Annotated in this window: 45 protein-coding genes and 1 pseudogene (1 of these 46 running past the window's edge); 36 read left to right on the forward strand and 10 right to left on the reverse strand. The window is 51.7% G+C overall.

The features are described 5' to 3' along the window. Nucleotides 1-202: 202 nt before the first annotated feature. Nucleotides 203-1,474 (reverse strand): AI-2E family transporter, encoded by a 1,272-nt coding sequence (locus BG842_RS19975; RefSeq protein ID WP_069449921.1) that lies wholly within the window; start codon nt 1,472-1,474, stop codon nt 203-205. A gap of 278 nt (nt 1,475-1,752) precedes the next feature. Here BG842_RS19975 and BG842_RS19980 point away from each other — a divergent pair, with 278 nt between their 5' ends. Beyond that, nucleotides 1,753-2,166 (forward strand): hypothetical protein, encoded by a 414-nt coding sequence (locus BG842_RS19980; RefSeq protein WP_139135969.1) that lies wholly within the window; start codon nt 1,753-1,755, stop codon nt 2,164-2,166. Between the two features lie 234 nt (nt 2,167-2,400). Here the strand turns inward: BG842_RS19980 and BG842_RS29135 are convergent, their stop codons facing one another. Both BG842_RS29135 and BG842_RS19990 read right to left on the reverse strand, forming a co-directional pair. After that, a complete protein-coding gene (locus BG842_RS29135; protein ID WP_139136206.1) occupies nt 2,401-2,787 on the reverse strand; it encodes a hypothetical protein in 387 nt (128 codons plus the stop codon). Between the two features lie 56 nt (nt 2,788-2,843). Beyond that, complete coding sequence (locus BG842_RS19990; RefSeq protein WP_083252657.1) at nt 2,844-3,383, reverse strand: hypothetical protein; 540 nt, start codon at nt 3,381-3,383, stop codon at nt 2,844-2,846. A 196-nt stretch (nt 3,384-3,579) separates the two neighbouring features. Between BG842_RS19990 and BG842_RS19995 the strand changes: the two genes are divergently transcribed. The 8 genes from BG842_RS19995 to BG842_RS33260 all read left to right on the forward strand — a co-directional run bounded on the left by BG842_RS19995 (nt 3,580) and on the right by BG842_RS33260 (nt 15,830). After that, on the forward strand, nt 3,580-3,969 hold the full coding sequence (locus BG842_RS19995; RefSeq protein ID WP_069452156.1) for a hypothetical protein: 390 nt from the start codon (nt 3,580-3,582) through the stop codon (nt 3,967-3,969). Nucleotides 3,970-4,221: 252 nt separating this feature from the next. Further along, entirely contained in the window at nt 4,222-5,028 is an 807-nt protein-coding gene (locus BG842_RS20000) for a hypothetical protein (protein WP_139136207.1), read from the forward strand. 2 nt (nt 5,029-5,030) lie between these two features. Then, nucleotides 5,031-7,250, forward strand: a complete 2,220-nt coding sequence (locus BG842_RS20005) for a VirB4 family type IV secretion system protein (RefSeq protein ID WP_069452158.1) — start codon at nt 5,031-5,033, stop codon at nt 7,248-7,250. Nucleotides 7,251-7,282: 32 nt separating this feature from the next. Beyond that, complete coding sequence (locus tag BG842_RS20010; RefSeq protein ID WP_069452159.1) at nt 7,283-11,497, forward strand: hypothetical protein; 4,215 nt, start codon at nt 7,283-7,285, stop codon at nt 11,495-11,497. 2 nt (nt 11,498-11,499) lie between these two features. Further along, entirely contained in the window at nt 11,500-12,396 is an 897-nt protein-coding gene (locus BG842_RS20015) for a DNA primase (RefSeq protein WP_069452160.1), read from the forward strand. Beyond that, complete coding sequence (locus tag BG842_RS20020; RefSeq protein ID WP_069452161.1) at nt 12,393-13,898, forward strand: primase-associated protein; 1,506 nt, start codon at nt 12,393-12,395, stop codon at nt 13,896-13,898. Before BG842_RS20015 ends, BG842_RS20020 begins: the two co-directional genes overlap by 4 nt. A 961-nt stretch (nt 13,899-14,859) precedes the next feature. Further along, nucleotides 14,860-15,393, forward strand: a complete 534-nt coding sequence (locus tag BG842_RS20025) for a sugar-specific transcriptional regulator TrmB (RefSeq protein ID WP_175424224.1) — start codon at nt 14,860-14,862, stop codon at nt 15,391-15,393. A 2-nt stretch (nt 15,394-15,395) separates the two neighbouring features. Continuing rightward, the gene (locus BG842_RS33260) at nt 15,396-15,830 is read left to right on the forward strand and encodes a hypothetical protein (RefSeq protein WP_083252658.1); all 435 of its coding nucleotides are present in this window, start codon (nt 15,396-15,398) and stop codon (nt 15,828-15,830) included. 154 nt (nt 15,831-15,984) lie between these two features. Here the strand turns inward: BG842_RS33260 and BG842_RS28035 are convergent, their stop codons facing one another. Beyond that, nucleotides 15,985-17,295: a PQQ-binding-like beta-propeller repeat protein gene (locus BG842_RS28035; protein ID WP_083252659.1), complete on the reverse strand. Its 1,311-nt coding sequence runs from the start codon at nt 17,293-17,295 to the stop codon at nt 15,985-15,987. Nucleotides 17,296-17,565: 270 nt separating this feature from the next. Between BG842_RS28035 and BG842_RS29140 the strand changes: the two genes are divergently transcribed. The 8 genes from BG842_RS29140 (at nt 17,566) to BG842_RS20075 (ending at nt 33,218) form a co-directional block, all read left to right on the forward strand. Then, on the forward strand, nt 17,566-17,793 hold the full coding sequence (locus BG842_RS29140) for a hypothetical protein (RefSeq protein WP_139136208.1): 228 nt from the start codon (nt 17,566-17,568) through the stop codon (nt 17,791-17,793). Between the two features lie 99 nt (nt 17,794-17,892). Next, nucleotides 17,893-18,750, forward strand: a complete 858-nt coding sequence (locus tag BG842_RS20045) for a DNA-binding protein (RefSeq protein WP_069452166.1) — start codon at nt 17,893-17,895, stop codon at nt 18,748-18,750. A 159-nt stretch (nt 18,751-18,909) separates the two neighbouring features. Continuing rightward, a complete protein-coding gene (locus BG842_RS20050) occupies nt 18,910-22,056 on the forward strand; it encodes an exodeoxyribonuclease V subunit beta (protein ID WP_069452167.1) in 3,147 nt (1,048 codons plus the stop codon). Nucleotides 22,057-22,207: 151 nt separating this feature from the next. After that, on the forward strand, nt 22,208-23,050 hold the full coding sequence (locus tag BG842_RS30695) for a hypothetical protein (RefSeq protein WP_217493353.1): 843 nt from the start codon (nt 22,208-22,210) through the stop codon (nt 23,048-23,050). Then, nucleotides 23,043-23,945, forward strand: coding sequence for a hypothetical protein (locus BG842_RS29145; RefSeq protein ID WP_139136209.1), 903 nt, complete (start codon nt 23,043-23,045; stop codon nt 23,943-23,945). The genes BG842_RS30695 and BG842_RS29145 overlap by 8 nt, the downstream gene beginning before the upstream one ends. After that, a complete protein-coding gene (locus tag BG842_RS20065; RefSeq protein WP_069452169.1) occupies nt 23,942-26,968 on the forward strand; it encodes a hypothetical protein in 3,027 nt (1,008 codons plus the stop codon). Before BG842_RS29145 ends, BG842_RS20065 begins: the two co-directional genes overlap by 4 nt. Further along, nucleotides 26,968-27,744 carry a hypothetical protein gene (locus tag BG842_RS20070; RefSeq protein WP_069452170.1) on the forward strand — a complete coding sequence of 259 codons (777 nt, stop codon included), beginning with the start codon at nt 26,968-26,970 and terminating at the stop codon, nt 27,742-27,744. Before BG842_RS20065 ends, BG842_RS20070 begins: the two co-directional genes overlap by 1 nt. Next, the gene (locus BG842_RS20075) at nt 27,741-33,218 is read left to right on the forward strand and encodes a DEAD/DEAH box helicase (RefSeq protein ID WP_069452171.1); all 5,478 of its coding nucleotides are present in this window, start codon (nt 27,741-27,743) and stop codon (nt 33,216-33,218) included. The genes BG842_RS20070 and BG842_RS20075 overlap by 4 nt, the downstream gene beginning before the upstream one ends. A 47-nt stretch (nt 33,219-33,265) precedes the next feature. Here BG842_RS20075 and BG842_RS20080 read toward each other — a convergent pair whose 3' ends face one another. The 4 genes from BG842_RS20080 to BG842_RS20095 form a co-directional block, all read right to left on the reverse strand. Further along, the gene (locus BG842_RS20080; protein WP_069452172.1) at nt 33,266-34,423 is read right to left on the reverse strand and encodes a BREX system ATP-binding domain-containing protein; all 1,158 of its coding nucleotides are present in this window, start codon (nt 34,421-34,423) and stop codon (nt 33,266-33,268) included. Next, entirely contained in the window at nt 34,423-34,899 is a 477-nt protein-coding gene (locus BG842_RS32015; RefSeq protein ID WP_254663325.1) for a hypothetical protein, read from the reverse strand. Before BG842_RS32015 ends, BG842_RS20080 begins: the two co-directional genes overlap by 1 nt. A gap of 415 nt (nt 34,900-35,314) precedes the next feature. Beyond that, nucleotides 35,315-36,349, reverse strand: a complete 1,035-nt coding sequence (locus tag BG842_RS20090) for a tRNA-guanine transglycosylase (protein WP_175424226.1) — start codon at nt 36,347-36,349, stop codon at nt 35,315-35,317. A gap of 107 nt (nt 36,350-36,456) precedes the next feature. Then, nucleotides 36,457-39,369: a DUF6884 domain-containing protein gene (locus BG842_RS20095; RefSeq protein ID WP_069452173.1), complete on the reverse strand. Its 2,913-nt coding sequence runs from the start codon at nt 39,367-39,369 to the stop codon at nt 36,457-36,459. 900 nt (nt 39,370-40,269) lie between these two features. On the opposite strand from BG842_RS20095, the gene BG842_RS28045 reads away from it, so the two are divergent. After that, nucleotides 40,270-40,545 carry a hypothetical protein gene (locus BG842_RS28045; RefSeq protein WP_083252663.1) on the forward strand — a complete coding sequence of 92 codons (276 nt, stop codon included), beginning with the start codon at nt 40,270-40,272 and terminating at the stop codon, nt 40,543-40,545. A gap of 174 nt (nt 40,546-40,719) precedes the next feature. On the opposite strand, the gene BG842_RS20105 is transcribed toward BG842_RS28045, so the two are convergent. Continuing rightward, nucleotides 40,720-42,465 carry a DUF262 domain-containing protein gene (locus BG842_RS20105; protein WP_083252664.1) on the reverse strand — a complete coding sequence of 582 codons (1,746 nt, stop codon included), beginning with the start codon at nt 42,463-42,465 and terminating at the stop codon, nt 40,720-40,722. Nucleotides 42,466-42,676: 211 nt separating this feature from the next. On the opposite strand from BG842_RS20105, the gene BG842_RS29150 reads away from it, so the two are divergent. Beyond that, a complete protein-coding gene (locus BG842_RS29150; protein WP_139136210.1) occupies nt 42,677-42,970 on the forward strand; it encodes a hypothetical protein in 294 nt (97 codons plus the stop codon). A 289-nt stretch (nt 42,971-43,259) separates the two neighbouring features. Beyond that, complete coding sequence (locus BG842_RS29155) at nt 43,260-43,463, forward strand: TFIIB-type zinc ribbon-containing protein (RefSeq protein ID WP_254663326.1); 204 nt, start codon at nt 43,260-43,262, stop codon at nt 43,461-43,463. 22 nt (nt 43,464-43,485) lie between these two features. Here BG842_RS29155 and BG842_RS20110 read toward each other — a convergent pair whose 3' ends face one another. Next, a complete protein-coding gene (locus BG842_RS20110; RefSeq protein WP_254663327.1) occupies nt 43,486-43,746 on the reverse strand; it encodes a winged-helix domain-containing protein in 261 nt (86 codons plus the stop codon). Between the two features lie 352 nt (nt 43,747-44,098). Between BG842_RS20110 and BG842_RS20115 the strand changes: the two genes are divergently transcribed. The 16 genes and pseudogenes from BG842_RS20115 to BG842_RS20190 form a co-directional block, all read left to right on the forward strand. Further along, nucleotides 44,099-44,443 (forward strand): hypothetical protein, encoded by a 345-nt coding sequence (locus BG842_RS20115; RefSeq protein ID WP_069452177.1) that lies wholly within the window; start codon nt 44,099-44,101, stop codon nt 44,441-44,443. Between the two features lie 381 nt (nt 44,444-44,824). Beyond that, complete coding sequence (locus BG842_RS32020) at nt 44,825-45,637, forward strand: hypothetical protein (RefSeq protein WP_254663328.1); 813 nt, start codon at nt 44,825-44,827, stop codon at nt 45,635-45,637. A 632-nt stretch (nt 45,638-46,269) separates the two neighbouring features. Further along, a complete protein-coding gene (locus BG842_RS20125; RefSeq protein WP_254663329.1) occupies nt 46,270-46,848 on the forward strand; it encodes a hypothetical protein in 579 nt (192 codons plus the stop codon). A gap of 226 nt (nt 46,849-47,074) precedes the next feature. Beyond that, on the forward strand, nt 47,075-47,335 hold the full coding sequence (locus BG842_RS20130) for a hypothetical protein (RefSeq protein WP_254663330.1): 261 nt from the start codon (nt 47,075-47,077) through the stop codon (nt 47,333-47,335). A 275-nt stretch (nt 47,336-47,610) separates the two neighbouring features. Further along, nucleotides 47,611-47,781, forward strand: a pseudogene (locus tag BG842_RS33265) (transcription initiation factor IIB family protein); the annotation flags it as partial. Between the two features lie 218 nt (nt 47,782-47,999). Further along, nucleotides 48,000-48,251: an AbrB/MazE/SpoVT family DNA-binding domain-containing protein gene (locus tag BG842_RS20135; RefSeq protein ID WP_069452179.1), complete on the forward strand. Its 252-nt coding sequence runs from the start codon at nt 48,000-48,002 to the stop codon at nt 48,249-48,251. Beyond that, nucleotides 48,233-48,667 carry a PIN domain-containing protein gene (locus tag BG842_RS20140; protein ID WP_254663331.1) on the forward strand — a complete coding sequence of 145 codons (435 nt, stop codon included), beginning with the start codon at nt 48,233-48,235 and terminating at the stop codon, nt 48,665-48,667. The genes BG842_RS20135 and BG842_RS20140 overlap by 19 nt, the downstream gene beginning before the upstream one ends. Before the next feature lie 210 nt (nt 48,668-48,877). Then, entirely contained in the window at nt 48,878-49,315 is a 438-nt protein-coding gene (locus tag BG842_RS28050) for an SWIM zinc finger family protein (RefSeq protein ID WP_083252661.1), read from the forward strand. A gap of 128 nt (nt 49,316-49,443) precedes the next feature. Further along, on the forward strand, nt 49,444-49,935 hold the full coding sequence (locus BG842_RS20150) for a hypothetical protein (RefSeq protein ID WP_069452181.1): 492 nt from the start codon (nt 49,444-49,446) through the stop codon (nt 49,933-49,935). A gap of 170 nt (nt 49,936-50,105) precedes the next feature. Further along, on the forward strand, nt 50,106-50,384 hold the full coding sequence (locus BG842_RS20155; RefSeq protein ID WP_069452182.1) for a hypothetical protein: 279 nt from the start codon (nt 50,106-50,108) through the stop codon (nt 50,382-50,384). A gap of 40 nt (nt 50,385-50,424) precedes the next feature. Beyond that, the gene (locus BG842_RS20160) at nt 50,425-51,090 is read left to right on the forward strand and encodes a helix-turn-helix domain-containing protein (RefSeq protein ID WP_069452183.1); all 666 of its coding nucleotides are present in this window, start codon (nt 50,425-50,427) and stop codon (nt 51,088-51,090) included. 2 nt (nt 51,091-51,092) lie between these two features. Beyond that, nucleotides 51,093-51,788 (forward strand): nucleotidyltransferase family protein, encoded by a 696-nt coding sequence (locus BG842_RS20165; RefSeq protein WP_069452184.1) that lies wholly within the window; start codon nt 51,093-51,095, stop codon nt 51,786-51,788. A gap of 226 nt (nt 51,789-52,014) precedes the next feature. After that, nucleotides 52,015-53,025 carry a DUF6610 family protein gene (locus BG842_RS20170; RefSeq protein WP_069452185.1) on the forward strand — a complete coding sequence of 337 codons (1,011 nt, stop codon included), beginning with the start codon at nt 52,015-52,017 and terminating at the stop codon, nt 53,023-53,025. A gap of 295 nt (nt 53,026-53,320) precedes the next feature. Continuing rightward, complete coding sequence (locus BG842_RS20175; RefSeq protein WP_069452200.1) at nt 53,321-54,256, forward strand: ArdC-like ssDNA-binding domain-containing protein; 936 nt, start codon at nt 53,321-53,323, stop codon at nt 54,254-54,256. A 1,176-nt stretch (nt 54,257-55,432) separates the two neighbouring features. Continuing rightward, on the forward strand, nt 55,433-56,644 hold the full coding sequence (locus BG842_RS20185; protein WP_069452187.1) for a Cdc6/Cdc18 family protein: 1,212 nt from the start codon (nt 55,433-55,435) through the stop codon (nt 56,642-56,644). Nucleotides 56,645-57,264: 620 nt separating this feature from the next. Next, nucleotides 57,265-57,671, forward strand: partial view of a ParA family protein gene (locus BG842_RS20190; protein WP_069452188.1) — the 5' portion only. 394 nt of this gene lie beyond the right edge of the window; the window shows 407 of its 801 coding nt (coding positions 1-407); its start codon is at nt 57,265-57,267; its stop codon lies off the right edge, out of view.

Raw genomic sequence — 57,671 nt, forward strand, 5'->3', positions numbered from 1 at the left:
GAGGTGCTCCTGCTACTTCAAAATCAACATGGAATATTACATACGTCTCTAAAATGATGTTTTGCTGAAAACCGTGGTCAAAACATCTTGCTCAGGATGTCACCCCCCGAACTGGCAACTTGCGTGCTTAGAATACTCAATAGTCGACTTCAGCAGTGTCTGACTTAGTACCAACGCAGTCGGGTTGATCTAGAGATTGTTATCACGAGTGGTCGTCTGAACTTTCGTCTTGTTGTTTTGTAGTCTCAGTGGGAGATGCTTGGTCTGCTGATAATGTTTCTGTGGAGGATTTCGAGTCTTGCTGAGTGGAATCATTTCCACTCGTTGTTGCAGGCTGGTTTTCATTTGGATTTGGAATTGGATCAGTTGCAGTTGCTTGTGGCGTCAATTCGCGTCCGTGTAGTAATTCCGGTAAAATGATGCGGGTACTATGGACGAACAATACGAGTAAAAGCGGTCCAAGGAACAGTCCATACCAACCGAACAGTAACGGGCCAAAGATATACGCGAATAGGACGAGGCCAACGTGGAGATTCCGACCGGAGATGTATGGCCGCAATAGTATTTCGGTGAGCCCATCAACAATCGTGGCTGTAATGAGTAGAAAAGCCACAGGGAACCAAATATAAAGTGGCTCTGATGCTAATGCGACGCCAGCTAGATAAAGACCGACTGGAACGTAGACGAGTTTCATTCCAACCACTGGAACTAGACTTGCAAGCCCCGTTAATAGCCCGAACAAAACAGTTGCTGGAATAGCAAGCCCAGGAGGAGCAATCGCATTGAGGGCCGTATACGTGATCGAAGCGATGATAGCGACCACGAAGGCATTCAAAATATTGCCGAAGTAGATCGTCTGAAGATCAGTATCAACGGCCTCTAAGAAGGCATGTGTTGCGCTGTCCGACTTACTAATATGTGATGTGAACCAATTCGCAAGCCTCTGACCATCTCGGAGAAGATAGAACGCAATTGCGAGTGCAATGAAAACGTGCAAAAGACCGACGACAATTGCACTCAGATATCCACCTGTTGATGTGAGTATCTTACTCATAGTCTGTGGACTGAGATACTGCGTAAGTTGCTGGGGATTTGAAAGCAACTGCTGCAATAATACCTGTAGATCCTGTGTCCCAATAACACGCTGCAGAAATGGCCCAAGAAGTAATTGATATTGATCCAAATTTGACCCAAAGAGTTCATTCACCTGGTGAATACTCACGAGTACAGTATACGCGATCAGAAGTAATCCTGGGAACGCGAGCATACCGAGAGAAAGCCCGGCTGCGAGCGTCGGTGATCCCACACGATGGGTTAGCTGCCGGTACACGGGTCGCGTTGCATAGTAAACAAATAATCCGAGAACGATCGTACCCACATACGAGTAGAGGATGTAGACGAAAAGTACGCCAAGAATGCTGAAGATCAGCCACCAGGCTATCCTTTCCCGGTTTTGAGTGATGTCGTGTTCCACGCATCAAACTTAGCGAGACAACATCGTAAGTACAACGACTGGCACATTGTGTGATGAGGTCAGTAGACAAGCGATCGTTCACCATAGTGAAACGAGGCATACTATGACACGATCAGCTGTACACCGTGCGTCGATTTCCGCTTAGCAAGTTAGAAAACCAGTAGATGGATGTCGCGGCTATTAGCACTCTATAGTGAGTTCAAAACTACCTGTGCTTTCCACAATATCTGGGAATATTCATGAATAATCATTACTGGTTCAGGGGTCATAGCATAGCTATGGAAAATCAGTTCGAGAAGATACCACCTCATGATGTCACCGCCGAGCAAATGAATCGCCTCTTCGGTCTTCTTACGGATCGACGGCGACGATATGTATTAAAACGGCTCCAAACGGCGAACCAACCGATCTCCCTCGAGGAGTTAGTGGCTGATATCAGTGCCTGGGAAGATACGCCAGCTCCTGAAACCGCTCTGACGGACAAAGTGGACGAAGTCACCGTCTCACTCCAGCACTGTCATCTCCCGAAACTTGCCGATGCAGGGCTCATCGAATACGATCGGTCTACTAAAAACGTGGCGTATACTGATCACCCGCAAGTTGAGGCGCTGGTTGATCGTTTCTCGGAACTCTTTCCAGGTGAGGATGAGAGAGGACGACTGAAGGTCATGAAAGGTGGTGAGAAGCGGTGATTTCTGCGGAGAGATGAGCTATTAGAGCACCTCCCACGTTTGGCTATTTGCTGTCGACCTCGTAGAACCGATTGTTACCGTAACGTTTTGTAGTATTATCCGTTTGGACGCCTGTATGGAGCTGTCCGAAAAATGAGTGGTAATTTGTCACGAGTTCCTTCAATACTGTCATCCATACTCTACAACAAAATACTGCTATGGATCCCTCTCAGCTTCACGCGACTGTTGTAAGACTCAGTCACTCTCGAGGAGTGGATGCTCTTTGATATGGGCAAGCGTTTGCTCATCAATGTACCGAAGCATCTCATAGTAATTGTCCGGGAACTCGGCTGGTTCAGGTGGATGACCGGCATCTGGTGGGGGATGGTAGTGGGTTCGCTTGCCATCCCGGGGATGTTTGTCCCACCGGCGTTTCCATCCTCGGTCGTCGCTCCAGTTCTCTTGATAATGCAGTTCGAAATTACCACTGGTGTACCAACGAAGATCGTAGTACGCGTCCTCGACATCCGGTGGAAAATAGTCTCGGATGAATGTCGCCGTGAGCGTCGGTTTTCCGTGTTTCAATGAGATGGTTGTTGTGCCGATGTAGGCCGCGGTATCAAGACGTTGTTTGATACTCATGAGAATTGTTCGGTCAACACTCCCGACGGGAGTGTGCGTGTCGTGAGAACCCATCGTTAGTCAGCACTCGCTTCAGCGCGGTCACTGAGACGACGGCGAGCACGGTCGTGGAGTCGAAGTTCTTCCTCAAGGCTCGCCCACGTCGAAAGGTCGTCCCATGCTTCCTCGAGATCAACGTCGAGACGATCGGCCGCCTCAACGACATCGATGCTGGATGGATTGTCGGCATCGTAGCGATCACGGAACGTCTTGAGTTGATCCCGAATTTCGAGCACATTCCCTCTGAGATCCTCCAGTGAATGGGTGTTGGCGAGTTCACTCACGTACCGCCATTCGAAATATTCTGTGTTGCGTTCATACTGGACTGGCCGGCCGTCGCGTTTGGTAGCGACGCCGAGTTCAGTGAACCAGTTGAGATACTTGCGAGCGGTGTCTGTTGAACACGAGAGTTGCTCGGCGACGTCTGGGGCACTCACACCGCCCGTGTTCTGCACAAGGAGACTATAGATGCGTTCTTCGGTCGAGGGAGCGTCGGTGAAGACCGATTCGAGGTCATCGATCGATGGACGATTCGAGAACGGTGGGTCAGTCGGCATACTAGCGTATAGATGCTTAAGCGAGATATTCTTTCTCGACTAATTATCTCGTTTGTTGCGTTACGGGGAAACGGGTGTACGTCGTCTCTTGTGGGACGCACCGCGGTTAGGATAATACCTTAGTGTTAGTGAGAATCAAACCAAAAATCGACATTTAGAGTAATTATTAACTAGTCGTGGCATAAGATAATATCAAATGGAAACGTTCCCAATCGCCGGCCAGATCATCAATACAAAGCTCATCTTCGGTCTGACTGCCCGCGACATTGGTGAAGCACTCGTCCTCCCGTTTCTCGGTCTTGGCATTGCCCAGAGTCTCGGTGCCTCAGGTGATCTCTTTCTCATTGCCACCGGCCTTGCGCTCGCGCTCGGAGTGGTGATCCTCCTCATCACGCCGGCTGCACAGCGGCCACTGAGCTACGCACGAGCCTGTGTGCATTACTACCTCGGAACCACCACCTACCGCAATCGTCGGACGCGACCCGCCACGGAAACGACGAAAACACAAGATGTGGTTGGTGTCCGCCACGCTGGCCTCGACATCGAGACGATCGAAGCGGAAGACGACCACGACTCCCATCAGTAAACAACCATGGATTCACCACCGCCTGCCACCGACACCTCGACAGCCAGTACTGGACAGTCAGCCAGTCGAGACGAAGCAGAAACCGAGACGGCTGACCCTGATTCCACGACGACACCCACGTCAGCACTAGATGAGTCAACCACTCAGCCAACCGCTGACGGGCCCACTGTACGGACAGCACTTGGGATAGCCGATCGAGCAATCGAAACCGATGCAGAACGCCCAGAATCAGATTTGGACGTCCTCCGAGCGATGGATGCCGCCCTCGAAGCAATTGACACGGACCTCCCAACGGCGCGTGACGAAGCACGAGCTCGCGACCAGTTCCACCTCGAAGACAAACTCAACAAGAAGACGACGACACAGGCGCAACTCGGCTTTGACTACGTTCGTGATGATGGCATCGCTGTTGATGGTGACGACTACATTGGCCTCGTGAAAGTCAAGCCCCGGAATTGGCTGACGCTCAACTATGAGCAGCGTCGGCAGGTCATGAGCGACTACATTTCCTTTCTGATGGCGCTCGACTGGTCGATTGCTATCCCGTGCTATCCTCGTGAGTTCGATCTGGGTGAACACTACAACAAGTTCATTCGCGGTGGCACCAGCGTTGCTGCACGAGGACAATCTCCAATTCTGCAGTATGGTCGTCGCTACTACATCCAATGGGCACAGGATAACATCGACGGCTCTGGGATCAAAACACGCGATTACTACATCGTCATCCGCGTCAACGCTGCGCAGGTCACGACCAATCTTGATACTGGGAGTGTGCTCAATCAACTAAGCACGCTCCCGCTTATCGGCTCTGCCGGCGCAAACATTCTCAAACGGCTTCCGTGGGTCAAGAACCATGAGAAGACAGAAACCGAACTTTGTATCCGCGAAGTACACAATCGCCAGCGACGTGTGATTGACAAGCTTGGACGAACAGACGTCTCGACTGAATTAGTCAGCACTCGCCAGGAAACGATGGAAATCCTGTACCACTACTACAATCACGTCAAACCGGAGTTTGACCGCTTTGATCATGCGACATTCTCGAAGGGGGAGATCTAACGATGGGCTCCCGTCTCCGGTCACTCATTCCTGGACTAAAGAGCGAGCCTGGACTCGATGAGATCGATGATGAGATCTTCGACCGGGCAACTGCCATCCTCGAAGCGAATGGCGACGAACTCTCGAAGGAAAACATCCAGGCCCAAGCGAAACATCTTCTCGAACTCGAAAATGCCGAAGATGGAGAGATTCGATTAGGTGTACTTCAAGACGAGACTGAACAGTCACTGGCCGACCGGGATATCATCGCCCCACATGAGATCTCCGAGGAATCAGGGCTCTTAGAGTCGGGATACATGGTTCGTGGTGGCCAGTACGTGCGCACGATGACCATCCATGGCTATCCGGAGCGCGTTCCGCTCGGCTGGCTTGATGACCTCTATACAACGCACGACAATATCCGAGTCACACAGCACATCCGGCCGCGTGATTCCCATGAGATTCTGCGGAAACTCCGAAATCGACTCACACAGCTTCGTGCTCGTCTCTATCGGAAAGACGAGAAAAATCAGAGTGATACCCACGAACTCGAATCCGACCACGAGGCTGTCTCCGATCTCATTTGGGATATCATCCGGGGCGAGACGAAGCTGTTCACGTTTGCCATCTATTTCGAGATCATCGCCGATTCAAAGCAGGAATTGAACGAGGCGACTGAGCGTGCACTTGAGATCATTGCTAAGGCGAATACAGAAGCAGTTCCCTTGGAGAAGCGCCAAGTCGAATCACAGGATGCGCTTGCACCGCTCGGGGATGATCCGATCAAAGCCACCCAACTCATGCAGGAGACGGCTGTTGGCACCATGTTCCCGTTTATTGAGCCAGCGTTGGCGGATAACGAGGGCGTCTACTATGGGTTTGACGGGACGCATACACCAGTTCTCCTTGATCGCTACCGATTCTCATCATATTCGAAGGTAATTGCAGGAGAGATGGGATCGGGGAAGACCTTCGCCGAGAAGTATGAGATGTTCCATCGGATGATGATGGATCCCGAAATCGAACTCCTCGTCCTGGATCCACTGGCTGATTTCGTCGACTTTGCGGAGGATCTCGGTGGGCAAGTCATTCGGTTTGGTGGCCAGAACACGATCAACCCACTCGAAATCCGTCGTGGCATCGACGACGTCGTCGAAGATCCGTTCCTCAAGAAGTACCGGTCGGTGATGGAGTTGTTCCGACTGCATTTTGCTTCGGGTGACGGTCAAGCTCTTTCAAATGAACAAGAGGGCATTCTTCGGCGTGCTGTCTTGCTCTCCTATTACCAGTACGGGATCACCGAAGACCCAGCGACCCACGAAAACACGAGTCCAATAATCGGGGATATCATCGATATCCTCGAACACATCACCGATGGCGATGATCCCACAGAGTTCCTCGACTATCATCCTGATGCCGACAAACGACGAGTTGCTCCGAAGGTACAGGATATCGCCGATCGATTCCGAGAGACAGACGAGCGACTCGCCTACCAGTTGTTGCTCGGACTCGAAGCCTTCCAGGAAGGCGGTGAGAACGCGAATCTGAACGGCCGGACGAACGTCGAACTCGACAATCGGCTCGTCACCATCGATATGTCCATGTTCTCCGATACGGGACAAGCGCCGCTGTTTATGCACGTGATGTTCGACTGGATCTACCAGCGAGCTCAAAGCAGCGATCGCCGGACGCAGGTGACGATCGATGAGGCACACTACCTCTTGCGTCGAGCAGCCACGACGGATCTGATCGACCTTTTCATCCGGCACAGTCGCCACTTCAACACCGGACTGACGCTGATCTCCCAGACAGTAGACGAGTTCCTCGTTGAGTCAACCGAGCAGTCTGCAGACGCACTGGAGAAAGCTCGCGAGATCTACAATCTCTGCAATATCAAGCAGATCTTCCGGCACGAATCAGTGAGTGAGGAGATGATCGCTGCCCACGATTTGACGCATAACGAACAGCGATTCATTGCCTCCGCACAGACCGGCGAAGACGGGACTCACTCAGAGAGTTTGCTGCTCGTCAATGACTGGAAAAAGCGCATTCAGTTGCACGTGGATGAGTTTGCCGTCCACGTGCTCGACGAAGATCTCGATCCGTGGGAGTACTTGATCGAGCAGAATGCGCTCGACACGAGCGATGTTTCCTATTTGCTTGCGGACGGACGCGCGGCAGAGTACGACATTCCGCAATCACTGCTCGAAGAGGCTCGCGAATCCACACCCACCACCAGCTAACGCACGAAATTACAGGAATCACTTCACCACCCATGACAACCACTCGTCGCTACATTCGAATCGAACCAGCCCACGAACGTGTCACACCCTCCGATATCATCTCCCGATTCGCCGGCCTACGCAAACTGAAGTCTGGCTGGAAAGTCAAATATCTCCCTCAGAAGAGTGCACCCACGTTCGAATTCCTTGCACTCACACAGGGGAACCAAACGCCGGTGCGCTTCTATCTCGGTGCCACTGACGAATCGCTCTTGTCGACGGTCCGTTCGGAGCTGACTACTGCATATCCGGCGAGTTACAATCTCTCTGAGGAAGAACTCACGCTTCCCGAGGAACTGCTCGGACAGTCCGCGGAGAGCACCGACACAGATACCGACGAGGATACTGGCGAGTCCCAGTCGATCGATGATGCGCGGTCGGAACTGTTGACCCGAACACCAATCGCGGCTCGGTGGCAGGGCGTGGCCACGCGTACTGACGATTGGATGACGCCACTCACACAGTATTCCCAGCTCCACGCGACACAGCACGGAGACAGTGCATCGGCAAAAGCCCCGCTCGCAACGGCAGTCGAGCGGCTTGCGAACGCGAGTGCCCCCACCGTGTTGCAAGTGCTCTTCACTCGGTATGCGGACTGGGAGAAGGTGGCCAACACTCGCAAGGAGAATATTCAGACGAAACGTGATGGGTTCGTCCAGACCACGAAGACCAATTTCAGAGATATGCTTCGGGGCTATGACGAAGAAGAGATTCGCGATCGACGGCGTGGCCGAGACGCGCCACAGATCGGGGAGAATATCGGCCAATCACCACACACGCCGAGCGGTGGGGTGGCCTCTCGCCAAACACTCATCGACCAGAAAAACCCGTCCCAGACATTTCTGGTAAACATGCGTGCAGCGGGGGTGCCACCTGCTGATGCAGACGAGACGACTATTGGAACGATAGAGAGTGACGTCGACGCGCTTGCGAACGCGTTCAACCATCTCGATGGGGCGTACTATGAACTCGACGGGAACCGTCTCACGAAGGGACTGACCAATATTCGCGATCCGGCGAAGAAGGAACTCAAACGGCTGCTCGATCGGTCACTCAACATCTCTCGCCAAGGGCGCAAACGCTCGCAGCTCATTTTGAATGCGGACGAACTCGCCAATTTCGTGGCCGTCCCGAGTGCACATACACTGACCACTGAGGGAGCCCGTGGGACTCGTGGCAAAGAGCGGCTCCGTCAACCGTTGTCACTCCCAGCACCGGAGATGCTAGATCGGTTGTCAGCACCCGGGATGGCGATTGGTCTGCCGCTCAAAGATCGAAACCAACCACTTGATGACGCAGTGTACGTCCACATATCGACACTCATCACCCACTATCTTCGCGCCGCCTCGACTGGCTCTGGTAAGTCCAAAAGCGTCCAGAATGATATGCTGACACTGAGTGAGCACGTCGGCGGTCCAACAGTGTTGCTCGAATCGAAAGGCGATGCAATGGTTGAAAACTACCTCAAAGCTCATTACGCGAAATTCGGCACGCTGGACAACGTCTATCACTTTGATGCGCCGGAGATGCTCCCAGCCTTCTCGTTTTTCGATATTCGTCCTAAGCTAGCGATGGGGCGGCGCCGGGAAGATGCGATCCAGGATACTGTCGAGCACTTCCACGAAGTCATGCGGCTGATTCTCGGGACAGAAACACACGATCGAGCGTTCGTCGCGAACGAGATTCTGACGTTCTTGATCAAAGCATTGTTTGACAAGGAGTACGGACAGGATGCGTTTAGTCTCGATACGCTCATTGAGGCCGTCTATCAGATGCGCCATGAACGTATCATCCCAGAGATTTGTGCAGAGAATGCCCACATCGAGCGGGCGTTACTCCAACAGTGTCAGCTGGACGAGGCGCAATTCCAGCAGTCGATGGGTGGGGCTGCGAATCGACTGAACAAACTGGTCGAACTTGAGCACCTCTACCAGATCTTCAATCACGTCCCTGAGTGGGACGACGAAGCCAACGAATACACTGAGAACGTCTTCGACTTTCGGCATTTTCTCGATGAAGATGCAGTGATTCTGTTCGATATTGGTGACTTGCGTACCGACTCGCGCAACGCGCTGACGATGGTTCTGCTGAGCAACCTTTGGGATGCTGCGCAGGGATGGTCCGATGAGAGCAGGACAGGCGGGGACGAACCAGTGACGAGTGATGAGAAGATTGCGAACGTTATTATTGAAGAGGCAGCAGCAGTTGCGACCTCCGAACTCGTCTATGAGGAATTCCTGCCCCAAGGTAGGGGCTTCGGGGTGAGCCTTGGCCTAATCATGCAGTATCCCGACCAAGTGAACGATCACAGTCGGTCGAATCGACCATACAAAGAGATTTTGAACAACGTGAAGACGAAAATCATCGGGAATATCGAGGTTGACGATGAGCTCGCGAAATCGATGGCCCATGAAAATTTGTCTACACAAGACCTCAGCAAGCGGATACAACGGTTGCCGTCTGGCGAGTGGGTCGTGCAACTCCCGAGTCCCGGGTTTGGTGAAAACGATCCAACGACATTCTCGCTTGCTCCGTTGCCAATTCCCGAGGGACATCCGGAAAGTGATGAGCCACTCGCCGGTGACGCACGCCACCTCTTTGAGGAGATGGCCCGTCCGCAGGTCAGACGGAGAACCCAGAACGAATGCAGTATCCCCAATCGTCCGAGCACAATCGGGCATGACGATGCACGGGACACGCTTGTGGAGATGGGTGAGGAGAGCACAGAGACAGACGGGTCTCAAGAGCACACAGCCGACGCTGAAGCTGCCGACGGTGGCACTCCAACCGAGACACCCTTCTTCGGTGCAGATGGTGTGAGTGACGACACACGCACAGCTGCAGACGGCGAGGTAGCATCGGACACAGAAGACACACCAGCCAGCGACCGACCGAGTGACGAACAGGATTTCGGACGCGCTTCCATGTTCGGCGCTCCGACGACGGAGCAGTCACCACCCGACGACCCACCGAACTCCACATCGTCCGAGCAGACAGAAACAGGTACCCAGAATGGACCTAGTAGCGAAGGAGAGGCGGAAACCACAGACGTAGGCAAAGAGCCGAGGGACACGGACGATAAAGTTGAACAATCGAGCAACGCTGCGCTCTCCGAGCACGTCCACTACGATGCAGATATCGACGGTTACGTCTGTGCTCTCTGTGGTACCGAGTATACGTCGTCTGAGGAGCGACGAGCGAGCGTCTGCTGTCAGTTTGCGTCGAAAGACGAGGTCTTCGTTGCCGCTCGTCGGGCGCACAAAACGACCGACTCCACAAGTAACCTCCTTGATCGACTCCGGAAAATCGCTGCCCACGCCGAAGGCTACGGCATTGAAATCTCCCTCCAAGAGTTTGCATCGCTCGATGTATCTGCTACTGCACCGCCCACGGATGGTAACGAAGACGAATCAGAAGACGTCCTCGAGACGGAACGCCCCCTGTCGTCCGATGACGGCACAGCGACGCGCTTCAGTGACGCAACGACACATGTTCCAGACGCAACGCTCCGGGCAGAAGGAGTAATGCGTGATGAGGCAGCGTTTCTCGAGCTCGTACTAGATGCAATGAACCAGCAACTCGACGAGTATTCGCTCCAAGAGAGCATGACTGTGCTCGAAGAACCATTTGCTGATCTCGATGTCGAGGCACTCATACAGAAAGGATTTCTCGAGGAACACCGCTCGTTCCGCCAGAAGTACTACACCGTATTGCCAGCTGGACGGGAGTTTCTGGATCGTTCGCTAGAGGCCGGTCCAGGTGTCGGCGACCTCGGTGAGAAAACGCCGCACAAGGCTGGAGTTGTCTTTCTCGACGCCTGGCTCACCCAACAAGAAGACGTCGCCCGGACGGAGGTCTACTATCAACACGGGGAGGACACGGTCTTCGACGTCGCTGGCTTCGACACCGCAGACGACCTCATCTGGGTCGGTGAAGTGGAAACTCCGAGCAATAATCCCGAGGCGTTGATTGCGGACTATGAGAAGCTGGCAAATGTCGACGCCGCTGCCGTGTGGGCCGGTGAAGATAAGGTATTCATCCTGGATGCAATCGAAACACTCACCGATGCCGGGAAGGTCGAGTTTTCGCTGAGTTCGACCCAACGACGGACGATCAGCTCGCTTCGTGCAGCGATCGGTGGGTACGACGATCCGGGGATGACGGCACTCCATACGTTCCGAAGTCTCGAAGCGGAGGTCTTCGACTAACAATGCCCCCACCATGGCGACCCGCAACACGGGAGGATCTTCGCACTTACTACACAGAGACGTTTCCCGAGTACGTCGACGCGCTACCGTCATTCGTGACCGTTGATGGACCGAAGCAGTATGCTATCGCGTTTCGCGAGCCATACCCGATCCGGAAACAGAACGCCCCGGAGCGGTCGTTCATCCGCCGTGATACATGGCAGACCAATGGATCCAGCGACCGCACGAACCAGCAGTTCAATTCACAGGATCATCTCGTCGAGTTCATCCAGTATCCCGCACGATACGACCCCGCCCAAGGGAGTGGCTATGCACTCGTCGATCCGGATCTTATAGAGCGTCCAGAGCCACGCCCCGACGCGGTCTACTATGCGCTCGATCACTGGGAGCGGCCGTGGGTGCTCGCGGTTGATATCGACGCAAAAGACATTGCAGCACAGCGCGCTTCCCGTGAAAGCACCGCTAATGTGACCGACGACGATGTCGAGACTGAAAAGCTTCGAGCAGCGGGGATCCTCAACAGTGCGCCTGAAGGCTACCCGTACGCGTTCACGGACATCGAGGACGCCCTGGAATACGGATTCACCGTTCAGGAAATCTTCGAGGACGACTTCGCGGCCACGGAGACGTTGGTGGTCTACTCGGGGCAAGGCTGTCATATCTACCTGCTCGATACCGACCATAAGCACCGCTACGACGAGCAAAGTCGGGAAGTGATCAACGACCTGCTGCTCGAAGAATACGAGATTCCAATCGATCCCGTTGTCACGGCCGACCGCCGCAGGGTGATGCGTCTGCCCTACTCACTACACGCCGATGTCTCCCGAATCGTCCAACCGATCGAAAGCCCAGATTTTGACTTTCGAACCGAGGCCGTTCCTAGTTTTCTCGAACCATGAGCCGGAAGACTCCACTGAACGACGAGCATATGGCGTATCGAGTGGCAGCGCTCCCGCGCGATGAAGGTCAGTTCCAGCTCACACAGCTGTTCGAACGTGGGTATCAGCGCTGGACAGTCGATGATACGCAAAAAACTGAGAAACTACTCGCGGATATTGAGCGGTTCACGTGTGATGCATTTGCGCCAAGCACACGCCGGAAGGCTGCAGAGCGACCGTATGTTGACGATCCAGGAATGCTCGCCGTTCTCGCCACTCTTGGTGCAGTCTGCATTATGGATCACCCGAAACTCGAAGAGACACCCCCGCGTCACCTCGCACTTCTCGATGATTTGCGGGAACTCTATGTGAACAATATCGCCTCGCTCATTCGTGAGTATGATGATTTTACCCTGCACCAGGAGATCGCCGAAATTCTCTATGCGAAAGAACCGGGTGAAGACGGCCCCCACTCTGGTCGCGTCTGTACAGACATTACGACACGTCCAGAGTTCAGCGGAGGCTACTATCTTGAGATTCCACTTGTTGCTGCCTCACGGAAATGCTTGGCACGGACGGATCGTGATGGCGATCAACAAGGCGAGGTCCAAACACACGTCGCCGACAACCATCTGTACGTCCCTGTCTCGGATTTCATGCAGAAGTATCGGTCGTATGCCGAGGACGCATTCTCACGGTTGCTCGCGGCACAGGAAGAGGCGCTCACGCCTGAGCAGCGCAGCTGGCTCACCGCGAACGAGTCGGCGATTACCGAACGGATCGAGCGGTTTTTCGCCGCCGGACAAACGCACCGGATCTGGCGGAACTGGAGCCGCCAGAAACAACGACTCCGAACGATCATTAACGCTGTCCATGCGGCAGACAACGATGTCGCCCAGCTTGGACAGACGCATACTGCACGCGAACTCTATGCGGCTCTTGAGACGTACGAGCCTGAACGTCCATGGGAGCAACGTGTGTGCGCTTCTATTTCGACGCCACGCGGTCTCGGGACGATTCTCTCTACAAACCGAGATCATCCAAGCGTCACTGTCGAAAACGATCGCTTGAACCGGTATACGCTCACTCAGTATAGCGACGGCGCACAACCGATCCATGCTGACGACCTCGAGGATCTCTTCGAACTCCCCTGTCTAGCGGCGATGGACGAGCGGCTTCAGGAAAAGAAACCCGTTCGGAAAGATCTCTACAATCTTGTGCGAATGGCGTGGTGGCTGCCCCAGTATCGAGACGCGAGTACGGACGAATTCATCAATGATATGAAAGAGGTGTTCTCCCGGTGGCCATGGTACGATGAAGATATGACCGAGTACCAGATTCGGTACGAACTCAACAATGATATTGGCGGTGAGATCCCCCTTCCAATGAATTGTTCAAACGATGATATGCAGCGCTATTGCATCGGGTGTGATCAATGTTCGTACTCGATCTATGGCAGTCTTCCATTTCCTGATGAGATGTATGATCAGCTTGAGGAGCGGTCTGAAACTTCCCTCATCTAGGCCCCTGCCATCCGATCGAATGTCCTATTCTATCAGATTTCATAATATTATTTGACCTCGCTTTTCACTCCATAGAAACCCAGTTTTTGCAAACACGATTTAGCGGCTCTACCTCGATATGATAACGGTTTCAGCGGTTTTGACCCTGTATTTTTCATATAGAATCCGTGATACATTTCATATAGCATATCGAACATGAATATCCTTCAGACCCGATGTGCTGATTTTGGCACGTAGAGACTCTCAAACGCTACATTTATCATTTTGCGGTTCGATTTTAATTTGCAAACACGATTTTACGCCCTTAGAACAGCTTAATCCAGTTTGTATGACTTCTCCACTAGTATCAAGGCTTTGCGTACCTCCAAAATCGTCCAAAGAAAGAGGGGGGTACGAAGAACGAACGGGACATGCGCGACCAGGGAAAAGAAAGGGAAACAAGCAATCAGAGTAAACTGCCGAATTATCAGTAATCTAGAAGAGGTGAGCCGAGCACTCTGGACGCTGAAAATGGAATGGCGTGCGACAGTACAGAAGAACAATGAGCAGTCACACGGCGGATGGTACTGATGTGATAGTGACCGCTGTTTTCTCTCAGACGTATTTTTCAGAATTCGGATATTTTGAGAAGAGGACGCGTATCTACTGTTGGTCGATCAACGGATGTTACGAGAGAGTGAATCGAGAGGCACCCATCTCGTGAGCAGCATGAGATTGCGATCTCTTATCCTCATTTTATCAAGAAAAAGTCATAGTTAGAATGCAAATAGTACGTCTCGAGAGGGGAATCGACTGAGGCGTGAATAAGGATTGAGTGGCATGCGAAATGACCGGTCTCTCACCACCAAGAGCTAGTGTTCGGAGTACCGCTCTGGCACACCCGTGAAAAATTGCAATCTCGAGTAGAAGGGAAATAGTTCCTCAAGGTAAGAACTATATCCTGCCAGCTCGAACAATCAGTATGGCTAATTCACCCACCGACGGACCACCTCCCTTCGAGGACGCGTTCAGCGGCGACGACGTCGAACAACAAATCTATGGAACGATCCTCCAGATACGCGAGCCAGTAGCGGCGAGTGCAATCGCAAATCGGACTGACTGTGACCCAAAGACTGCCCGGAAATACCTCCAGTGGTTCGCAGATCTCGGGATCGTCACCCAACACGACGGGCATCCAGCCACCTACGAGCGCAATGACGCCTATTTCGAGTGGCGACGCATCAATCAGCTCGCGGCACGTCATTCGCTTGAGGAGCTTCAACAGCGCGTGCGTACGTTGACGACAACGATCAAAAGTTACGAAGACGAGTATGCTGCCGCGACCCCGGCAGACGTTGATGCACTCGCCGTTGTCGAGACGAGTGTCGACATGTCGATTGATGACGTGTACAGTGATCTCGGCGACTGGATGACTGCTCGCGAAGAGAGAACACGCTATGAACGAGCACGCCAGCAACGTGCGGGTACCGCCGACCACGAACAAGTGTCTGGATAGCAATGGTACCACCAACTGGTGATGGGAGCAGTCCAGCACCCATCGACCGACCAATCCTTGAGTTTCTACAGACCAGGCTCATCGCCACACAGCAAGTCGAACAGGCAGTCATCACTGATACGAATGGCCATCTCGAACTTCGCGTTACATTCGCCCAGCCGTATTATCCAGTGTTGGTGGATGAGGCGACGCTCGCTGTCCGGTGGTACACGAACGACGACTTCAAAATTCACTATCGAGAAGTGCACGCTGCCAGCGCCTGGGAGTGTCGCTGGGATCGACATCGGAATCCGCACAATACACGAGATCATTTCCATCCACCACCCACTGCTCCAACGCTTGGTGAAGATGCGTCGTGGCCAACCGATCATCGCGATGTCTTGACGCTCATCCTTGACGAGATCGAACAGCGAATTACAACACTGTGGGACGAATAGGCGTTTAGACCGTCGTCAAAAGGCAAAGTATGCAAATACGGTAGCCTAGCACCGGGCGATACGGATACGCCTGAAAGCAAAACCCTCAGAGCGTGATTTTCATCGCAGGTTCAGACGCAATCGACGAAACCGCAGACAAACCGATGAGTGAGATTCATTCGCGGGTGCCAATTGCGTAGATTCGACCATCAGCGACCCCGACGTAACACATCCCGTGTGCCAACGCGACTTCTGTGTCCATGATGTAGCCCGCCATCCCGATGTCGGGGACCGGGATTTTAATCGTCCACGCAGGGCTGTCACTCGTCTCGTAGGCAACAACCGAGTCATTCTGTGGGACGACCACACCACCGTCACCGACAGCGGGGGGTTGATTGTCCTCCTTCTCGGCTGATCGCCAGCGAATCGACCCGTCTGCAATATCGATTGCAACGAGCCCCTCATGATACGTCTGTACGTACGCAGTGTCCGCCGTGACTGCTGGTGAGGGAATCGCGTTGCCGTCGTTTTCGTCGCCGACGGTCGTCCGCCACAGAACGGTTCCATTGGCGGTATCAGCTGCGACGAGTTCCCCAGCGAGACCCGGGACGTACAGACGCCCGTCGGCTACCGTGGGGGTGGCCTGAATGTCCGGACAACACTCAACTGGTGTGGCGATCTGTTTGCTCCACCGTTGCTCACCAGTGGTCGCATCAAGCGCCGCGATACGCCCGTCGGTTAACCCGACATAGACACCGTCGCGATCCGCACAGGTCGCCGTGTAGCACTCCCCATCGATGGCTGTTCGCCACTGTTGGGTGCCATCGAGCGAATAGGCATACACGGCGTTATCCTCGTCTCGCGTTGCTAGGTAACACGTTCCGTTCATAACTGCTGGCGAGCCAGTCACGTCCGGTAGCGTGTCGGTCCACTGGATCGCACCATTCTGCGTGAGAGCCGTCAGGGTTGCCTGGTCGTAGTTTGGGCTTCGGGTTACAGCAAGCAGTCTGTCACCAGCCACTGCGAGTCCCACAGTTCGACCCGTGTCGAGATGTTTGTCGAGTTGCTGGGCGCCAGTTTTCGCATCGAACCCAGCAAGATAGGCATTTGGATTGTCAGCGTCTGTTGCTGAGTCAGTATAGCCGATATAGACACGATTCGGACCGACAATTGGTGGCGTCGCTCCATGAGGGTCCGTGCCTGGACGGCGAAGCCACGCGACGTCAACATCTCCGTGTGGGAGTGCCGACGCAGCAGAGCTGGTTCGTCCCCCGTCATGGCCTTCAACTGCCCAGCGACCGTCTGGGACGTAGCTCGCTTTGTATGCGTCGTGTGTGAACGGCTTGGGAATGCCCTTCCCGTTCGAAAGTCCTGGGATAGTCGGAGCGATACATCCGCTCACACTCACTATCCCACCCCCAATCGCCATCTGTCGGAGGAGGGAGCGACGCGTCAGTGGAGCCATGTTAGGTGTCGACACGGCCATGGCATACGTTTTCTGGTGGGATCAACCGCCGCCGGGCGGTACAGTATCACCTCGAAAGCCCCCGCACGCTCGACGGCTGCGTCTCGCTGTGCTCCTCACTCCGTTGCGGTGCTTACGTCGTCTCGCTCGTCGAGCGCACGGCCCCTTTCAGTCCCACCCGGAGTGGATTGTCGAGATTTGGTGCGCACTGTTTAACTGGTGATTCGTGAATGGCCCGCCCCGCTCGCCGCTTACCGCCCTCCGCGTCGCTCGCGACTGACCATTCCGGGCATGCGGCCTGCGGCCGTTCCGGGCATCTGGTTTCGCCGCCAGCACCAAGCGCGCTATCGGTTGCGTCTCCCGCTGGTCGACGGACACGAAACCGGCTTGTGTGCTGGTCGCTCGCTTCGGGCGGGTCGCCGCGCGGTGCTGGTACTGTCCCTTCGAAAACGCGCGCTCGCTTCGCGCCCAGGGGGACGCTCGCGAAGGCGCAAGCGAGCGCGCGGAGGTGACGGATGAGTTGTGTACTGTAGAGATGTGACTCGTGTTGTGGCGAGTGTCGGAAAAGACGCGGTTGTGGACGCGCCTTCAGTCGAAATCACATTGTGAGTGATTCCAATGAGTAGTAAACAGACGATCGGTCAAAGAGTTTCGGTTGATGAACAGGCGATTGAATGTGACGAAGAACAATTCGAGAGTGTTGAAGAAACACCTGAGCTGCGGCCGTCAGTTGAGCAGACAATCCAAGGGAAAGTCGATACGAATCATCCGGATGGGATTGGGCGTGGACTGACGTTGGCGGCAGAAGAGCGGATGGTGGCACGAGAGAAAGAGATAACACGAACACGTGAGCGATGGGATCGATCACAAGATTCGAAACGGGAAGTGCAGTGTCGGCGAGCATCGAAAGCAGTGAGTCGAGAGCGGCGCTGTGCGTTCCAGGAACGAGCAGCAAGTGTAGATCCATGGTGTGATCCAGAACGAGAAGATCCTCGTGAGGAGTTGGCTCAGGAGGAGTTGGCGGCAGTGAACAAGCAGGCGATGCGGTTGGAAAAGAAGCTCGATGGGTGGTCGCGAGCAGCGATCAGTCGGCGATTAGCTGAACGCGTCGTGGATGGGACAAGTGTGATGGGTGCAGTTGTGGGTGTGTACGAAGAATTGCGGACGGCCCCTGGGCAAGTCATTCCGATCGCGGATGTGCAGGACGTGAATCGGAAGGAAGTGAGCATCGAAGGGACGGTTACCCAGCTGTGGACTCCTAGAAGTCCGAAGATCCAGCAAGTGGGGCTGATCGAAGACGATAGTGGTCGTGTCAAATTCACCGTGTGGCGAGCGTCGCGGAAGACGATGGTCGAAGAGGGAGAGACTGTGCAGTTGCGGTCAGTCGCCAAGAACTGGTACGAGGGGCGTGTTTCGGTGGCGGTAACTGGCTGGAGCTGTATTCACAGTCCTGAGCGCGGTCGCTGGTGGGAATAGTCGGTCGACCGATTTTCTTTTTCGCTGAGCACAGTCGCGAGTGGTTCAATTAGATCAAAAGAGGATTCGATAAAGCAATTTTAATCGTTTCCATCTATACAGGTATTCTCTCATAGGGTCTACACCATGTTTATTTGGTACCAAAATAAGGTTAGACCTATGCCATCACTCCCGATTTCTGAGGACACTTTCATCTCGTTACTCGAGGAAGCAAACAGAGACCGATTCGATAACGAGGAGTGGGAATTCAATGCTAGCCAAAAACGGTCGATACTTGCCGGAGACGGCCCACTATGGATTACTGCTGGACCTGGGAGCGGGAAAACCGAAGTACTGATCTCTCGGACGCTCAAGTTATTACTCGTTGATGATGCCGAGCCCGGCAGTATTCTCCTGACTACGTTTACTGAAAAAGCTGCCCAGAACTTAGAAGAGCGTATCGTTGATCGTCTAAGTCGATTCGGCTACGAAGATGAGATTGACGTAAATGAGATCCATATCGGAACTCTACACGCCCTCTGTAATGATATCATGCAGGAGTACCGTTATCCACCCTTTGTAGGTACAGAATTACTTGATGAGGATGGCCAACAGCTATTCATGTACAACAATTGTGACTTCGTTTCAGTTCTACAAGGGAATGCAGACACAGATAACTGGGAGACAGTCACTTCGGGAGAACTGACGGAAGATTCTTGGGAGTTTTTTGACGAAGTCCTTCCCAGGGGGGTTAGCCCACGCTATGGACCAAACAAGTGGCAGGCAACCGACACCACTTCGAAGATCTTCAATCGTGTTTCTCAGTACTTAGCGGACACAGAGTCGCTGCGTCGTGCTTCGGAACCAGAATGGCGAGTTTGTGCCGAGGGCCTTGATCGATATCGTGAAACACTTCAAGAGAACCACAGATGTGACTTCGCTCGGCTTCTTGAACGGTTTATCGAGTTTATCCGAAGTGATGCCGGTCAACGGTTCGTCGAAGGGGAACCTGACCGTGAGCGGCCTCCGCTGGAACACATACTTGTCGATGAATACCAAGACACAAATCCTCTTCAACAAGAACTTTACTTCCGGTTGACAGAGGAACTTAATAATCCAAATCTGACCGTCGTGGGAGATGACGATCAAGCGTTGTATCGTTTCAGGGGTGGCACTGTTGAATGTTTAATCGAGTTTCCAGCGCGTGCTGAAGAGCGGTTCGGAGAACCCGTTCAACGTGAACAACTGAATACGAACTACCGCTCCACCGAGGACGTCGTTTCTTGGTGCAACCGCTATATGGGAGAATATCCGCTCATGCAGCGAGAGGGTGCCCGCGCACCAGACAAGGAACCAATGGCTGTCGGCCGTGACAACACGAGTGAGCAAAAGAGCGTCAAATCTCTCTTAGTGGGTAACAATGATAAAATTCCGGCCGAGATCGCCGCGGAACTAGTGGAGGAAATCTACGATGAGGGATATATCGAGGACTACAGCCAGGTGGCATTTCTGTTCAAGAGTACAAAAGAAAGCACCTATTGGGCAGGGAAGTATGCAGAGGCGCTGCGAGATCGGGGTATTCCGGTTCACAACCCCCGAAACAAAGCGTTCCTGACTCAAGAGGAAATTCGGTTCGCGCTTAGTTCCGTCATCTGCTGTCTCGACCCAGAACTAGAGGGACTCGAAGCAGCACGCATAATGGGTCGAGTAAAAGACCAGATCGAGGACTGGACCGGAGAATTTGACCAATTTGCGGAGGACCACGATGCGATAGAACTGAAACATTACGTCCACAGGAAGCGACGTGAACTCAGACGAACTGCCGAAAGTGAATCACTTGGATACACTGTGCTCGAACTCCTCTATCGGATTCTTTCATTTGAGCCGTTTCAAACGTGGATCGAAACGTCTGACCATCCGGAGCGCGGGAAACGACTCGGTCGTCTCACGAAGTTATTCGACTCTTTCGCTAGTATCACCGGACCAGAGCATATGCAGAAGTCGTCAAGGACGCTATCTGTATCAACTCGGTTTCTAAGGTCCTTCTACTATGTATTCTGTGGATATTTGGAATCCTCAGACTTCGACGAACCAGAAGATCCCCACAATCAGATCCCGAATGGTTTCGTCCAGATGATGACCGTCCACCAAGCGAAAGGACTAGAGTTCCCCGTGACTTTCGTCAGCGACTTGGATAGCGAACCATGGACCGGTGGTACGTACTGGTTGGAAAGTCAATTGGAGCAGTACGCGGACATTCATCCAACAGGAGATACAGAAGAACGGGCTAAAAGAGACGAGATTAGACGTTTCTACGTAGCGTATTCTAGGGCAGAAGAGGATCTTTTGCTCCTCGATCAGGAGGGAACGACATCTGAGCTCTCTTTAGGATATACTGAACAGGGGGAACCCCTCACAGAAAATTGGTTTGCTGGCCCTCGTGAAATCGAATCGGCGAACGAGTTTCTGAATATGGTTGGTGGAAGCGTCGGTTCACACACAGAAGTGGGTCTGAAACGCCGATATAGTATAACTGGAGACGTACTGGCATATCGCCGCTGCAAACGCCAATACGGGTACTATAACGAACTCGATTTCGCACCCAATCACGTTACTCAACTCTTCTTCGGTCGAGTAGTTCACGAGACTCTAGATCGAGCACATCGACACTATGCGGGAGAAGTGGATGGTGCAGAGGGTGGTTCAATCCCGACGGATGATGAGATTTCGACATATTTCCAAGAAGTTTCAGAAGCATTAAAAGCACGAAATATCTATCCGATGAGCCGGGAGGCAGAGGATACCGCCTTATCGTACATACAGCGATTCAACAGGAACGAAGGTGCACGCCTTTATCCAAGAGTTGTAGATACTGAATATCGACTTCAAAGCAACCGCAAAGAGTTCGTGCTAAAGGGTGTTGTTGACGTACTTGCTGGAGATGACATTGATGGATATGAGATTTGGGATTACAAAGCTGGACAACGACCAGACGGAGACCGGGAACTAAACGACTACCAGGCTCAATTGAACACCTATGCGGAATTGTATCGGTATCAACAGGGAGAATATCCTGAGAGAGGTGTCATTTACTTCCTTGGGGAAGAAAGTCAGGAAGACGCCATCTTCGAGCTCAGATTCCAAGAGGGATCCGTTGAAAGCTCGCTTTCAGCATTCGAAGATACTGTCATGGACATTGAGCGAGATCGAAAAGTAGGGAATTGGTTCGATCTCAACCCTACTGACGCCCCTTCGGAGGGTACCTGCGCAGAATGCGATATCCGGTGGAATTGCCCCGCTCGTCCAGAATACCATGGATCTCAATAAGGGTATGAGATTTTAAACGGAAACCAACGCTATCCGAACTATGGATTCATACTCATGATCCAACCAGCTTTAAGAATTGAGTAGCGTCTGTTAGGAATTGAAATAGCGGAGAAAAGATATCCCTCCAATAAGTTTATTTGTAGACGCTGGTTTGTCACTCCTTGTGGAATCTGGGATCGCTTCGCTTACAGGTCAGACGCATGCAAAACTCATCGTCATCCGAGACCAATATGTCGGTGAGCATACTCACGAGCCAAGGGCCCAGTTGCGAAGTCTCCCATTACTCATTGAACACGGGTTTGATCGTGTTATCCATACTGACCTCTGGGATAACGACTTCAAGCCAGTTCCGTATACCTACCTTGACCCCGAGGAGATAAATTCTGAAAAGGTTGAATTCCCGCTGGTTCACGTGGTAAGTCAGGAGGGGTTGGTCGAATACGACGAACAGCATCTCGTACGGGCACTGTTGAAGCAGCGGTCAAAGGAAGACATCTACATTATCGTTACCGATACGAACGCACCAAGGACACCGAAATATACCCCTGAGCGATCGTTCGTTGACGAGTTTACTCCAAACATGGGAATGGACTACGAGTCCAAAGTGACGAGCTATATCCGCGACAACCTCGATTCAGCGTTGCCCGTATCAACCAATCGGGGGTCGAAGAACCTATATTATCATCAAATTTCGGATCATCATAACGCCGTAGGTGCGCCTGCCAACACCCTTCCCAAACTATTCGATTACGAAGAAGCACCTCCGAATAGCCCCGCGTGGGAACCGTTATATTATTTCGTCGAACACGACCTGCAAGAGATCCTCGACAAATATACCGAACGAATACGGGAAGCACTACGGTCATGGACAGAGCGAGGAGACGTCCAAAAAATAGCCAATAACATGGATTCGATGCTTACTCAATGCCAGTTCAGAACGGATCGACTTGACGAACGACGCAAGCAGAACGCCAGTTTATACACCGATGTCTAAATACGAGTATAACACTTCGAAACCGGATAAACTCTTGACCGGTTATGGAACGGTACGGGGAGCAGAACTCAAAGCGATATACTCCGACATTAACGAGAACACTCCGCTCTCCCAAATCAATGCGCGGTTTGGACGGCCAACGAACGAGGGTCTCGAAACGGATCACATCGATAACTGCCTGCGGTTTTTAAGAAGTATTGATATGATTGAATGCTCGGGACAGAACGCCTTTAGTCCACTAAACAGAAATATCTTCCCTGATTTCGAGGTATCATTCGAACCCCGATTGCTCTATCATACTCGAAAACAGACCGGTAGGCAGTCGCATCTTGCTGCAGTTCACGAAGTAGCTATTCAGGAGTTATCGTCTGAGGAAGGCCACTACGGAGTTCGGCGTGTATCTGTAGACGATCTAAAGATCAAGGTTGACCGAGCAACAGACTACAACCTCAAATGGAGGGAAGAAAAAATCGAGATGTGGGCCAACTTACTTGCTCCTCTTGGCGCGATCTCCTACTCAACCAATCACGATGAGGTTCTCCTCTCGCCAAGCAGGGGACTTTTACACGAACTACTTTCGCATCATCAGGCTCACCGGGAAAATGGAGAAAGCATTCTTTCTGTCCTGGAGTGGATTGACGAGAACTTCTTCCCAGTGTTTAGCCGAACTGGGGGACAACCAGCGGTACACGTCGGTGTTGCCGATGTTCTCGAGAGCCTGGTTGAAGATGATGTTTTGAGGCTCACGGGTATGTCTGATCGAAATGAAGTCGTCGAACTCCCACGAAGTATCGATGATAGTCAGACGCCTGCAGATTATACTCTTCAAACAGCATCGGATAGACCATCTTACTGGTATCCGCTGGACCGCTCAGAACGGAGGTATCTAGCATGACTCAAATGGTTCGCAACTGGGATCGAGATGTCGTCGAGAAGTTCATCAAGCCCGAATCACAGCAGAAGTCGCCGGACGTCTTTCGAGAGACCCACGTCGAAATCGATAAGATCCGTGCGGAGATTCTGCGACCGCACAACGGAGATGATGCATTCGTTACGGAGGCCGAATTCCGTGACGCTGTCCTAAGTTCCGACCTCAAGGACGACAATCGTATCTTTATTGTCAAAGGAGAGGTTGGTAGTGGTAAGAGTCATCTCTGTCAGTGGCTCGAATACGAAATCAACGGATACGAAGATGGTGGAGGGACGGACGATGAACACGTTGCCATCCATATCTCACGGAGTAACACTCGACTTGATGAGATTCTCGAAATTCTTCACGAACCAATCGACAAAGAGTACGAGGAAGTAAGCGACGTCTCCTCTTTGGATCCCCAGGAAGTAGCGGACTTCATAATTCAAGGTCTCCGAACATTCTACAAGGACAAGGGAGCGCTCCGAAGTTTCGATTTGGAAATCTTTCTTGAATCCCGGCCGAACGCAGACGACTTCAGAACAACTCTAGTTGAGAACATCGAAGAGTATCAAGCGTCTGTAGACCAGGAAAATCAGGAACAAAACATCCAGGAGTACCTGCTCTCCCGAGAGGACTACGGGCGTGTTTGCTTGAGCGCGTTCGGAGAAACGAAGCGAGAAGACGAGGTCTATCCTGTCGTTCGTCGCGCCGTTCACGACCTCCTAACTCGGAACATTGGTATCGAGGATTTCAAGCGAGAATTGGAGGATATCTCAGATGCCTACGTAGAAGCGGGAAAGCGGCCCGTCCTAATCTGTGAAGATTTGACGACATTCAGCGTTCTCAAGGATGACTTGTTAGATCACATCTTCGAGTTGTCCAGCGGTCACTACGACGTCATCATGGGATGGACAACTGGATGGGAACGCGAGAATATAGATGATGCCCTTTCCACGAGCGAGGATTCTCTGACGTACATGAAGCAGCGAACGCAAGGGTATCTCAGCATGACTGCTGACAACGGTCAGGCGTATTTCCTCGAAGGGCGAAGTGCTCCCGTTGTACTCGTGCGTGCGTACCTCGATGCAATTAAGAGACACTCTGTAGCGGCCGCTGATATCCCGGAAGAAGTGTTCGATAATATCTATCCGTTCAATGAAGCGTTTGTCCGGCACGTCTACGCGAATCTTATTCAAGACGGAAATTTGCAGCAAACTCCGAGAATTCTACTGGTTCACGTCATCGCTGAATGCCTAACCTCTGACGTCCCTCCGTTCAAGGCTATACAGAACAACTCCTATGTTCGCCAACGGCCCTACCTAATCGGAATCAACGAACACTCAACGCCCTGTCTGGAGTTAACCCAGTGGTATGCGCTGAAACATCAAGGCCAGCTTTGGCTCCCAGCAATAGTGTTCGAAATATATGATGTAGACACACACGGCGGAGTCGTAAGAGACGGTAACGTCTTCTTTGAGATGAGCTTCGCCGCGGGCGATGTCACAGTCATCGAACGGGTACCTGGTTCGGAAGTGGTTATAGAATCGGAGAGAACGGATGAAGAGAACGAGGAGACAGAGGAAAAGGACGACAAACCAGCTGAGATGACGGACGAAGGGAAGGACGAGGAAGAGGAGGACGAACGTCCAGATCAACCCGAACAAGACACCGTAGAGGTTCCACCGGAGGACTACCGAGAGTTCCAGAGTTGGTTGATGAACGGGGCGGAGTATGCGTCCGTGGATCGTTTCAGAGACGGCGTAGTTGCGACTTTGGAGAGATGGCATGACCCGACCCGGCTTGCTAACGAAAACTCCACAGCGGATAGTACTGGGATTTATTTCGACCGGGGGTCAGAGCCTCCAGTTGTCGTGCGGGGAGCCGACTCCCCCTCTTCGATGAGTTTTGAGGTCTTACATGGAACGGAGAACGAGGTGTTGTATCGGCAGATGCTCCACTACGGATACGCCGATTCGTTTGAAGACGGCGCAAACTTCGACAAACTTCGTGGGTGGGCCACCGATAAAGTAGTTGAGTATCGCAGCCGGATGCGTGAGGATATCGAAGGACACCTCCCAAAGCAGATGTCTATTGAAGAATTCATCGTGCTCGCACACTATCTCGTGATGAATATCGGGAAGGGCGAAACGGAAATTTCGCGCAAACTGATGTTCGAATCGTACGAAATGAAGGATACATCCCCACTAAGTTATAAATCGGACATAGATGTAGATCTTCCACAGGGACTTGATGGCGCGTTCGAGCGTGTATCCGCTCACACCGGGGACATTCGAAATCTGGCACAAGGGTTCTTCCTCTTGAAGAAGAACGTAGTGGACTATGACCGACTCAATGACGCCGTTCGCGGCGTGGCCGAAAACGACGAAGACTATTTGAGTGAATTGAGTTCAACGAGCGTTGATGATCTTGCGGATGCCTACCGGATCGGTACGACCCGAAACAATGCGAAGAAGAGCCTTGCAACGATTATCGAGGACTTCTCTGATTTCGCCGGGGAATTGGAGAAGGTAGAACAAAAGGTCAACGTCGAGGATCTCCAAGAGGATATCAGTCGCTATCAGAAACTCCATTTCTTGAGTCACAATCAGGTGAAGTTAGCTAACCTTTACCAGACACTTGATGCCGCCCTTGGTCCGCTGGGTGTTACTCACAGGCAACGTTGGCAGAAAGTGGGTGAGTTACTGAATGATACCTCACAGGATATCGGGCTCGGTGATTTCCGATCTACCCTCAACGAGATCGAAAAGGCTAGTGCAAATGATGCGATATCGGCTATCGCCCTCTTACACGAATACCAGCGTAGTTTGGACGAGAGCGACGCTTGGGAAGTGTACGATGTGTTCAACGAGATGATCCAAGAGTTGAGAGACGCTGAGGGAAGTGAGGTTGGAGACTTCCGGAACCAAGTCGAATCTTCAACGGAATTTGATACGTTTCGGGCTGAACGGGATTCGATTCGACAAACTATTGAAGGTGACCTGTAATGAGCGAATCACGATTCGGCGATCCACTGGAACAGAAGGTTGGCGAGTTAGAGGCGAAAGCAGATCGATCCGAACGAGCCAACGACTTAAAGGCTGAAATTCAACGTGCGAAGGACAACATTCAGGGATTGGCAGGCGAACTTAATCGACTGGAGTCTCTCACTGAGGGTTTACTATTCTATGACGGTATCCTTACGCGTGTCTTCGGAGACAGTAGAATCGACGAGGTCAAAAGGGCCATCCAGCGCGTACGCGAAGTATCTGGTGTCACTGATGAGGAAGTCCTTGACAAGGCTGAAAATCGCCAAACGAATGAATTGACACGGAGTGTTGAGGATGCACAAGAGGTAGTCCGTAATGCTCGGAGTGAAACGATAGACAAAATCCGCGCACATCAGCGAAGTTGGGAGGACGAAATCGAATCTGCCTACGACCTGAACCAAATTATCGGAGGTGCCGGAAGCGATTTCGATGGTGTATTGGAGGATATGGACTCGTTTCTCAATGAGGACATCTGGAACGAGAACCGATCCCTCGATTCTTTGGAGAATCGGTGGAATGAGTTGACAGACAAATGGTCCCAGAACGCGGGTAAGCACGGGTGGGATGCCTTCAAGAAGGAGCACGGCTTGAGCGAAGAGACAATGGACATACTTCGGCAATTTGCAGAACGTGGAAGTGTTCGCCTGCACGAAGTCTCTGTCAACGTTATTCAGGAGATGAAAGGTGTCGAGGAACTCAAATCGGCAATTCGCATGGAGATAGATACCCAATGAATGACCCTACTCAACGAGCAGAGCAGATCAAAGATGCCTACGAGGCGTATTTGCTCGGTGATCTCGGCAACGCAGCCCGGAATGTTCATCAGCGATTCACTACTACTGAATCCGAGGATCCGTTTGTTGGGTCCAGAGGTCCATACCTCCAGGCGCTTGATATCCCGAATTGGAGCGAACAAACCTGGGAAAGCTTTGCCTCCGATGCAGAGATTCACCCTCGAATCATCCAAGCGTTCTCATCTCTCGGTTTTCAGCGTCTATATGATTTCCAAGAGAGGAGTGTCGAGAAAATCAAAAATGGAGAGAACACGCTCATAACCGCTGCTACTGGCCGCGGTAAGACCGAAGCCTGGCTAATTCCGATACTTGACTACATCCTGCGAGCGCGGGAGGGGGAGGTGGAAGACTGTGATCCTGAAAGCGTCAAAGCTATGCTTATCTATCCGACGAAAGCTCTCGCGCAGGATCAACTGAAGCGCTTGATCGAGTACCTCTACAAAATCAACCGTCACCTTCCGAAGCGCAAGCGAATCAAAGTCGGTATCTACGACGGTGATACGCCGAGAGATACGAGTGAAAGCGGTGCAGAGGGATACCTCCGTTCTTCGTTCAAATACTTCGAATGCCCGGGATACAACGAAGATCTCGAAAAGTGCCGAAACTGCGGGAAGAGTCTTCGCGTCGAACCAGACCAAGGTCGGTTCACAGTTAAACCCGAGAAACCCCAGTGCGTCGATGACGTTCCACTAGAATATATTCACCTAACAAAGAACGACGTCCTCGAAGGAGACGTAGATATCGTCCTCACGAACCCAGACACAATAAATCTCAAAGCGATTAACGTCAACGCTCCTGATGAACACAAGACGTTCTTGTACGACCCCGACTTTCTCGTATTCGACGAGGTTCATACGTACTCCGGATTATTCGGCTCCTATACCTCTATGCTCGTCAAGCGCATGCGGGCACTTCGGCAGCAGAGGCTCGGAAATGATGATCTCCAAGTAATCGCTAGCAGTGCAACTGTCGGTAATCACGACGAACTATTCAGAAAAGTCAGTGGGGTCAAAAGTATCGAACATGTCGGTGAAGATATCCGCGAACTGGACTACGAACCGACAGCGTCGTTACCACAGTCACTAGTGGAAACCGAGATCACAGAAGAAGATCTTATTGGGATGGGTCGAAAGGCGAGTGATACACCAGACGTGTTTGGTGAGTCGTCTTTTACCGTTGATGGGCACGAATCGCTTAGCAATAATGAGCTCGCCGATGTGATTAGCGATCAACTGTTCGGCTATTTAACTAGAGAGAACCCCGGAAGCGAGGGCGTCAGAGCGATACAAGAGTTATACGCGGACCTGTATGAAGAACCGCGTACACGAGAGGAATTACTCTCGGATATCCAATCGAAGTACGGTGTCAATGGAGAAGAGGCAGAGACGGTTCTTGGGAACTTCCGCATACTTGGAGAATTTTCCGGGCTATTGGAGAACCGAAGTCATCTTTTCTCGTGGCCAATGGACGGGTTCTATAGTTGTGCTAACTGCCATGCGGTTTATCGCTCTCCCCACGACAAATGTGGTGAGTGTGGAGGGCAGTTCGTAACAAGGTCTACATATTGTAATCACTGTGCTGAGGAGTCTCTGGTGAGTTGGTACTGTCCCGAGTGCGGGCAACTTGAACCGTACATGCCAACCGAGCACGGTAGGATAGAGGAATCCTCACGGGAATGCCAGCGATGTTTGGCTGCGAGAGATGCAGAGATCGATTTGCTTCGAGTTACTTTTCGGCCCTACCTGGAATGTACGTTGTGTGGATCAGTCGAACAACGGGCCACGACGAGAGACTGTCCGAGATGTGATGCGCCGACCGTGAGAACTGATGGAGAAACCGCGATCTGTACGAACCCAAGTTGCGAACATACGCTAACGATATCTGCCGCATGTTCGAACTGCGGGGGAGAAAACAGACATCTCAAGACTAGGCTCGAAGGAGGAGATTGTCCATCGTGCGGCCGATCCTATGAGCAAATTCCGGCTAAGGGTATCGAATGTGAGTGTGGGAAATACGTACAGAACACACATATCCTCCCCTGGGTGTGTAAAAACGACGACTGCAAGAAATTCTACTTTAAGACTCACCCGCCAGCGACGTGTGATTGTGGATCGAGAACATTCGCTCAAGCCGGGCTTTACGAAGTCCTCCAACAAACCGAATGCCGGAACTGTGAAACTACGCGAATTCCAGGGAACAGTTGTGACTGCGATGACCCGAACTTAGTCACACGTGCAGTAGAACCAAGGAACTACCATATGTTCGACCGGGATGGGCGATTGCGTAGCCCCACGAATTTCCGAACCGGAGTTCCCTGCTATCATGCTGGGACATCATACAGCATTAGTGGACGAGGACAACGCTACTCGGAGCTGATTCGGAGTCCGAACAACCTCGCTGTAACCACATCGCAGTATCTTCTACGGGGCGTCGCCGCAGAGGAAGGCTTCGAGTCCGCCAAGATGCTGTCCTTCGCCGATTCGCACAGAGACATGAACGAGCTCAGTCGGGATTTCGAGGATCCTGAGGTCGAGACCGTCCTTGATCAACTCCTGTACGACGGAGTCGTCTCGAATCAAAGTTCGAACGACTGGGTTCCACTCGATACGGTTTTAGACACAGCAAGCGAGCGCCTTGACGAACTCGAAGATACGCTCTCCGAAATACGGGACGTCTCAGAGGGACAGGTGTCGTTACGAAGCCAAGTAAAGGGCAGAGCACGGAGACGATGGGAACCCGAAGAGGCACTGCGTGACCGCCTCCTTCGCCGAGCGATTCCACACACATACAGCGGTCGTTTCGATGAACGTGATCCGCCCTTGGTTCATGTAGGAATCCTCGATGTTAGGTTCAAACATACCGATAGCCTTTCCGCAGACGACCAGGCCGTTCTTCGAACGATGGTCGCTGAGGGGAACGATATTAGCATCGAGAAACTGCGTGAGGATACTAGTGCGGATAACGCTACTCGCGCCATTGATTCGCTCGCAGATAGAGGGATACTCGTATTCGAGGCTGACAAAGGATATGTATCGTTTGTCCCCGGTGCTCTCGAAGTTACTCTCGCGGGTCGGGACGACGCAATTTGGTACCATCCACAGAAACAGATGACTTACTCTTCACTGGAGGATCGATTCGGAATCCCTTCGGATAATGTTGTAGAGTTTAACACGACCTTCGGCGAACAGTGTGATCCGAGTCATCCTCGCTTCAATTATCGAGCCTATCGCATTGGGTATGTGCCCCCGATGCTCCTGTTGAGTGAGACCTATCTGGGGACGACACCGAAGCAAAAACGGCGGAATATCGAATATCTGTTCAAGGAGGGGAAACACCCCAACTTCCTCTCCTCTGGTCCTACGATGGAGGTCGGTGTTGACATTGGAGCACTCGATTCACTGCTGCTCTTCGGGACTCCGCCCAACATGAATGCGTACTTGCAACGAGTAGGGCGAGCTGGCCGACGGTCTAAGTCAGCACTCGTGCACAGTGTGAGTCAGCGGAATCCAATCGACTACTACTATTACGAGCAACCGATTGATTTGATCGATACATCTCCGAAGGATGTTCCGCTCAATGAACACAACGAGGAAGTCCTGCGAGTCTCACTGAGCTGGGCAATTCTGGACTACATCGCTGCGAACTTTGCGGTAGACTGGGATGTCAAGTACGAAGGAAGAACCACTCGTGTAGAGGGTGGAGACAACTTCGTCCGAAGCACTGAGGATGGCTACCAACACAGTAAGTTTACTCACTTGATGGTACTCGAAAACGGCACGCTGCAACTAGAAACACAACGGCCAAAACTCCAAATATTTGAGACGCTACTGAATGATCACGAAGGTGAAATTAGAGCCCATCTCGAAGATCTCCTCGACTACAACTACTGTCTATCGTGTGGGGCAAAATATGACCAAGAGGACAGCCCAGAATCTTGTACAGAACCGAATTGTAGCGGTAAAATCGAATCTGCTGCCGAAGAGTATGGACAACTCGTTGATGACGCCATGTCATCGTTCGCGGAACGGTTTATCGAACACTATCGGAACTACACTGACGATCTCTACGATACGGTTGATGGGCTAGCTGAGCAAGAACTTGAATTGAGTAAAAAGCTACGCGAAGTTGTTGATGACAAGGAAATCACGCGAATCCGTTCGGAATTACAGGATGTCGGAGACCGTCAAAAGGTCATACAAAACCATCTCGCAGATGTTCGTGCGGAGAGTTATGTAGACTTCCTTAGAGGGTCAAGACAGAGTAAGTACGCGTTCAATATGCGTAACATCTCCACGTCTGTCGGACTGACGCTTATTGAGGAGAACTACGAGCGTCAGCGACTTGGCGAGGGCGGGCGCGAGATGCGGATGGCGATGAGCGAACTTCATCCCGCAGCGGCGTACCTCCACAACGGGGAAACGTACGTAGTCACCCGAGTGAATTACGATGACTACGCGTCAGAAATGCTCGAAGACGAAATCGCTGAGAACGAAACAGTGAATTATGGCCAAGAATTCGTCTGTCCGGCTTGCCAGACCACATATAACGAGCGTCTCTCCGAGTGTGAGGAGTGCAATAGCGAAACCCCAGTGAAACGTCGGCGACTAGCTGTAATGGATTCTGTCGAGGCCTTTAGAGAAGATTTGGCGGTTTCAACAGACGATGGATTCGAAGCGCGTGACGTCTATTTCGAGAAGGACGCAGGGATACAGAGTACTTTCTCGGACAGAGACACGAGTATTCTCTCGTTTGAATCGGATCGAGAACTCAGTTTAGAAGACGCGACAGGAGAAGAGATTGGCACGATTCGGTACGGTGAGTTGGAGGTACTTGTGCATGCGACAGGATATAGAGCACGATACACGAACGGGGCCATTGATCCACAGGAATCCCTCTTCGAACGTTGCGGGGTCGAGAAATGTCCGGGAATAGTCGTTCGAGACGAAGAGTCTGCGAGATGTACTGTCGATTCAAGCCACGATCCCAATGGATACGATGCACCTTCCGAATTCATCCGTCTAGGGCACTTGTATACGACAAAAGGACTGGAAATAGACCTAGATACAGATATCGCCGACCACACCTTTGCTCATGGTCTGCGCGTTAGCCTTCAGTATCTTGGTGGGGTAGATATCCGTGAGGTTAGCGAAAGCGTTGAAGACGGCGTCGCATACGTGTTTGATTCTCAGGAAGGTGGTGCCGAAATATCCAGAATACTTGTCGAGGAAGATGAAGACGGGTACTCACAATTCCGGGATGCTATGGAATTAATCGATGAGCACTTTGAGTGTGATTGTGATAACGGTTGCCCCCTTTGCGTCTATCAGTACGGGTGTGACCGTCACAACGATCCGCAGACTCTCGATAGACACAGTATTACTAAGCTCAATAGACCAATTCAGATTTCAGAGTGATTTTTATCTTCGTCTCGTTTAGTATATGAATTCTAACTAATGCCCACTCATACTATCTCCTTTACGAATTCAGTGGAAATCTGGTTTTGATTTGCATCCGACCCTTCATCCAACATGCGACTACATATGGCGAGCACCTGTCGAATGTTACCTTGTGAACGCTGTAAGATCAAGTCGAGACTTTCTTTGGAAAACGGTTTTATCCCGACTTCGTTGTTTTCTGTCCGCCGCTCTTTTTGTAGATAGTCCTTGACCAATTGATATAACTGATCACTCGTCAACGGCCGAAGCGCGACCTCTTGCCCGATCCGTTCGCTAAACGCATGATACTCACTCATGACATCCTGCCAGACTTCTGGAGCGCAACCAAAGAGCAGACACAACCCGGAACCGTTCTGATCCATCAGGTGGCGAATACTGTTCAGCGTTGCCTGCTCGTTTTTCGACGAAAGACGGGCAATGCTCTCGAACTCGTCGACAAATACGAAGACACCGGTATACCCAAGTTCGAGTAAGAGGTTCTTCAGCGCGGTAAACGCTCGAACACCCATCGTATCGTCGTCAAGAGCGGTGTGAATCTCCATCTCTTTGCGCTGTTCATACCGAATACCTTCAGCAGTCAACCATTGCCAGGCGTAGAGATTCGTATCCTCATACACCATATGGACGATCGCACGTGCGAAATCAGCGAAGTGGGTGATGTCACTGAGTCGTCTGATCGCTTCCGGGATGATCTCAGAGAGCAGGATATCACCTTCATCGATAAGCGATTGCATGGCCGCTGCATCGTGTGGATCGGCCTCGGTTAGATCGCGAGTTACGGTTGCCAAATGCTCGTATGCGATCTCCTTCAGTCGGGTGAATCCGAGGTCGTAAACGAATTCATGGTAGATGTCAAGAAACCCTTCGCCAGGTTGTGCGACATATCCAACAACCACGTCGTCACGATCGCGGACCAGTGACCGAGTGTATTTCAGCGTATGTGACTTGCCATTCCCGTACTTTCCGGTGATGACGAGATGTTTCGACTTTCCAGTCGCGAGCATCGATGAAACCGTCGAGCTGATCTGCTTCGTGACGTGTTCTTGCCCACAGTAAATCTCCGGATCTTCGGCGGGAACCGGACTATAGGGGAACGGATTCGATTCTAGGCCGTACTGGGAGTAATCTCGTTGCTGGTCGGTAATGTTGAATGCGTTGGACATTATTCTGCCTCCGTTTCGAAGGTGAGCTCGCGATCGTGTACCGCGAGATAATAGTATTGCTTGTCGTACAATTCTACGCCAGCCATCACTTGCTGGCTCGACTGTGATGTCGAAACCAGCGCATCGTCATCTGCCAATTCGATTTGCTTGATGCCAAGTGCAGCGTCTTTCGCGGCAGTATCGATCGGCGCGCCAGACAGTTCGAGTTTCCCAACGTTTTGTTGGCAGAGCTCAATTAGCGTCCGGTCGAATTCGTTTCGAGCGCATTGTACTCGCTCACAGATCGTCTCACGCAGCTGTGGTATCGACAGATACCGCTGTCTGAGATTCACGCCTGCTGTCTGTTCGAGGTCGTCATAGGCGTCGAGAAGAGTGGTGGAGAAACCGATTAACTTGCCAGCAGGAAATGGTCGGTAGTAACGACCCGTGAAGGCGTTACGTTGCACACATCCGAGTCGCTCCGCCCAATCAGCCATTACTTCAATACTCGTCTGATTGTATGTGTACGGCGTGTCCTGCTGGGTCTCCTCGAGTCGTTCAAGTACCGTAGTGATGTTCGCGGGGCAATGTCATCTACCACATCAAGAAACGCGGCAAAGTGAGGACTATTGGACTCGAGAATAGCACTTACCCGGTACCAATCCTCTGCTAGAATGGCTGCTAAGAAGTCTCCGCCAATTGTTGAGGTGGCGTAGACCGGATCACCATCAGTCTCCGTTCCTTGTAGCAATCCGATTCGGGTTGCTTCCAAAATTGTCTCACGAGCGCGACGATGGGACACATCGAGTTCGTTCTCGAGTCGTTCTGTTGTGACTGGATCCGTGTTACAAGCGTGCGTCAGTTCCGCTAACCGGCTGAGCGTGACTGGCCGAATGGTTGGTCTCTCGTCAGTCATACCAGCCTCCGGACTTGCTGTTTGGCGGTTTCGTACGCGCGCTTCGTTACCTCGTTCCCCTGAAACCGAAGATCAAGATAATGTTCGATATCTCGCCCTGATTCGACCATATATCGGAAGCGGCGTAACTCGGTTGCAAGTGCCCAGAGATTATGCTGTGTAAACGCTGCTCTGTCCTCTCGAATATCGCTAAGTGTTCGCTGTCCACATACTGGGCATGGACACGGAAGTCTCTCGATATCCTCAATCTCTCGCATTTCTTCGCCACCAAACCCTGGAATCAGGTAGTTTCGATTCCCAGCACTGCGGATGAACGCAGACGAATCGAAACTATCCACTCCAAGATAGAGCAGCAATGGTTGGTAGACGAGTCCACCAAGACCGTACACGTGCAGATGTTTGTTCGTCGCTTTTCGTGCAGAAAGGATTAGTTTTGTTACCTTTTTATAATCCGTTCTGACTGGTATTAAACTGCCGAGCGCATAGCCGTCGAAGTCACCACGTTTCTCGAGATAACGAATGCTATTCCGGATGGTTTCAGGATCATATCCGTGAACGCTTGCGAGAAGAAACGCATCACCGTGGTGGCGGTCACTCGCCTCTAACGCAAACTCGATACTCTGCTCAGTGCGACGCTGATTTTCTTCTGTGCGGTTTTTTGGGGATAGTGGAACGTCGACCGTTCCATAGATGTCTGCATCCAACTGTCGTTGGGTCTCAAGTGTTTCTGCAGGGGTGGTATCGGGCTTTTCACTGAGGAAGTCGAATCCACCACTATCTGCGAAGACGATAGTGTCTTCAGGAACACCCATTTCTTCGCGAAGTGTAACGCCGTCCATCAGTCGATTCCACATCGGTTCGCGGTTTTTGATCGAACGAGCGTTGATCATGGCCGCCGAGAACTCAGGGATGGTACCGACGTATGCAGGGGTATTATCGCTTGACCGTTTGCCTATGTTTCGTACTGGGAAGAGAACTGGTGTGTGTAACTCCCCGTGGGGAAGGTCGAGTTTTCGATGTCTGTACAGCATACCTCCCCTGCGGATAGGCTGTAGTATTTGATAGATAATCGGTGCATAGGATAATAACAGGAAAACGCTGATTTCGTGGTACGGGGGGGCTAACTAACAGTAGAGCGTTAATATTTCTCGAATACAGTCTGCGTTGGTTCTTCTTCGACTCGACGACAAAGTTGTTCGATCGTCCGTGGCTCTAAGTGGTCAATGCTGTTGATTCGCTGTGCGAAGTTCTTCATGTACAGCCCTTTCAAGCCGATGACTATCGTCCCATGGTTCTTTGCGTCCTCGGTCCGAGCTCCGACTGAAACGATATTGTCGAACTGTTCGTCAACCAGTTCACGGTTAAATACGACGCCGATGCGATCCGCTCGAACCGTCTGAACCATCTCGTCAATGTCGATACTGGTGTAGTAGTCCTTTCCAAGGGTGAAAAAGACGAGATCGTAGTCAGTTTCCTCCAGCACCGGTCTCAAATCCTGTTGGATGCCTAGTTGTTTCGACCGTTCTCGAATTTCTTTGACTTTCATCGAACTGAAGGTGACTTCGTAAGGCGGTAACTCCTCATCCTCTTGTACGAGGCCGAATCCTGCACTTATGAAATATCGGCTCACATTGTGCCCTTCATCCCCGAGCCAGCGCATTGCCTCCTTGACGTTTTCTTGCTGCCGTCCCGTGTAGAGGTCACGTGCAGCAATCTTAGGGACGTTTTCCCGCTCTAAGAGTTCCTCTTTCGAGAATTGATCGAGTTCACCCTGCTCGAACACTGGTGCCCCATCAGGGACCTGCTTTGAGCCCGAACACTGATCGATGATGAGAATGTCCAGGTCATCGTCGGCATCGATCTGTGGTTGGTGTGGCAGGAAATCGCGTCCAGCAGCATAGTTTTCACCCAGTGCAGTGAGGACCTGTTCACGCAGTTCCTCAGCGCGTTCAAACGTATGGAACTCACATTCGGTGCCTTCGACCGAATCGATAACGGAGTCGTCAAACTCGGCGTTAGGCAGAAGAATGAATGCGTGTTGATAGCGCTGCGTCTGTTCACTAATGCTCGCTGCCATCGCATCGGGGTCAAGTGATACCGAGTTCGGCGTTTCCTCCCACCACTCTCGCATACCATCCGCATCGAGAATTCCGATTTCAGCCACTGGAAGGTCGTGAACATGCTGCCAGAATGCAGGATGTTCCTCTCGGAGATAGTCCTCGACAGTCTCGTACTGTCCCTGTGCAGCAGTACCGGGCGTGGCAATCAGGACTTTTGGGAGATCTCTCGCGAACTCGTCGTAAAATCGTCGCGTATTATGGAATCCTCGACGTCGATTGCGATCGTTTCCACGGAAGATGCACACTTCGATTCCATGTTCTGAACAAATCGGACAATCGCACTTCTCCCACGGTCGTTCTTCAAGCGTTTGGTGATATTCTTCGAGAAGATCATCATCACCGACCCACATCGCATAATCTCGGACGACAGCCCAAATCGGATCAACGGCATTACTATCAGACTGTTCTTCGATGGATTCGAGTTCTGATGTCATCCGGGGGAATGTCTCGAATCCACTCTCTGCCAGTTGCAAGAGATCGTCGTATTCGGTGAAGTCAAGGGCATTATCCGCCTTGTCTTTACGGAGCAGTTTGACGATCCTCCGACGGAGGTTCGCACTAAAACTGGCCTGCAACTCGCGCCCATACTCGAAGTCTTCGCGGAATGCTGATTCAACATCTCGCAGTCGGGAGACATTGTACTGTTCGTCGTGACGATGCTCACGGAGATACGCTCGAGTCGCCTCAAGGACAGGTTCTACCTTTGTTTTCCAATCCTGTAAGGCAGTGATGATCGATTCGTTGGCCGCGTAGGCTCGAAGCGCGGCGAGTGTCTCCCGTCCTCTGAGCGATTTTTCGATAGACTGCTCTAAATCATCTCGAGTGGAGGGATAGCGAACACGAATTGCATCGTAGCGCTCGTCGACATCTAGTCGGTAGTTCTGTCCCCCTGTCCAAGCCGAGCGAAGCATGCTTGCACTGTCGAAGCTCGTCATTCCTGACCGGCCCACCGTCTCGAATCCTTCCGTCTTTGCAAATCCGAAGACGTGGGAATCAACACGAGTGTTATTGTCCCGTTCATACCCCTTCACAACCTTCCCGATGCCCTTCACGATTTTTCGAACTTCGTGAATCGGGCTTCCAGCAACTCCCCCGATACCAAGGTAGTCGTAGCCGATATCAAGTACATCATCCGCAGCTTCAACATATGATTCTGTGTTCCAACCCTGGATTGCTACCATCAAACGGAATGGATAGTCACCGTCTTCGTAGAGGTCGTACATCTCACGGGCGTTTCGAAGCGTTAGATCGTATCGGAACTGTTTGTCGTCTTCTCGGTAGACCGCACGGGGATCGTCGGCGAGTCGTGTGAGAACGTCGTCAACGTCCCCTTCAAACACGTCTGAATCGAACGGGTCGACTTCCTCATCGGAGTCAATTCGAATCGACGGTTCGTATTCGCCAACAAATGACGGCCACTCCTCTGGCCATTCATCGACCATTAAATCGACGACGTCAGTCAGTGTGTCCGGGATATCCTTTTGCTTGAAATCGCTGTGGAAGGCACGCTTGTCTAGATAGAGACGACCTTTGTCCTTCCCAGATCCGAGGACGAGATGGTCAATTGTCACGCCCACAGAAACTTTGAGCGTCTCATAGAAACCGAGCATCTCCTCGTTGTCGTATGGAGGGAATGGGAGAGATTTGTATCCCCACGCGCCACAATCACTGATCGTAGGCAACCATTCCGGGATCGAGAGGACGGGATCATCATAGACGCCGTACTCTTCGAGCCGGTCTGCTTTTCGATTGGTTTCCTCGACTTGCTCCCGAGAGATGAGGACACCATCGATCGGTGTGTTTTCTCGATCAAAGATATCCCAAATATAGTCTAAGTCGCGCTCCTGTCGGTTGAGAGTAGACAGTTCGTCGTGCTCGAAATCGTAGCCAGCATCGACGGCGTCGTCCCACTCAGGAACGTAGAACCTCACGGATAGTATTCACCGTTCCTTGGTTGTTCGTTCCTCCTTATGAATCTCCCTTTTGCATTCGAGTTAGAACAGTAAGAGGAAGATTGGATGTCGTAAAAGCTGCCATTTTTATTATAGAGAGCAAATCGATCGTGGTTGACTGCTCGACGCTCACGGGGAGAAGCACCTCTCTGAATGGCATGCTGCTTCAAGTAGGATAGTGACCACCATGAAGTCAAACACCGAGACACTCGGCATTTCCGGCTGTAGATGAGGAGCTACAGTTTCAGACACAGACATGCGTACCGCCACGGCCTGTTTTTCTCGCGCTTCAATTGCTGAAGCGCGATAATCCATGAATAGTGGATTGGTAGTTGTCGTTCCAAATTCGCGCTTGATAGAATAATATGTTCGTCGATAAGAGCACCTCGAAAAATCCGACAGTAGTACCAACCGTTAAGAGACACTCGTACTCATCGAGCGTGGTTTGTCAAAATGATTGATCCGAGTCGGAATGGCGACCTTGATCGATCGGAGGTCTACCACTTGCTGGGTAATAGACGACGATTACTCGTAATTGGTTACCTTTCGCTCTTCGATACTGGAGCAATCATTGAGGTACGCCACATTGCAAGAGTGGTTCGGAGTATAGAAACAGGAATCCCACCTCGTCAAATTGATACCAAAAAGTATGAATCTGCGTATAATAGTCTGATTCAGACACACCTCTCAAAGTTAGAGGATGGAGGGCTGATTGAATACGATGAAAGATCTAAAGAGATAGTGGCGACTCAACAACTTAAAAAATATGCGTTCATCATATATTTAACCGACATTTTGGCACTTTTTAATCGTCCACTGCCAGAGAAGACTGAGGAATAGGTGAACAGAATTAATTATCTATGCTTTCAATACACAATCATGGTCAGAATTTCGCAATCAACCCATCTTGAGAAAGTCGAACACATCCTCGGAAGTGGGACGGGTACACTCGACTTTGCAGTTAAAGGTGAAAATGAGTATTATACCTGGGAAGGAAACGAAGATGCAGATTGGACAATCAAGGACGTAGCTTCCATCGAGAATATCGAGGAAGATCGATTCATACTCTACCCAGATGGGGCATATTTCATTTGTGAAGTAGACGCTGATGCCGATGAAGAAAACAGTGGCCCTGTTCGATGTTGGTGCGAATAATAGAACTACTAGATTAGCTTTGAGACGTCCAGTATATGTGAGCGGACTTATGACCCTCAGACACAGTTTAGCCAATTTCTAACACGACGGGAGAGTGCATCACAGCAGATAGTTCCCGAATTATCTGAACTGGGCGGATTGGCAATACCAATTCAGAAACATTGACACCTATCACTACTGAGTTGCGGTCGGTTTCGAGTTATAGGTCTCCAGTTTGAAACTCCAAATGTCAACGGCGATCTCCGCGAGTTCCTCAGAACGCTGGTCAATAGTGTCTGTAGTCCATTCAGAATAATTTGAACGGACGTGCTCGGTCATCTTGAAGTCAGAGAGTCTATACTGGTCCTTTTTTTGCTGGAACGGGTTTGCACTCGCCTCTTCATTTAAACTCTCTTCAAGGAGTGTGAGATTCCCGATTCGATTACGGTACTGATTCTTGTACTTTGCTTCACCGACGTCTATGACATCCCTCCACGCGCGGTATTTGTCGGCAGATAATGCCGCCTGTGGCGCAATATGTTCTATGTCGACAGACGCTCTGTCGTACGTTTTTCCACCACCCGTTGAGTAATGTACACGCTCAAGTGTATCTAAGATGTATCGAGTCATCGAATTATGCTTGAATCCAGAGTTCGCGAACTTCGCCTTAAATTCATCATCTCCTGGAGACTCCTCTTCAAGCCTAGTTCGAATGACATCTATCGGATCCGTGCTATTGAAGGCAGTAGAACAAAGTCCGGAGAAAATCCGGTCGAGAGAGGCACCAGTCGTGAGGTCGGCGACTCTCCAACGGGTCATAAATGACTCCAGTAGTCGGAGGATTTCGATGGTCTTTGTGGAGTTATCAAACTCATCAATAGATCGAAGTATTAATGTCCGCGAGTGTGATGATTCGATATCATTCAGGTTCCTGAGCCGAGCGTTTACTTTCTTGGATTGTTTACCACTATATTTGTCTATGGAAGCATCAATGATTCCCAAATATGTGTCTGAAATGTCAACCATTTCATCGACGTAATCAACTATACTTACACCCGCTGCATCCAGTCGGGTATCGATCATTTCGTTGAACACATCGTAGAGTTTTCGAGATGAAACGTTGCCTTCGTAATCAGGAACCTCCCGGGACATAATGAAATGTCTGAAGAAACGATTCGGGTGATCGATTTGATGAACGACGTTCTTCAGAAGATACTCCCACTGGCTTCGGACATGATTGTATTCTTTGCTATCGTTCCCGTACTCTTGCGTCGCTGTCTGAAGTAGGGAATTCTTCATCAGATCAACCGAAGAGAGTTCCATGCCACGGTTGTTCAGCGTCTCGAATAGACGGAACGCAGACCCGGGAGTATCACACTCAACGACAACAATCGTCATCTGCTTCGTGAGCCGTGCCCTCAGATCGTCAAGTTCGTCAGCCGTGTGGTCCGCTAATTTCTCTTCGAAGTACTTGAGTGCCTGTAACAGATTCGAGTCGTCTTCAACCGCATTTCGTCGTCCTTCGAGGATATGTTCGTAATCCCCTCCATCATACTGACTCAAAGAAAGTTTCGCATGTTTGTTGTTGCTATCATCTCGCTCAAAGAGATATTCATCGTCGATTAACTCCTTGATGCTGTTTGGGTCACCTACATTATCATATTGTGACTGCATAGCACGGAACAGCAGTGAGATCGTGGTGAGCCGCTGTTGACCGTCTACAACCTCTAATTCGGCGAGTTGATTAAACCCCTGATCATGTTTGATCAGCACTATCGAACCAAGAAAGTGCGTCGTACCTTTAATCGTATTGAGATCAGTCCAAAAGTCCTTCCATTGCTCTTTCTCCCAAGAATACGGCCGTTGGTAGTCCGGGACCGTATATGTACTTTTGTTCGCAAAAACACCCTGAACAGTGCTTTCAGTTGCGTCGATATCCATTCCCTTACCTGTCATATCTCGTGGGTTAAAATAGCTATCTATTCTACTTATTTACCCGCCGATGAGGAGGGTGTTCTTTCACCGAGATTGTCCCAAAGCCATTATATTGGTTAATTAATATAATAAAATATATTTGTTTGTCGCGTCAAAGAATCGCCTCTCTACCACCGACTATTTTTTCTTGCCCCAAAGTTGGTGGAGGCAAACTCCGATGGAACTTCCAATACGAGTAATCGATGCAGATGATAACGAACGAAAGATCAGTGGCATTAATCGAGACGACTGGACGGATATGACCGATCCCTGTCCGGAGTGTGGTGGACAGGAGTTTAATCATTTTTCGACGTCCGGTGGATATTACGGATCACGAGATACTACCGTCGTGCTGCGTTCCGATTTCTGGGATGCCGAACAGTCGCTTTTCACCCGTTGTCGCAACTGCCGAAAAATCCTCTTTAAGCATCCGGCCTTCGATCTCCTCTCCGACCTCTCAGAGCATGTTTAGCGCCAAATCTTGGATGAATTCCAAAAACGAATCGCTTGTAGAGCGTCGATAGCAAGTCTCGTTTCCTGAATCACTTTCTCGGGAGTCAGACTACCCCCGAGCCATACTATTAAAAGGCATGCCATGCCGACTCTAATCACAAAATTTCCGTTCGTGGTCTCGGAATTTTTCGTGCAGCTGTTTTCTGACTTACTATTAGCTGTGTATGACTATATGCAGACTTCTGGCGGTCAATGTGCTTCGATCACCCGGTATTTTTTCGCCCCCGAAGGGTGCGGGGCGTTTCAGTGTGAGCGTCTCGATGAGTGTGATTTCAATGATACTCAGCGATAGCTATGCGACTGGCTTCGACGAAGATGTACCGAACAAACCAACTGTCGGGTGTCCCGAATGCGGTGGTCTGGTTACCACCAACGTGGTTGAGACAGCCTGTGAGGACTGTGGCCTCGTCATCGAGGAACGGCGAATCAATCACGGAGCAAAATTTGCATGAAAGACCTCGTGGCTATTCAGTTCTAATCTGTCTCCTCTAATTCTTCAGCATCAAGTCCGCCCGCAAGGTACTTTCGACCCTTATCGGTAATTCCATAGTAGCCTTCCTTCTCCTTCTCTTTCTTTACTAATCCATGTCCTTCTAAGAGTTGGAGGCGACGGCGTACAGTGGAGTAGCCGACACTATACCCACTCCGTTCCAAATTGTAGTGCAGCGGTGCTGGTGGAAGTGCCACGTCCTTCTCGTGGAGATATTCGAGAATAGAGTCATCATTACCGGTCATCCACGAGACTCGAGGCCGCATATCGCGACAGACAGGAACCGTTTGTTTAATCACATCGATGTGTACCATACTTAGCACAAATAAGCTTACTATGAGCTCATATGCGCTAAATATTTAGGCCTACACTCTCATAATGACATCAACGACTGCTCGGTGGACTAGCGAGTCCGGGAAAATCTGAAGCGGACGCGTGCTTACATCACGCGTCCATCGTGCGGTCGTTCGAGGAACCGCATGTCCATATACACACACGCGGGACAAAAGTGTCCCGTCCGAGAGCCGCAGCACCCGCCAACCACATCTACCGACAGACGAAGCCAGGTTTTTCACACCCGTGGAGGGGTGAAGGTCAATGACTAACCACTCCCCACGCACAGAGACAATTCTCGGTCTCGAACCCACCGATCGCATCCAAATCACCACCACAAACCGCACCCTCACGGGGATCGTCTATCAGTGTGACCACCGCGAACCTGAATTCACGTGTCGTGGCCCCGAACCCGGTGAGCACATTCTGTACGTCGCAACACCCACCCACAATCTGTACCGGTTACAGTACCGCTACTACGACGAGATCGACCACACCGAGATCAAACTCGATCACTACGAGCGAACACCAAATGGTCGGTACAGCTGGCTCCGTACTGGTGTGCGTATCGAGGACATCATCACCCCAACGACAGGTGAGCAGGAATGACGACCACCCAGCGTGCGATCGTCCCGCGGCCGTTGAACCCACGCGACACCAACGCACTCACCCACCAGCTCTCGCCAGGAGATCGCGTTCGCATCACGACGACCAAACGACCCCGAACGATTCTCACGGTGAGGGAGACACATCCATCGACCAGCCACGCACCACAGCTAGTCCTGACAGCGCCACCAATGACGACTGCACAGCACGCGACCTACCAGTGTACGGCTCTCCAGTCCGACGCTCCCATGACTGTTATCGAGTATACCAACACCCACAGTGACACGACCGTCCGCTGTCTTGGGTCACTTACCACCATCGCCCATTTTCCTCGGCTCTCGACGCCAGCAGACGACACTGCATCCAGAAGGGAGGTGTGTGCCAATGAGTAACACCACTGTTTCCGGGGCATCCAGTATTCTCGACGATGACGAGCTATCGGTCAGCGACCTCGCAGACCATGTTCAGATGCTTACCGATCGTGTTGACAACCTCGAGCAGGAAGTCGTCGAAAAAGACGAGCGGATCGACGATCTCGAAGAGCAAGTCGATGATCTCGAGGACTACCGCGAAGAGGCGACCAAAGAGCGTGCCCAGGACCGCCAGCAGCTCAGCAATCTCGAGGAGACGACCGAGACCATGGAATCGGACATCGACGACCTCGCCGAAATAGAGGAGAAGAACGCCCGTGTGCGAGCGTCGGTTTCGCGTATAATCAATCTCGTTCGGGACTACGAGACTGAAGAGAGTGTTGACGACGACTCGCCGAACCTCGCCGCGGAAGCAACCAATGCAGGCCGTCAGCTCTTCGAGACGATCCAGCGTTCAGAACAGAACACCGAACTCGTGAACTTCCGTGAGAAGCGCGCTGAGAGTCAGCAAGTCGAAGACAAGTATCTCAACGTCCTCGAGCACGCGAAGAACGTCGCCAAGACGAACGACGTCATGGTCGCACGGTTGGGCTATCGAGAAGTCGCAACGCACTATGGCTGTGCATACAAGAACGATGGCTATCGGGTGATGGAAGAGATGGCCGAGCGTGTACCCGGCGTGACCTACAAGGAGTCACGAACGCTGTGTGTGGACGACGCAATGGGTGTCGGTGGCCACCACATCGAAATTACGTTCGCTCATCCCGACTTGGCAGGGTGGGTGAGAGCTCACGAAGCTAATGCGGGAGGGAACGGAGGGTGCTGATTATAGCGTTGTAATCACGGGGGTTCTGCGAACCCCCGCTCGAACCACACCACCACACGAGATTCACACCGCATTGCCGGTGACACATGGTGGTAGTAATCGGTTGGTTAGGGTGGAGTGCGTCTTTTTCTGCGTCATTTTCTGCGAAAAGGAGGGGGTCGCATTCGCGCTCCCCCTCTATTACAACGGTGTAATCGGCAGGTAGTGCGTCGTAGCTTTGCCACCGGTTCGATAGGATGAGTCTACAAACGAGAACGCAAATGATAGCACCAAAATCAGGCGACCTAATCGCTGATAGTCACAGCATCATTAATTCGGGTTCCTGGTTGGGAGTAGACACTTCATTAGCTCGAACAGGGAGTTCCTTCGAAGCGGAACCGAGACCCTTCAGTCGGTGAATGCCCTCACCAATGAATTGAGTACGAGTAACAAACGTAAGCAGCCGTACTACAACTACTGTTCAAACATTCTCTCGACGAGGAGTGGTAATTCTACACCACTTGATATCGGCCGTATAGGTCTGCTAACCACAAATAGCGTCGAGATAACAAAGGTCGAAGAAGAGAAAGTAGACTGTAGAATGATGATTTCTGTAGCATTAGACCCAATCGCTTCCCATCGAGGATAGTGACATGAAGGTATTCACTGAACAGCTGAACGGTTCAATGAATCGAACTGAACTATCTCAGGATCAGGTGTTCGAGGTGTTGCAGAGCATGCGACGACGCTATGCAGTTCACTATCTGCGACGAGAAAATTGCCCTGTCGATTTTGCCGATGTGACCGACCACGTCGCTGCGTGGGAATATAATACGACGCCAGCAGACCTTCTCAGTAAACAGCGAAAACGGGTCTATATTTCGCTGTATCAGACCCACATCCCGGCACTCGCCGATGCTGGGATCATCGACTACGACCCAGAGTCCGGGAAAATACGGCCGACGAGCCGCATACGTGTGTTTGACGACTATCTGAATATGTTCACCAGACCAATGCTTCCATGGGATCGCTATTATCGTGGACTCGCACTGGGGAGTGTACTCCTTTTCACGGGAATCTGGATACATTTCTATCCAGTAGCCATTCTATCCTGGTTTGTAGCGATCCTCGGGGTTCTAACGGCGTTCGGGATACTGTCGGCTAGCCACTATTGGTATACACAGAACACAGTTCCGGACACACCGCCAGAGCTCCATTCTACCGATGATTAAAAGCGATCGCCTTGACATTCTCCCTACTCTGAAGGGCAAGGTTTCCGTGTTGAAATGATAAATGAAGAGTCCCCTGCCAAAACATATTTTCAGCGCAAGTGGCTAGCCGTCACACACGAGCACGTTTGCTGATGCTACGACCGAGAAGTTGATTCGGGCGTGCCGTACACAAATCGGCGATGAGCTACGCAGTCTCACGTACTTTACTCCAGACGAGGCTGAACATTTGTATCTCCGGGATGAGCTAGAACGCGGTGATAAACTTGGCTTCATTGAAACTGAGCGTAGAGGCTTCAATCTCCAGCGGACGTACAACTGGTCTGAGCTCGGTGAGTACAACTTTACACTGAGAGACTTCGACAATGGCTATCTCGTGCGTGTGATCACCGATCACGCCGGACTGTATCTCACGACTGATTCGTTGACGATGACGCAATTTGAGGAGGTGACGAGCGCTGTCAAACACATCCTTGCCGAAGCCAACTAGACCATGCTATGTCAAGACCGACACCAGATACGGATGAGTGCCCCCTCTGTGGAAAACCGTACGACCAGCAAATCGCGAAAGTCCAGTTCTCGACGGGCAAGGTATCGAATGGGACTGGGTTAGTATATTATACTAACCACAGTCATAAGATATCAGCGGTGAATTGTATCAGACGTACTGTTAACCGTCGGTGAGGCTTGACAACGGGAAGTTTTTTCGCCCCCTGAGGGGTGCGGGGCGTTCTAGTGTGAGCGTCTCGATGAGCAGTGATTCCAATGACAATCAGCGGCAGGTATGCAACAGGCTTTGACGAAGACGTACCGAGCGAACTAACCAACCAGTGTCCCAGATGCGACGGCCTGGTCACTACCAACGTGATCGAAACAGTTTGCGAAGACTGTGGCTTCGTCATTGACGACCAACACGCCAATCACAGGCCAGAGTTCGCATGAAAGACCTCCTAATACAGCTCACTGGCCGATCGCACAGCACTGTCATCGCTGAGTGTCGGCAGTGTGGAACTACGGTCGAGGTCGAAACGAGCGAGTGTCCGGAATGCGATCACGATGGGATCGCGATTTACCGATTCGATTAGACGATAATACAGGGGTATGCGAAACAGATATACGCATTACAAACAAACATTTTGTAAGGAGAACAGACGATGTCGTACGAAGCAACAATCACCAGCAAGGGACAAATTACCATCCCAAAGAAAGTTCGAGAGCGACTCCAGCTCACAGAAGGGCAGAAAGTCCTCTTTCGGTTCGATGAGGACGGTGGAGTTCGAATGATCGGCGTTCCGAATGACCCGATGAACCGTCTCAAAACTGCCCGGGAGCGTGCTGCCCCACTTGAACTCGACGCAGCGGAGTTGTTAGAGCGTGAACGTCGCGAGTGGAGCAGACACGCGTGATTTATCTCGACTCGTGGGTCTGGCTCGAATACGGTCTTGATGGGACACTGTCGGACATTGCCGAAGAAATGATTCACGATGCACGGGACACTGGTGGCATCGTCTCATCGATTACTTTGACAGAGGTCGATTATATCCTCAATCGCGAGGTGGGCAGTGAAACGGCAGATCTTGTCACAAGTGCGATTGAGGATTTCGAGCAAATCCACGTCGTTCCTGTCACGAGTGAAATCGCATTATACGCATCACGGCTCCGTACGAAATACTACCAGCGCCGGGAGCGCGAACTGTCGTATGCAGACGCCATTCACCTCGCAACAGCGGTTCTCACCGACTGTGAAACCCTTCATACGGGAGATAGCGACTTCGAAGATCTAGACGAGCTCGAAACAGTTGTACATCGACCATCTAATTAGAGGGTATCCACGGCAAGTTAGTATCTCCAAGCGCTCTTTTTCGACCGATCATGAACGATTAGATCGTCAACTGATAGACGTGTGTATCGACCACTACGAAGGCGAATTCGGCAAGGCGTAGATCACTGATTGTACGTATTGGACGATCAGTGCTCCGTTTTTTGTGCCCCCGAGGGGTGCGGGGCACACTGCGTGCTTCGTGGAGCGAGTATGTCCAGTAAACACGTCCTATCCCACCTGACGTTCACGAAACGAGTTGCAAAGCGCGCCCAGTACGAAGCTCTCGAATTTTCACTCACAACGAGGGGTGTTCGCGTTCGGAATACAAGTCACGCAAATCCAACTGACCACGAATATCTCGTCACTGTTCACAATGGAATACCGATTGCCTGTGAGTGTCCTGCGGACGACCGCTACGACGGAGCATGCAAACACCGCGTTGGCGTCGCAATTCGAACGCCACTCCTCCAAGCAGCGACAGACCATTCCCTCGTCGCAGACGGTGGGACACAAATTGAGAACAACCCTGAAACCCATGAAAACGGTAGCGACACAGACAAGCCAGCTGACTGTGACTGTGATGGGCTGAGTGGTTTTCCATGTTGGCCCTGTGTGCGATCCGGGCGTCGCGTTCTCCCGGAAGAGTAGTTCGAATCACGTGTGAATCTGCTCCTCTCACAAAGGATTTTATTCGCGCCGGCGATGGGTGCCGGCGTACAGATGAAGTGTTGTGTGATAGAGTCGTGTCGAACCAATGCGTCGGCGAGGTGACTGATATGCACCAGGTAATTTACGCACTCGTAGAAGCATCGACTGAAGACACTGCACTAGCATGCGGAAGAGCAGCGTTTGACCGGCTTGTCGGAGCTGGTCCCGACAATGCTGCCATCTTTGATTACTATGTGATGTTCGATGACGAGAGATCATCCGTTGCAGGGAAGGCTCGATGGGGCGAACTTCCGGTCGTCGCACCAATCGACTCTGACGACGGCGAAAAACTCTTAGAACGTGGGTGGGAGGCAACCAGGCAAGAGTTCGAACGCAATCTCGAACGAGTGCGAACGGCGGTCACCGAGTTCAGTGACGATGAACTCATGCACGACAAAGATCTCGCCCGCCACGCCTGTTACAATCTTGGCGCGTATCGTGGTCCATCGCTCTACCTGTACACTGAATTCGGCGACGCGATTCGAAATCGTGAACACCTCGATCATGTACTCAGTGCTGATGAGCAGGTGTGGATCATCCCGGCAGATGTCCACTATTAAACAACCAGCAATCATACTCCTCGCTCAGAGATTGACCAACAGTACGACTCTACTGTGAGCGACGTTGGTTAAGTCGAGCAACGGCCCTCCTTCACAAGTGAAGCGACAAGAACGATTTTTTCACCCCCTCAAAGGGTGCGGGGTCAGACAGAGACCTTCGCAGAATACACATGACTGAGCCTAACACAGTACCTGAGATAGACGTCGAATCGGATCCAAATCGCGAGTCGTCAACCGAAACGGAGTACGTCGAACGAACTGATGTCGGCGTTTCACTCACACTGAAGCTCAAACGTGGGAGTGGAACACGAGACGAAGACCAGATCAAGGCGAAGGTGAAGGCAAAGACGCTTGAGGATGCCTGCGAAGACATGAACACGCTTCGGGAATACATCCACGACTTCGCTGAAGACGCTCGCCAGATCCAGCCAGCAGACTCATACGAATAGTAATTCTTTTGGGTGTTGCACAGAATTGTGTAACTATAGGATGTACGAAGTATGTGGTGAGAAGGAACTCAAGGTCATCCTCGCGCTTGACCAAGGAGATTCCATCTCCGGCGTCGCACGGAAAATCGACGAGAATCGAGAGACGATTCGCCGTGTTGTGAACCGCATTGAGGAAGCGGGGTACATCGCGTACGATAATGGCCTCCATCTCGTCGATCAGACGATTCGAGACGTCGGTCTCGAGTTTTTGACTGCGACAGCAGAGATCTCGCCACCGTCGATCTCAGAAGCGTATGTTCTCCCGCAGTTCGCAGGTATGGAGTATGCATTCACTGCCATCGATGCGATCTATGTCTGGACCCGTGGTGGTTACCAAGTTGCTCGCGATCCGGAGGACTATCCGCTGTTCATTGCCGTCCACGAGTCCGACGTCGACGCCTGGACGGAATTTTTCGATCGATTCGGAATCCCGACTGCGAAGGAACGCCAGCCCGCCGATGACCTCAACGGCGCCATCCAGGTCGTCCTCGAACCACGGTCACAGATCGAGGCCGAGATGGTCGACGGACGACCCGTCATCTCACTCCAGGAAACCGTGACGTTCGCAAACGAGTACTACGCGACCTTCGAATCAGCACTCGATATGCTCGGACGGATGTACGACGACATCGACACTGATGCGAACTACCGCATGGAGCCAGCATAATCATGAGCCAAGAAGACCGCAGTGAAGCACTCATTGAGGTGCTCGAAGAACTGGAGCAGTCTGAAATCGGATTCGTCCTCGTTGGCGGCTACGCGATCAGTCAGTTCGAGACGCGATTCTCGACCGACCTCGACCTCGTCATCACCCCGGACGACTACGACGAAGTCGTTGCATTCCTCGAAGAGCGCGATTTTGAACGACAAGCCGATCTCGAAGTTCCCCCGGAAGAGACCATCTATAATCGTGAAATCGAACTCTTCGAGCGTACCGAAGGGCTACCTCACCCGGTCGGTGTGGATATCCTCGTGAACGGTCTCGGCTGCCGACAGACTGAAGCAGAGTGGTCGTTCGACTATCTGCGCACGCACAGTTCCCCGACGACGATTTCAGGCGGGACTCGGTCGACAACCGCACGGGCAGCTGATGGGGAAGTGCTTGTCGCGGCCAAGCTCCATAGTGGCCGAAAAACGGATCTCGCTGATGTCCTCGCTGCAATTCCGTCGATCGACCTCGACTTGGTCGGGACGCATCTGCATCGCGGAGATGCTGATGCCCTTCGGGAACAGCTCAGTGAGGCACACGCGTTCATCGAAGAGGGTGGACTCGATCACCGGTTCAAGAGTATGTTCGGCCAATCATCGGCCTCGACCGAGGATATCGAGACGCTCCTCAGCTTCCTCAAGCGGCAGCAGAAGTAGAACGATCGGCTGAGAGTGATCAGTCGACACTGTTCTTGGAGACAGCTAACGAGCAGCAAACGCTGGCAGGAGACGAAACGAATAGTCGAGGTCTATACGAGAATTAACCAACAATCTGCCGGTTTCCTACCCAGAATCCTTGCTGTTGTTGGTTAAGATGCACTAACCTGTTTTTTTATCGCCCCTGGAGAGCTGCGGGGCGACGACGTCCCGCAGGTGACTCCCGATGTCGATTCACGACCTCTCAGCGACGACCAGCGACAGTGCTACAAAAACGTACGCCGACGCTCGCCAGGCAAAGTACGTAGCGTTTCTCCATCGCGTGCCGTTCGCACTGGACGCATTACATCTCGGATTCCTCCCTGGCTTTCGCGAGGACTGTACGTACCAACAATCGCAGTTCAACGCCCTCGAGTGTCCAGTAGGGATGCTCGACAACGATTTTCGAAATCCAGATCTTGACCGATACATCGAGCGTGTCTTCGAGTACGAACCCGCGGTTGGCGTCATCGGTGACGCATACGACGCTACAGAGGCGCGGACGTACGTCGACACGATTCGAGAGCTTGAAACGAACTTCCCCGACACCGAGTTCATTATCGTCCCCAAGTGTCGGGCGGCGATCGACGTAATTCCAGACGACATCGTCCTCGGCTACTCGCGTGGATATGCCGACAAGCTTGCACACGAGTTCTCCGATCCCATTGACTGGCGGGGTCGCCGTGTCCACATCCTTGGTGGCAGCCCACCCAAACAGTTGGCCGTCATCGACCAACTCACGCAACCGACGCTATCGGGCGACCCACCAGCTGACATCGTTGGCATGGATTGGAACGGGTTGCATCGAGGAGCGCAGTTCGGCGAGTTCTGGACGGGCGATGGCTGGGACGACAGTGGTCGCAACGCTGATCATGTGACGATCCGAAAGACCGTCCGCCATAGCCTCAGTCGTGTTCGTGATTTCTGGCAAGCACACGGCATCTGGCCTGAGTCGACGCTACAGGCGGATGGATTCGGCCTCGAATATCATGGACCGACACCGGATGATCTCGAGAACTCAGCTTGTACCGAGTGCGGGACGAATGTCTGGACGACCGAGCGTGGGCCGTTTGTCGCCGAGTACGATACGGGAGTGATTTGTGGTTACTGCAGCTATGACTGCTATTTCACGCATCGACATCAAAACCAGTTGGAGGAGGTCGCCGGCGACCAGAGCGTGTATTTTCCACCTGGGTGACGCGATGAGTGGGGTGTCCTGTCTACAAGCCACTCACTTGAGTAGGCAGGCTGACGATCTGCTCGAAATGTTGTTGCTCCGCGGGTATCTCTACGCCGTCGACGACGAATTGCCCATCACTGAGTAGATTCTCCCGGCGAACAGCGGTGCTGAACTGGCGGATGACTTCTGTAAACCCGACGCATGTCTGTGCTGAAGAAGCGATCGAAGCCAGATGTATCTCGTTCGGACACAGCAGTTTTTTGGCCCCGAAAGGGTGCGGGGCAGTCCGAAGTGGAGTGCCCAGTACGAACTCATGGCGACGAGTGACTTCTCAGCGGTGTCGTTCGACGAGTACGACACCCGACGTGACGAGATGCACAGCACGATCGAACACTGGATCGACGACCTCACTACATTGACTGACGAGGCGAAAACGAGTCAGCAGTTCCAAGAGTGGCTAGATGTCCAGTCGAAATTCCATGACTACTCCCATCGGAACACGCTCCTGATTACCCTGCAGTGTCCAAACGCGACGAAGGTCGCTGGGTACAACACCTGGCGAACTGAGTTCGATCGTCACGTCCAGGAAGGTGAGAACGGAATCTGGATCTGGGCGCCGATCATCACCAAGCAGTGTCCAGAGTGCGAGAACTCACCCAATTACCACGAGCGAATTGAGTGTGCATACGAGGAGACACCACCTGAAGCGTGGTCGAAAGGACTGGTCGGATTCAAACCCACGGCTGTTTTCGATGTGTCTCAGACGGAGGGTGAACCGCTTCCTGAGCTCGAGACCGAAGCAACCGGAAATGCTGAAAATCTCGTGTCCCCCCTCCAAGATGCAGCTGATGAGCTCGGGGTGACGGTTCGTATCGTCGATGCTGACGACTGGGAACACGGCAAGGCGAAGGGCGTCTGCAAACAGCGGAGTCTGTATGACCTCCAGCCAATCGTGGAAGTGAAAGCACGGGCAAATCAGGCGGATCTCGCTGTAACGCTGATCCACGAATACGCCCACGCACTGTTGCACTTCGATGTTGAGGATAAGTGTGAGCGAGCGAAACGCGAAGTCGAAGCAGAAGCCGTCGCGTACATCGTCGGTCGATACGTTGGGTTGGACACGAGTGGCTCAGCATTCTACCTCGCAGCATGGCAGGACGATGATTCGGACGCGATTCAAGATCGACTTGGACGAATTCGAACCACGGCAGCGACGATTATTGAGGTAGTCGAACAGAGAAGGGAGTGAGTTTGGCACCGTCGAATTCGAGTGCCGAATATGACTTTGCGACCGAGGACATCCTCGCTATTCAGGTCGGTGATCAGTCAGCCGGATCTTTCCTTCGACTTCGTAGATGTGGCCCCGCATGTAGAGTCGTTCGATGATATCTTCGGCCGCTGGCTGCTCAAGCTCTTCACGATCTTTGAGGGTTGCATACGCTTGCTCGTACGTGAGTTCTCCCTCACTCGGCAGTGCGTTTGCGAGTGTCTCAAGCGATTCTTGCGCAAGTGGTGTGAGTGGCGATCGCCGATTCGAAATCATCGATATAATCAAAGACAGGAACTACCGACGTAAAGCCTTGGGACAAAATGACACTCGCCTCGTTGGTGGTGAATACAAGGGGAACAAACGGCGTGGAAGGATGGGTTGGATTGAGGCCCACACCGTTGACTGGGTTACGCTGACTGCAGTTTTCTCTTCGAAGGCGATTGATAAAGAAGTCAGCCAACCGGTGCGAAAGTGAAACGAAACGCTGGCTTGCAACTGAACATATTCACTAAGAAGGGGGTCTGGTCTCTGTATCCTGAGTATCAAACGTTTGTATAATATACTAACTGGGCACATGAGAACTAACTATTCGGATAAAGGATATATGACTCCATTCGTCCATCGGTGTTTGTTACCAACTTAGATGCTATCTTGGCGGACATCAATAGCAATAACCACCCGCTGAACGGCGGGTTTATTGACCATCTAAAAGAAGCGGTACAATCGTCAGACAAATGGCTGACGAACCCTACTCGACATCAGAAAGTCAGGGACAGCGTGGGGGCACATAGCAATGACCACCCGTTCAAGTGAGCGATCTCCTTTATAAAGACAGAGACCCCGTCGTTCAAGTGAATATTGTCAAGAGAGGAGTCCAGATCACAAAGTCGTTTATTCTCAAACAACACCAATAAGGAATTTTGTTTTGTTATTGAAATAGTTCGCTAGTACGGTTACTGTTAACCATTATCCCTATTAAATGTTCGCATAATCAGAGTCCCTCTTCGAAAAATCACTCCCCTCATCCCGAGGTCATTCACTTGAACGACGGGGTCTGAGGGTCCACGTCTTTACTTATATAGTCGCAGTCTCACTCGAATCACTTGAACGGGTGGTCGATAGAAATAAGTAACCGGCTATCACACGAAAAATCAAATGGGTGAATTCGACTTCAAACCGGGAAATTTCCCGTTTGCAAATCGGAACGCGTTACTCGACGACTATACTCCTGAAGAGTTCGTCGGACGAGATGACGAACTTCAAGAGTATCACGCTGCTCTTCAACCAGCGATCGATGGAAGCCAACCCGACAATATCTTTCTTTTCGGAAAAACGGGCGTTGGGAAGACCGCAGCGACTCGATTCTTATTCGATAGGCTTGAATCGGCAGGCGAGAACTATGACGTCGGAATAAAAACGAAACTCATCAACTGCGATGGAATCGACACGAGCTATCGTATCGGCGTTGAATTAGTGAACACGTTTCGGGAAACTGGTGAAAAAATCAGTGAAACAGGCCATCCACGCTCAAAGGTCTATGATATGATGTGGGAGGCGTTTGATAACCACGGAGGCCTCATCATCCTCGTGTTGGACGAAATCGACCATGTACAAGATGATTCACTTCTCTATCAATTATCCAGAGCACGAGAAAATCGCGAGCTTACGTCTGCCCGTGTGAGCGTCGTGGGGATCAGCAATGACCTCTCGTATCGCGACCGACTCTCACCGAAAGTTCGTTCATCCCTCTGTGAACGCTCGATCAACTTTCCTGCATACAGTGCTGATGAGCTTCGCGAGGTGCTCCGCCAACGGGAATCGATCGCTTTCCAAGATGATGTTCTCGGGGGTGGTGTGATCCCGCTCTGTGCTGCATATGGTGCTCAAGAATCCGGGGATGCTCGCAAGGCACTTGATTTGCTCTTGAAAGCTGGTGATATCGCACAAGAAGAAGGTGCTGACCAGGTAATTGACGAGCATGTTCGTCGTGGCAGAAAACTTCTCCAACGTGAGGAAGTCACCCGAGGCATTCTTGGATTAAATGAACATGAACGGATTCTCCTCTATGCAGTTACTACGTTCGAAGCAGGAAATGAGAGTCCCGTTCGATCACGTGATCTTTATCGACGATACGAGTCGTTTTGTGAGCAGGCTGGACGTGAATCTCTCACAAGTCGTTGGATGCACGATCACATCGATGAACTCGAAATGTTAGGGCTTCTTGCTGTTGACAAGCGGAATGAAGGCAGTACCGGTGGTCAGTATAAAACTGTCACACTGAATCAGGATATTAACCCAGTGCTGAAAGCATTAGAACAAATTATTAACACAGTTGGTATTCACCAATCTATTAAGTCGCAAATGTAGTCTACGTCGTAGTCCCTTAGAACTCTTTAGTCACAGTCATAGAGACGAGTTTGCGGCGTACTAAGTGCCATAGGTTAGTATACAATACTAACCTATCTACTCCGAGAAAACGCACTACTCAAACGCTACCACCAAACTTCCGTACTTTCCTGTGAGGAACCAAAATTCACGCCAGACACACTCCACTGTGTCCGGAGCTTTCCCAGTGACGGGGTAAGGTTCGTTGACGAAATTTATGGGTTATCAGTGAACCATCGCGTCCGAAGCTTGTTCGGACGGGGGATGAATCTCATATGAACAAACCCTTCCCCTCCACTATGTGCGGGATCTTTTAAAATACGAGTGACAGAATGACGTATACAAATCTCCGAATAGAGCGATTGGACCCGACGAAAGCTTAGGAAGCCAAGGAGGGTGTCGGAGGTCGTTCATCACGAAAAACGACAGTAACCTACCAGCAAGGTCTTTCTCGACCATTTGCGGCTTCTCCACGGCTTCTGAATCAGTATTCTCATCAGCAGTATCAGATGCGTCAGATACACCAGACATGGAAGATACATCAGATATGTCTGACGTAACGTTATATTAGTGGCGTCAGTCACATCAGATACGGAAGATACATGACTCAAATAATCGCTGTCTCCAACCAAGCAGGTGGAGTGGGAAAAACAACAACGACAATTAACGTCGGTGGTGCGCTCGCCGATCGAGGGTTTGATGTTCTTCTTGTTGATGCCGATCCACAAGGAACGCTTACCGAAGGCACCGGTTTTCGAGATCTGTATAATAAGAAGATCCCGTCACTTCATCAAGTCATGGTCGATCCAACACGGACGGACGCGATTAACGAGATCATCCGTGAACACCAGGAGTTCGACGTCATCCCTGCAAACAAGGCGATGGATGCACTCAAGGACATGCTCGTCACACAGGTTGCGAATAGCGAAATGCGTCTCAAAATCGCATTTGATGCGCTTGACCACGAGTACGATTTCATTCTCATCGATTGTCCGCCGGACCTCAGTCA

Source organism: Haladaptatus sp. W1 (genome assembly GCF_001723155.1).
Taxonomy (GTDB): Archaea; Halobacteriota; Halobacteria; order Halobacteriales; family Haladaptataceae; genus Haladaptatus; species Haladaptatus paucihalophilus.

Bases quoted from the DNA above. Each gene is read 5' to 3' on its own strand.
- BG842_RS19980 (WP_139135969.1), top strand. From the start codon at position 1,753: ATGGAAAATCAGTTCGAGAAGATACCACCTCATGATGTCACCGCCGAG.
- BG842_RS29135 (WP_139136206.1), bottom strand. From the start codon at position 2,787: ATGAGTATCAAACAACGTCTTGATACCGCGGCCTACATCGGCACAACA.
- BG842_RS19990 (WP_083252657.1), bottom strand. From the start codon at position 3,383: ATGCCGACTGACCCACCGTTCTCGAATCGTCCATCGATCGATGACCTC.
- BG842_RS19995 (WP_069452156.1), top strand. From the start codon at position 3,580: ATGGAAACGTTCCCAATCGCCGGCCAGATCATCAATACAAAGCTCATC.
- BG842_RS20000 (WP_139136207.1), top strand. From the start codon at position 4,222: ATGGATGCCGCCCTCGAAGCAATTGACACGGACCTCCCAACGGCGCGT.
- BG842_RS20005 (WP_069452158.1), top strand. From the start codon at position 5,031: ATGGGCTCCCGTCTCCGGTCACTCATTCCTGGACTAAAGAGCGAGCCT.
- BG842_RS20010 (WP_069452159.1), top strand. From the start codon at position 7,283: ATGACAACCACTCGTCGCTACATTCGAATCGAACCAGCCCACGAACGT.
- BG842_RS20015 (WP_069452160.1), top strand. From the start codon at position 11,500: ATGCCCCCACCATGGCGACCCGCAACACGGGAGGATCTTCGCACTTAC.
- BG842_RS20020 (WP_069452161.1), top strand. From the start codon at position 12,393: ATGAGCCGGAAGACTCCACTGAACGACGAGCATATGGCGTATCGAGTG.
- BG842_RS20025 (WP_175424224.1), top strand. From the start codon at position 14,860: ATGGCTAATTCACCCACCGACGGACCACCTCCCTTCGAGGACGCGTTC.
- BG842_RS33260 (WP_083252658.1), top strand. From the start codon at position 15,396: ATGGTACCACCAACTGGTGATGGGAGCAGTCCAGCACCCATCGACCGA.
- BG842_RS28035 (WP_083252659.1), bottom strand. From the start codon at position 17,295: ATGGCCGTGTCGACACCTAACATGGCTCCACTGACGCGTCGCTCCCTC.
- BG842_RS29140 (WP_139136208.1), top strand. From the start codon at position 17,566: ATGCGGCCTGCGGCCGTTCCGGGCATCTGGTTTCGCCGCCAGCACCAA.
- BG842_RS20045 (WP_069452166.1), top strand. From the start codon at position 17,893: ATGAGTAGTAAACAGACGATCGGTCAAAGAGTTTCGGTTGATGAACAG.
- BG842_RS20050 (WP_069452167.1), top strand. From the start codon at position 18,910: ATGCCATCACTCCCGATTTCTGAGGACACTTTCATCTCGTTACTCGAG.
- BG842_RS29145 (WP_139136209.1), top strand. From the start codon at position 23,043: ATGTCTAAATACGAGTATAACACTTCGAAACCGGATAAACTCTTGACC.
- BG842_RS20065 (WP_069452169.1), top strand. From the start codon at position 23,942: ATGACTCAAATGGTTCGCAACTGGGATCGAGATGTCGTCGAGAAGTTC.
- BG842_RS20070 (WP_069452170.1), top strand. From the start codon at position 26,968: ATGAGCGAATCACGATTCGGCGATCCACTGGAACAGAAGGTTGGCGAG.
- BG842_RS20075 (WP_069452171.1), top strand. From the start codon at position 27,741: ATGAATGACCCTACTCAACGAGCAGAGCAGATCAAAGATGCCTACGAG.
- BG842_RS20080 (WP_069452172.1), bottom strand. From the start codon at position 34,423: ATGTCCAACGCATTCAACATTACCGACCAGCAACGAGATTACTCCCAG.
- BG842_RS32015 (WP_254663325.1), bottom strand. From the start codon at position 34,899: ATGGCTGATTGGGCGGAGCGACTCGGATGTGTGCAACGTAACGCCTTC.
- BG842_RS20090 (WP_175424226.1), bottom strand. From the start codon at position 36,349: ATGCTGTACAGACATCGAAAACTCGACCTTCCCCACGGGGAGTTACAC.
- BG842_RS28045 (WP_083252663.1), top strand. From the start codon at position 40,270: ATGGTCAGAATTTCGCAATCAACCCATCTTGAGAAAGTCGAACACATC.
- BG842_RS20105 (WP_083252664.1), bottom strand. From the start codon at position 42,465: ATGGATATCGACGCAACTGAAAGCACTGTTCAGGGTGTTTTTGCGAAC.
- BG842_RS29150 (WP_139136210.1), top strand. From the start codon at position 42,677: ATGGAACTTCCAATACGAGTAATCGATGCAGATGATAACGAACGAAAG.
- BG842_RS20110 (WP_254663327.1), bottom strand. From the start codon at position 43,746: ATGACCGGTAATGATGACTCTATTCTCGAATATCTCCACGAGAAGGAC.
- BG842_RS20115 (WP_069452177.1), top strand. From the start codon at position 44,099: ATGACTAACCACTCCCCACGCACAGAGACAATTCTCGGTCTCGAACCC.
- BG842_RS32020 (WP_254663328.1), top strand. From the start codon at position 44,825: ATGAGTAACACCACTGTTTCCGGGGCATCCAGTATTCTCGACGATGAC.
- BG842_RS20125 (WP_254663329.1), top strand. From the start codon at position 46,270: ATGAAGGTATTCACTGAACAGCTGAACGGTTCAATGAATCGAACTGAA.
- BG842_RS20135 (WP_069452179.1), top strand. From the start codon at position 48,000: ATGTCGTACGAAGCAACAATCACCAGCAAGGGACAAATTACCATCCCA.
- BG842_RS28050 (WP_083252661.1), top strand. From the start codon at position 48,878: ATGTCCAGTAAACACGTCCTATCCCACCTGACGTTCACGAAACGAGTT.
- BG842_RS20150 (WP_069452181.1), top strand. From the start codon at position 49,444: ATGCACCAGGTAATTTACGCACTCGTAGAAGCATCGACTGAAGACACT.
- BG842_RS20155 (WP_069452182.1), top strand. From the start codon at position 50,106: ATGACTGAGCCTAACACAGTACCTGAGATAGACGTCGAATCGGATCCA.
- BG842_RS20160 (WP_069452183.1), top strand. From the start codon at position 50,425: ATGTACGAAGTATGTGGTGAGAAGGAACTCAAGGTCATCCTCGCGCTT.
- BG842_RS20165 (WP_069452184.1), top strand. From the start codon at position 51,093: ATGAGCCAAGAAGACCGCAGTGAAGCACTCATTGAGGTGCTCGAAGAA.
- BG842_RS20170 (WP_069452185.1), top strand. From the start codon at position 52,015: ATGTCGATTCACGACCTCTCAGCGACGACCAGCGACAGTGCTACAAAA.
- BG842_RS20175 (WP_069452200.1), top strand. From the start codon at position 53,321: ATGGCGACGAGTGACTTCTCAGCGGTGTCGTTCGACGAGTACGACACC.
- BG842_RS20185 (WP_069452187.1), top strand. From the start codon at position 55,433: ATGGGTGAATTCGACTTCAAACCGGGAAATTTCCCGTTTGCAAATCGG.